Source organism: Planosporangium mesophilum, from assembly GCF_016863255.1.
In the GTDB taxonomy this organism is placed as follows: Bacteria; Actinomycetota; Actinomycetes; order Mycobacteriales; family Micromonosporaceae; genus Planosporangium; species Planosporangium mesophilum.
Genome location: NZ_BOON01000038.1, coordinates 1 through 57671 on the forward strand (window position 1 = coordinate 1; position 57671 = coordinate 57671).

Below are 57671 nucleotides of genomic sequence, written 5' to 3' on the forward strand. Positions count from 1 at the left end.
GCCGCCCGCGGCGTGAACGGTGACGCAGACGCCGCCCGCGGCGTGAACGGTGACGCAGACGCCGCCCGCGGCGTGAACGGTGACGCAGACGCCGCGGCCCGGGACGACCAGCGGGACCTGGCGCCCGCCGAGCGCACCACCGGTGCGGTGATCGATCTTGACGAGGCGACCCGGCCGCGGGCGCCGAAGCACCCCGACGCCCGGGCCACCGCCGCCGGGCGGGCCGGCGCCGAGGCGCTGGTGTACCACCACGACAATCTGCGCTCGGAGCTGGAGCAGATCCGCGGCGTGATCGAGCAGGTCGCCGCCGGCCACACCAACCCGGCCGCCGCCCGGTCCCTGATCAACCGGATGTCGATGCGGCAGAACTACTGGTCGCTCGGGGCGTTCTGCGCGTCGTACTGCCGGGTCGTGACCCTGCACCACACCATCGAGGACCAGCACATGTTCGTCGCCCTGCGCGACGGCGACGTCGACCTCGGCCCGGTGCTCGACCGGCTCGGCGAAGAGCACGAGGTGATCGCCGCCGTGCTCACCCGGCTCGACCAGGCACTGGTCGCCATGGTCGCCGACCCCGACCAGCTCGATGCGGTACGCGCCGAACTGGACACGCTCTCCCGGATGCTGCTGTCGCACCTCGACTACGAGGAGGAGGAGCTGCTCGGGCCGATCGCCCGGCTGGGCATCGTGGTGTAGCGGTGTCCGGTTGCAGCACACCCGTACCCTTGGTCGCATGATGAACCGTCCCCGCGCCGCAGCCCTGGTCGCCGGCGCCGTCCTCGGCCTCACCCTGCTCACCGGGTGTAGTTCCGAGGGCGCCAGCACCGACTGCAGCCTGGACGCGTGCACGGTCACGTTCGACCGTGGCGTGAACGCCAGCGCCAGCGTGCTGGGCGTGGAGGCCAAGCTCGTCGCCGCCGACGACCAGAAGGTGACGGTCGAGGTCGCCGGTCAGCAGCTCTCCCTCACCGTCGGCCAGCCGGCTGTCGACGCGGGCGCGGTGTCGGTCTCGCTGGAGAGCGTCACCGACAGCAACGCCGTGGTCCGGATCGCGCGCGGCTGACCCACCCGCGATGGTGGACAGGTGAGCCACCTATCGCCGGCCCACCTGTCCAAGATCGCCGAGGCCGGGCAGGGTGTCCGGCTGGTCGTACACCGGCCAGCCGTCCTCGCCGCGTCGCATCGTCGGATGGCACCGGTGCTCCTCGCGCCGCTCCCCGTCGAGCAGGTGCACCACCGTCGCCCCGCGCAGGGTCAGCGCGTCGGCGACGAGCATCCGGTGGCACTGCCGCCAGTAGCTCTCCGCACACATGATCGCCAACCGTTCGGTGGCCGCCCGCGTCACCAGCGTGTCGACGGCCGCCCGGAACTCGGGGGTGTCCATATGGTCGGCGTAGCCGCGGAACGACGCGCTGTGCAGCGCGGTGTGCCGTGAATCGGGCCGCGCCGACCGGCGGCCACCCAGGGCGGCGCCGCCCCACTCGTACCGGAGGTCGTGCTCAGCGAGGGCGGTCGCCAGCGCGTCCCGGCCGAACTGCGGGTGCCGCCGGGAGCCGGGGTACCGCCGGATGTCGACCAGCGTGCCCACCGACGCGGAACCCAGGATCGCGACGAACGACTCGACCGGCCGCGCGCCGTGGCCCATGGTGAACAGCACAGCCGACGATGAAGGCACGGTCGAAGGGTCAGGACCGGCCGGCCAGCAACTGGTGCAGACCACTGGTCGCCAGTACCTGGGCGAGGAAGGGTTTCGCGTCGGTCACGGTCAGGTCCACCCCGACGTCGCAGGCGGTGTGGTAGCCGGCGACCAACGTACCGATGCAGGTCGAGTCCATGAAGGTCACGGCGCCCAGGTCGACCACGACGCGGCGGGGCCGGTGACGCATGATCGTCTCGACCAGGGTGCGCCGCAGTTCGTCGGCGGCACCGACGTCGAACTCGCCGTCGAGCGCGATCGTCGTCGTGTTCCGGACAGCGTCGGCCCGGGTGGTCAGGTCACCCATGATCAACTCCCGTTGCGCGCCGGACATCCACACGTAACCCTAGGCCGCCAGCGTGCGATATGCCGCGACCCCGAACGAAGGAAGGCGCCTACGTCGTTACTCCGGTCACGTCGTCGGCCGATCTGATTACGCCACAGGCCCGGCCGATGACTGTCAGTAATTCGGACATTCGAATGGTTATCGGCTACCCGACGGGGAAGAGCCAGTCCTCGTGGAGGACGACGCCGACCGTCCACGTCGGGCGGTGGGCCGGCTGGGACCGACTGCGCCAGCGCGCCCTGCGGCCCGGTGACGACGACGGAGTTGATGACCTGATGGACCGCCGCCGACCGTGCGCCGCCGCCCTCGCCACCGCCGCCCTCGCCACCGCCGCTCTCGCCACCGCCGTGGCCGCGCTGGCCGCATGCTCCTCACGGGAGCGTGGCGGCTTCCCCAGCCACACCACCCATCGGACGGCCAGCCCGCGGGCGTCCGCCGCCCCGACGACCGCCACGTCGGCCCCGTCCAGCCCAGCCGTGACCGGGCAGGCCATGGCGACGCTGCTGCCGGGCATGCCGCCGCCGCGGCCGGACGACCGCTACGCCGCCGACCGGGGCCGCCACTCGATCGGCCGTACCGGTATCCTGCGCTGACCGTACCGTCGCCGGTGCGGCGGCGGGTGCGGGGAGGGTCAGGATGGCGAAGTACGCGGCGCTGCTGCGCGGCGTCAACGTCGGCGGCCACGGCACGATCGCCATGACGGACCTGCGGCGCGTCCTCGAGTCGTTGGGCCACACCGAGGTCTCCACCTACCTGCAGAGCGGCAACGCCGTCGTCAGCAGCGATGACGACGACCCGGAGCGGATCGGCCGGCGCATCGAGGAGGGCCTGGAGCGCGACCTCGGCCTGCGCCCGAGCGTACTGATCCGCACCGGGGCCGAGCTGGCCACCGTGATCGCCGGCAACCCGTTCCCCCAGGCCGCGATCGAGCAGCCGAAGCTGCTCCACGTGGCGTTCCTGTCGGCGCCGCCCGACCCGGAACTGGCGGCCGCGATCGATCCCGGCATCTGCCCGCCGGACGAGTTCGGCATCGGTGACCGCGCCGTCTACCTGCGCTACGCCGTCAGCTCCGGGCGCAGCAAGCTCGCCGACCTGGTACTGCGGCAGCTCCTGCGGGGGCGCCCCGAGGTGACGGTCACGGCGCGGAACTGGAACACCGTCGAGGCGCTCGCCGCCAAGCTCGCCTCGCCGTCGGCGAGCGCGTAGGTTGCGGCCGGTTCGCTGAGGAGAGAACGAATGGCGCTTCACCGTACCGCCGAGGCGATGCGTGCCGACCTGGTGAGCCTGCGGCGGGCGCTGCACCGCGAGCCGGAGATCGGCCTGTACCTGCCGGGCACGCAGGCCAGGCTGCTCGCCGCGCTCGACGGCCTGCCGCTGGAGATCACCACGGGCCGGTCGCTGAGCTCGGTGACCGCCGTCCTACGGGGCGCCGCGCCGGGGCCGAGCGTGCTGCTCCGCGCGGACATGGACGCGCTTCCGGTGACCGAGCTGGCCGGGGTGCCGTACGCCTCCGCGATCGAGGGCGCCATGCACGCCTGCGGTCACGACCTGCACATGGCGATGCTGGTCGGTGCGGCCCGGCTGCTCTCCGGCGTACGCGACCGGATCGCCGGAGATGTGATCTTCATGTTCCAGCCGGCCGAGGAGGGCCCGGGCGGCGCCGAAATCATGATCAAGGAAGGCGTGCTGGAGGCCTCCGGCAACCGGCCGATCGCCGCGTACGGGCTGCACGTCAGCGCGGCGAGGCAGCCGTACGGGTACTTCACGACACGCCCCGGCCCTCTGATGGCGTCCGTGGACACGCTGCGCGTCGTGGTGACCGGCGCCGGCGGCCACGGCTCCCAGCCGCAGTACGCCAAGGACCCGATCCCGGCAACCTGCGAGATGGTCCTCGCGCTGCAGACCTACGTCACCCGTACCCATGACATCTTCGACCCGGTCGTGGTCACCGTCGGCAGCCTGCACGCCGGTACCGCCGACAACGTGATCCCAGCGCAGGCGCGGTTCGAGGCGACGATCCGGTCGTTCTCGCCGTACGCCCGGGAGCGGGTCTGCCGGGGCGTGACCGAGGTCGTCACCGGCATCGCTCAGGCCCACGGCCTGGGGATCGACGTGCGGATCGAGGACGGGTACCCGGTGACCGTCAACGACGACCGCGAGGCCCGGTTCGTGGCGGACACGATCGGGGAGCTGTTCGGACCGGAGCGCTTCGGCTGGATGGCCCACCCCGAGCCGGGCGCCGAGGACTTCTCCTTCGTCCTCGAGCGGGTACCGGGCACCTTCGCCTTCCTCAGCGCCTGCCCGCCCGAGTCGGACCCGGCCACCGCGGCACCCAACCACTCACCGCACGCGGTCTTCGACGACGGCGTACTGCCCGACGGCGCCCGGCTCCTGGCCGAACTGACCTTCCGCCGCCTGGCGCCTCCCGTGCCGCACTCATAGACAACTCTCAGTCTCCCTCAATCTCGGTCACAGCCTGCCGATCTACGCTCCGAAGTGGGGCGCATGCCTGCTGTGACAACGAGGGGAATGCATGAAACGGCGATGGCAGGTGGCGATCGGTGTCGTCGCGGCGCTGGCACTGGTCGCCGTGGGCGGGATCGGCGCGGCCTGGCTGTACGGGCGCTCGGTCAACGCCGACCTCAGCCGCACCAACGCCTTCAGCCCGGTGTCCGAGGAGACGCCGGCCCCCTGGCCCAGTTGGACCCCGAGCGCGACACCCAGCAGCAACCCCCGGCCGGCCCAGACGGGCACCGCAGCGATGAACGTGCTGCTGCTCGGCAGTGACTCGCGCGATCCGAACAGCACCGCCGGCACCCGCAGCGACACCATGATGCTGGCCCATCTCGACGCCGACCACCGGCACGCGTACCTGATCTCGATCCCGCGCGACACCTGGGTGGAGATCCCGGCCACCGCCGACGGCCGGCGCGGCGGCACCATGGGGAAGATCAATTCCGCGTACGCGCAGGGCGGCGCCCCGCTGGCGGTACGGACCGTCGAGGCCTTCACCGGGGTTCGCATCGACCACGTCGTGATCATCGACTTCGCAGGCTTCCAGCGGGTCGTCGACGCGCTGGGCGGCGTCGACATGGCCGTGGACCGGACGATCACCTCGATCTTCCCGCCGCACCGCACCTTCGTTCAGGGCAAGCGGCACTTTACCGGCGCCGAAGCGCTCGACTACGTACGTCAGCGGTACCAGTTCGCGGACGGTGACTTCGCCCGTGAGCGGCACCAGCAACAGTTCCTGAAGGCGCTGATGGACAAGGCCGCCGGTATGGGTGTGCTGTCCGACGCGACCAGGCTGAACGCGTTCCTGCGCGCGGTGACCAAGGCGGTCACCGTGGACGAGAAGTTCGACCTGGTCGACATCGCGATGCAGGTACGCCACCTGCGCAGCACCGACGTCACCACGCTGGCCAGCCCCAGCGCCGGTACCGGCTGGGAAGGCAACCAGAGCGTGGTACGCGCCGACACCGCCCGGGCCAGGGCGCTGTACGACGCGGTCCGCACCGACACGGTCGCGCGATGGCTCGCGGCCGGGTCTGCTTCGGCCGGTCAGTCCCTGCCGGCCGGCTGACCCGCCGGCCGCCGCGCGCGGAGAGCGGGACGGCTAGTTCCTGCCGTACCCCGGAAGACCGAACACCTCCAGCGGGATCGAGTTCCCGAGGATCCGGTCACCGGCCGCGTTCGGGTGGTAGCAGTCGTTGCGCCACGGCTCGTACATGACGGTCGGGTCCTTCGGGTCGCGGAGCACCGCGTCGAAGTCGACCACCGCGTCGAACGTACGAGACGTCCGGATCCACTCGTTGACCCGCAGGCGGGTGGCTTCCCGGTCGCTGCCGGCCGCGTTGCACATCGGCAGGACCGTGGCGCCGACGATCTTCTTACCGGCCCGGTGCACCCGGGCGGCGATCTCCCGCATCGCGCCGATGACCTGCTCCGCCGGGGCGGGCGGGGCATACTGGCCGCCGCCGATGTCGTTGGTGCCCTCCAGCAGGAACACGTACGTCACGCCCGGCAGCGACAGCACGTCGCGGTCGAGGCGCTGCGGGGCGGGTGGGCCGCAGCACTGGTTCGTGGGGTCGTACGGGTTGGGCTGCACGCTCACCGTGTTGCCGCTGATCCCCGCGTTGGCCACGGACAACCGGCGGTGCGGCGGCTGGGCCTCGAGCCGCCCGGCCAGTACGTCCGTCCACCGTGGACCGCCACCGACGGCGCCGTACCCGTCGGTGATGGAGTCGCCGAGGGCCACGATGGTGCCGCGCGCCAGCGACGTGGCGGAGACGGCGTCGACCCACCACAGCGTGCCCGGCCGGAACGTCCCGAAGGCACCACCGCTCTCGTCACCCGTCGCGTCGCCCGGTCCGCTGGACAGGAACGATCCGGGGGTGTGCGTCTCCGGCGGCGGGAAGTCGTGGTCGCCGACCGGCGCGCCGGGAGCGTAGACGCTGACGGCGACGTGGTCGCCGGCCTTCACCCGCAGCCGTACCGGGTCGCTCCACACGCTCGCGCCGGGTGCGATCGTCACGCCGCGCCGGTAGCCGAACGTGGCGGGCCGGGCGCTGCGCCGCTCCAGCGCCGGGCTGCCGGCGGTCGCCTGGAGCCCGACCGACGCCGCGCGTACGGTCAGCGCGGTGCCCGACGGGTTGGACAGGCGTACCCGCAGGTTGTCGCCGGCGGCCGTGACCGCGAGCACGTTGCGCACGGTGGCGTCGGGCGAGGTGCCGTGGACGCCGCCGAGCGCGGACTCGGTGAGGGTGACCTGCGGGCCCCACGGCAGGGACGCGTCGGCGGGGGCGGGCGCCACGACGACGGCGACCAGCAGCGCGGTGACGGCGCAGCCGGCGGCGGAGCGGCGTACTCGTCTCAATTCGTCTCCTTAGGCCTCGGCGCAGCAGGAGTGCCTGCTGTCGGCCACGTAGTGCGGGTCGTGCCACCAGTACGCGGCGTTGCCCGGATGGTCCGGGACGGGGTCGAGGACCGGGTTGGCGACGGCGGCCATGGTCCGGGGCTGGGTGAACGGGGCGAGAAGTTCGTCCACCGTGTACACCTGGCCGTTGGTCATCACCTGGCGTACGTTCGCCGCCTGGGTGATGTCGGTGAGCGGGTCGCCGCCGAGGATGGCGAGGTCGGCGTACATACCGGGCCGGAGCTGGCCGAGCGGCTCGCCCAGGAACTCGCCGGGCACCCGGGTGGCCGTGGTGAGCGCCTCGTACGGGGTGAGCCCGTACGTCACCATCGCCCGCAGGTTGAGATGGGTACTGACGGCGGTGAGCGCGATCGGCGAGTCCGTACCGGTGAGGATCCGGCCGCCGCCGCGCACCATGGCCGCGACCTGGGCGACCTGGCGGGCGAGGTTCTCGCGGACGACCGTCTGGTCGGTGGTCTGCGCCGCGGTGACCGCCGCCTGCAGCGCGGCGTACTCCCACGGCGGGTAGAGCGTGACGACCCGCCGGTCGGTGGCGAGCGAGGTGTCCTCGCGGAACAGGGTGAGCGCGTTGAACAGCGTCGGCGTACGCGCGGCCTGCGAGGCGTTGAAGATATCGATCACGTCCCGGTACCCGGTGCCGAGCGCGGTCACGGTCCGCGAGTACCCGAACCGGTTGGTCGCGCCGATGTGCTCCATGCCGTCGCCGCCGAACGCGAACGCCGGGTAGTGGTAGTGCGAGGTGGCGTGGATCCGGTGCTCGTGCGCCCACTCGATGACCCGGCGCTGCCACTCGATGGGCAGCCGCACGTACGCCTTCATCAGGTCGTAGTCGAGCGCCTCTGCCCGGGAGAGTTCGAGCGCGAGTTGCCGGACGTCGTAGGTGGGGCGCATGAAGTTGTAGAAGATGCGGGAGCCGTCGATGGCCTCGCCGGTACCGAAGTAGCGCGGCGCGATGCGGGCGCCGGACTGCACCGACTCGCGGGCCTCGACCATGTGGTACGCGGGGCTGCCCGGCGACCGGGTGGTGGTGATCCCCAGCGACAGCCAGAGCCGCCCCTGCCGGTCCCCGTACGAGTAGCCCTGCATCTCGCGGTGGTGGTGCGCATCGATGAGGCCGGGGATGACGACCGAGTCCCGGGCGTCGACGATGCGGCCGTCCCGACCGGCGCGGTGGTTTTCGACAGCCACGATCCGGTGGCCCTCGACGACGATGTCGACGTTGTCGCGCAGGCGCCGGCTGGTGCCGTCCCACATCCGGCCGGCCCGGATGACGGTACGGCCTCTCGGTCGGGTGTTGGTCCACGACAGTCCAACCGGGACGGTCCGGGTGTGCTTGCCGTCGACCGAGACGAGCCGGAGCCGGCCGTTGTTGAGGTACAGCAGCGTGCTGGAGTTCCCGCTCCAGCTCACCGCGTCGGTGACCTCGGAGGTGATCTGCCGTGGCGTACCCGCGAACGTCCCGTCCGGGTGGACGTCGGCCACCCACAGCACGCTGCCGACGACGAACGCCATCTTCGTGCCGTCGGGTGACCAGACCGGACCGTCGTCGCCGCGGGTCTGGATGGACCGGTGCGGCAACGGGTCCACATAGGTCGCGGCGCCGGTGCGGCGGTCGACAAGAAGGATCTTGCTCAACCCCTCGCGGTAGCGCGCCGAGTACGGCCTGATCGCCGCGAGAGCGATGACGTTGCCGTCCGCCGACCAGGTCGGCCGGCCCGGCTCGAAGGTCGCCGGAAAGACGCGCTGTACGGTGCCGCTGGCCACCTCGACCGTGTACAGGGCGCCGGTCTGGTCGAGGAACGCGAGGTGCGAGCCGTCGTGCGACCACGTACCGGAGACCGCCGCGGCGTCGGGCAGGTTGGTGAGCTGCCGGTCGGTGCCGGTACGCAGGTCGCGGATCCAGATGTCGAGCGTGCCCGCCCGGTCGCTGGAGTACGACAGGTACCGCCCGTCCGGCGACCACGCGGGGTCGCTCTTCCACCAGTGGTCGCGGGTCAACGGCCGGGGCGGCTGGCCGATCCGCATCGTGTAGATGTCGTTGAGGGCCCGGAACGCGACGTGCTCGCCGTCGGGTGACAGCACCGGACTGCCGATCCCCACCACCGGCTTCGGGGTGGTCGAGTCGAAGTCGCGCCGGCGCTTGCGGTACCTGGGTGTGGTCACCGCGATCGGGGCGATGAAGCCGATCTCGTGAGGCCGTCCGGCGCCGTCGAGGGTCCGACGGCGGATCCGCCCGTCGGCGGTGTACACGAACTCGGACCCGGACCTCCACGACACCCGGAACGGGAACACCTCCTCGCCGGTGACCAGTGGCGCGCCGCCCCGCCACAGCTCGCTGCGCCCGTTGAGCAGGAGGGAGTAGACCAGGTCACGGCCGTCCGGGGTCCACGCGGGATTGTGGATCACCTGCCCCGCGGGCACGGTGACGGCCGTGGTCCGGGCGCCGGTCGCCAGGTCGACCACGTCGATGCGGGTGTTCGCGACGACGAAGGCGATGCGCGCGCCGTCGGGTGACCACGCCGGCTCGTACTCCTCCAGCACGGTGTCCGTGACCGGGGTGGTGGCGCCGGTGGCCGGGTCGAGCAGGTGGATGCCGTAACTTCCGGACCCGGAGCTGCCCGCGGCGTCCGACGAGAACGCGATCCGCTTCCCGTCCGGGGAGAACCGCGGCTCCCGGTGGTCGTACGGCCCCTGCGTCAGCTGGCGCAGCCCCGAGCCGTCCGGGCGGATGAGCCAGATGTTGAACGTACCGTCGCGGTACGACTGGAACGTGATCGTCGAGGCGTCCGGCGACCACTCGGGCTGGGCGATGTCGAACAGGTCGCTGGTCAACCGGCGCGCCGGGCCACCGGAGGCGGGCAGTACCCACAGCACGCCGACGAGGTCGATGGCGATCGTCCGGCCGTCCGGCGACAGCTGCGCCGCGATGTCCGTACCCTGGTCGAGCCGAAGGCCCCGCCCGCTGCCGGACGGTCCGGCCGGCGCCGCCTGCACCCGGTCCGCCGCTCCGAGGCCGGTCCCCGCGAGCGCCGCCCCGCCGGCCACACCCGCCGCCCCGGTCAGCAGCTCCCGCCGTCTGATGCCCGCCATCTGGCCTCCCGTCAGGGACGCTCGCATCCAGAGATCTCGATGCTACCCATGATCGCGGAGATTTGCCCGTGCCCTGACCCGGAAACTTTCCGTGATCACCCGAGCGTGGGCGTCACTGAGCGGAGGACGGCGGGCCGGGCGAGGATGGGGGCATGGAGACGTGGGACGCGATCAGGTCGCGACGCGACGTCCGGGAGTTCGAAGACCGACCGATACCGCCCGAGGATCTCAACCTGATCCTGGAGGCCGGCAGGCGCGCGCCGTCCTCCCAGAACATCCAGCCCTGGGACTTCATCGTCGTCACCGACCGGCAGCAGCTGGTGGAGCTGTCCACGGTGTGGCAGGGCGCCGGGCACGTCGCCACCTCGGCCGCGACGATCGCGCTGGTCGCCCCGGACCCGACGAGCGAGCACCAGCGCGACCAGATCCACTACGACCTGGGCCAGACGACCATGTGCATGATGATCGCCGCCGCCGACCTGGGGATCGGCACCGGCCACACCGCCGTCTTCGACCAGGAGCGGGCCCGCGCGATCCTCGGCTACCCGCAGGGACGATTCTGCCCGTACCTGATCCCGGCCGGGTATCCCGCCGACCGCCCGCTGCGGCCGATCGAGCACCCCGACCGGCTGCCGTTCGACGAGGTGGTGCACTGGGGCCACTGGTGAGCCGGGGGTGAGCCGCGGCCGGCTCCGCCCGCTGTGATCACCGCGGCCTTCCCCCGGTCCCCCCGAGGTACGCCCGGGGACGGGGCATACCATCAGGACAACTGCAAGATCGCTTGATCAACAACGAAGGAGAAGCGGATGGCAGGCGCTGGGTCTCAGGCTCCGGTAAAGGTGACAGTCACGGGGGCGGCCGGCCAGATCGGCTACGCGCTGCTGTTCCGGATCGCCTCGGGGCAGCTGCTCGGCGCGGACACGCCCGTGGCGCTGAGCCTGCTGGAGATCCCCCAGGCCGTACGGGCTGCCGAGGGTACCGCGATGGAGCTGCAGGACTGCGCGTTCCCGCTGCTTCGCAGCATCGACATCACCGACGACCCGCGGCAGGCGTTCGACGGCGTGAACGTCGCCCTGCTGGTCGGCGCCCGGCCCCGTACCAAGGGCATGGAGCGCGGCGACCTGCTCGAGGCCAACGGCGGCATCTTCAAGCCGCAGGGTGAGGCGATCAACGCCGGGGCGGCCGACGACGTACGGATCCTGGTGGTGGGCAACCCGGCCAACACCAACGCCCTGATCGCGCAGTCCCACGCGCCGGACGTGCCGGCCGAGCGCTTCACGGCGATGACCCGCCTCGACCACAACCGCGCCCTCGCGCAGCTGTCGGCGAAGCTCGACGTCCCGGTCACCGCGATCCGGAACATGACCATCTGGGGCAACCACTCCGCGACCCAGTACCCCGACCTGTACCACGCGCAGGTCAACGGCAAGATCGCCGCGGATCAGGTCGAGGAGGAGTGGCTGCGCGACACCTTCATCCCGACCGTCGCCAAGCGCGGCGCGGCCATCATCGAGGCCCGCGGCGCGTCCTCGGCGGCGTCGGCCGCCGGCGCCGCGATCGACCACGTGTACACCTGGGTCAACGGCACCCCGGAGGGTGACTGGACCTCGGCCGCGGTCGTGTCGGACGGTTCGTACGGCGTGCCGGAGGGCCTGATCTCGTCCTTCCCGGTCGTCTCCCGCAACGGGCGGTACGAGATCGTCCAGGGCCTGGAGATCAACGAGTTCTCGCGGGAGCGGATCGACGCCACGGTGCGCGAGCTGATCGAGGAGCGCGACGCGGTCAAGCAGCTCGGCCTGATCTGAGCCTCGGCCTCGTCTCCAAGCACAGACGCGCACGTCCGGCTCCCCCGCGCGGGGAGTCAGACGTGCGCGATCAGCAACGCCGGCTGCTCGACGCAGTCGGCGACGTGACGGAGGAACCCGCCGGCGGTACCGCCGTCGCAGACCCGGTGGTCGAAGGTCAGGCTGAGCTGACCGACCTTCCGTACCTCCAGCCGGCCGTCCACCACCCAAGGCTTGTCCACGATGCGGCCGATACCCAGCAGCGCCGCCTCCGGGTGGTTGATGATCGGGGTGGAGCCGTCGACGCCGAACACGCCGTAGTTGTTGAGCGTGAAGGTACCGCCGGTCAGGCGGGCCGGGGCGAGGCTGCCGGCCCGCGCCTGCGCGGTGGTCTCGGCCAGCGCCTCGGCCAGGTCGTACGTCGACAGGCCATGGGCGTCGGGGATCACGGGTACGACCAGTCCCCGGTCGGTCTGGGTCGCGATACCCAGGTTGATCCGGCCGGATCGGATGATCTCGCCCTGCTCGGTGTCGACGCGGGAGTTGAGCTCCGGGAAGTGCCGCAGCCCGTTGAGGCAGATCCGCGCCAGTAGGGCCAGGACGCTGACCCGCCGGTCCGGGCGCGCGGCGTTGATGGCCGCCCGGGTGTCGAGCAGTCCGGTCGCGTCGACGTCCACCCAGATGGTGACCTCCGGGATCTCCCGCCGGCTGCGGGACAGCTTCTCCGCGATCGCCCGGCGTACGCCGGTCAGCGGGATCACCACGTCGTCGTCGGCGGCCGGCACCGGAGCCGGGGTCGCGCCCGACGCCGGAGCCGGGGTGGCGCCGTGCTCCGGCCGGGTGACCCCGGTGCCGGTGGACGACAGCGCGGCCTCGACGTCGCCGCGGCGCACGATCCCGCCCGGGCCGGTGCCGACCAGCGCGGCCACGTCGAGCCCGTGGTCGCGGGCCAGCCGCCGCACCAGCGGTGAGATGACCCGGGTGGCGGGTGCCGTCGAGGCCGCCGTGACCGCCGAGCCGACCGGGCGCGCGACGTGAGCCGCGGGCGCCACCCGCCGTCGCCGCCGCCCCGACCGGCCGTGGCCGGTGCCGTACCCGATGAGGACGTTCCCCGAGCCGGCCCGCTCCTCCTCGCGGTACACAGCGTGCCCCGCCGGCTCCGCCGGCACCACCGGCTCCGCCGGCACCACCGATCCCGCCGGCTCCGCCGGCACCACCGACCCCGGCGGCGCGAGCGCCTCCACCGGCTCGATGGTGACCAGCGGCTGCCCGACCGGCCGCCGCTCACCGGGAGAGCCGTGCAGGGCGGTCACCCGGCCCGCGTACGGGCACGGCACGTCCACGACCGCCTTGGCCGTCTCCACCTCGACCACGATCTGGTCGACCACGACCACGTCGCCGACGGCGACCCGCCACTCGACGATCTCGGCCTCGGTCAGCCCCTCCCCCAGGTCGGGCAGCATGAAGACGTTCATGCCGCCACCCACCTCGGGTCGGGCTGGTCGTCCCACTGCAGGCGGGCCACCGCGTCGAGGACGCGGTCGACGCCCGGCAGGTGGAGGTGCTCCAGCTTCGGCGGCGGGTAGGGGATGTCCAGGCCGGCCACCCGCAGGACCGGGGCGTGCAGCGAGTGGAAGCAGCGCTCCTGTACCCGCGCGGCGATCTCTGCGCCCATCCCCGCGAAGCCCTGCGCCTCCTGGACGACCACGCAGCGGCCCGTCCGGCGCACCGACGCGGTCACCGTCTCGTCGTCGAACGGCACGAGGGTACGCAGGTCGATGACCTCCAGGTCCCAGCCCTCGTCCCGGGCCGCCTCGGCGGCCTCCAGCGCGACCGGCACCGACGGCCCGTACGCGATCAGCGTGGCGTCCCGGCCGGGCCGGCGCACCACGGCGCGACCGAAGCCGGGCGTCGTGACCGGCAGTGACGCCTCCGCCGACGTGAAGTACAGCTTCTTGGGCTCCAGGAACACGACCGGGTCCGGGTCGTCGATCGCCTCGCGCAGCAGCGAGTATGCGTCCTCGACGCATCCCGGCGTGACGACCTTCAGGCCGGGCGTGTGCGCGTAGTAGGCCTCGCTGGAGTCGCAGTGGTGCTCGACGCCGCCGATGCCCCCGGCGTACGGGACGCGGATCACGATCGGCACGCCCAGCGCCCCGCGGGTGCGGTTGCGCAGCTTCGCGACGTGCGAGGTGATCTGCTCGAAGGCCGGGTACGCGAACGCGTCGAACTGCATCTCGACCACGGGCCGCAGCCCGGACATGGCCATCCCGACCGCGAAGCCGACGATGCCGGCCTCGGCCAGGGGCGTGTCGAAGCAGCGCTGCTCGCCGTAGGTGGCCAGCAGCCCGTCGGTGATGCGGAAGACGCCGCCGAGCTGGCCGACGTCCTCGCCGAACACCACCACCCGCTCGTCGGCCGCCATCGCGTCCCGCAGCGCGGCATTGAGTGCCTTCGCCATGCTGACCGACGTCGTGGTCACGGCGCTCATCAGGACTCCACCTCCGACTCCGCCGCCAGTTCGGCCCGTACCTGTTCGCGCTGCTCCAGCAATTGCGGCGTGGGGGTCGCGTACACGTGGTCGAAGAGCGACATCGGGTCCACCGTGGGCTCGGCGTTCATCCGCTCCCTCAGGTCGGCCGCGTACGCCTCGGCCTCGGCGCGGACCGCCTCGACGGCCGCGTCGTCGAGCACCCCGGCGCCGCGCAGGTACGCCTCCAGCCGGGCGATCGGGTCGCGCCCGAGCCACGCCTCGACCTCGTCCATGGTCCGGTACCGGCTGGCGTCGTCGGCGTTGGTGTGCGGCTCGAGCCGGTACGTGTGGGCCTCGACCAGGAACGGGCCGTTGCCCGACCGGGCGTGCTCGACGGCCCTGTTGAGCACGGCGAGCACGGCCACCGGATCGTTGCCGTCGACCTGCTCGCACGCGATGCCGTACCCGACGCCCTTGTACGCCAGCGACGGCGCGGCGGTCTGGCGGGACAGCGGCACACTGATCGCGTACCGGTTGTTCTGGACGAAGAAGACCACGGGTGCCCGGAACACGGCGGCGAAGTTGACGCCCTCGTGGAAGTCGCCCTCGCTGGTCGCGCCGTCACCGATGAACGCCAGCGCGACCGTGTCGCGGCCCTGGTACGCCTCGCCGTACGCCACCCCGGCCGCGTGGATCGTCTGGGTCGCCAGCGGCGTGCACTGCGGAGCGGTGTGCAGCGCCGCCGGGTCGTACCCGCAGTGCCAGTCCCCGCGCAGCAGCGTGAGCACCTCGACCGGGTCGATCCCGCGCGACACCAGGGCCATCGACTCGCGGTACGTCGGGAACACCCAGTCGTCCGGCCGCACGGCCATGACGCCCGCGACCTGGCACGCCTCCTGTCCGCGGGAGGACGGGTACACGGCCAGCCGCCCCTGCTTGGTCAGGGCGGTTGCCTGGACGTCGAAGCGACGGCCGATCACCATCCGCCGGTACAGCTCGCGGAGGGTCTCCCCCGGCGGCTCGGCGTACTCGCTCGGTATCCGCTTACCCGACTCGTCGAGCATCCGGACCGGGTCGCGGCTGGGCAGCAGCGGGGCAGCCGGGTCCGGCTGCGGTGCGGTGGTACGCCTGGCGCGGGGGGATGCCCTGCGGACCGCCCTGGGTGTGGTCGTCACGGCGAGGCCTCCTGGGACTTGTGGTGTGCTTATGCTCACCGTCACGGATGTTTGACTCAACTAACCCGCAAAACGCGGGACGTTTGACCTCCAGGAGCGTCCTCTGTGAGCCAAGAGACCCAGCCGGAAGCCCCGGTGACCGGCGGCGCCGGACGAATGGCCCGGCGCCTCGACGACGTCGACCGCCGGATCCTCGACGCGCTGGTCCGGGACGGTCGGGCGTCGATCAGGACCCTGGCCGAGCAGCTCCACATCTCGCGTACGAACGCGTACGCCAGGGTCGAGCGCCTGATCCGGGACGGCGTGATCACCGGTTTCCGGGCCCGGGTGGCGCCCGAGCCGGCCGGCTTGGGCACCTCGGCCTACGTCAGCCTCACCATCGAGCAGAACACCTGGCGGGAGGTCTCGGCCCGGCTCGCGCGGATCCGGTACGTGGAGCACGCCGCCCTGCTCGGCGGCGACCACGACGTGCTCGCGCTGGTCCGCGCGCCGGACAACGCGGCGCTGCGCGACCTCGTCCTCAACCAGGTGCAGAGCATCCCGGGAGTGCTCTCCACCCGGACCTGGCTGGTCTTCGAGGAGTTCGACGGGGTGGACACGCCCTGGGCCTGACACGTGGGCCTTACGCCCCCGGGCGACTCCCGGACCCCGGATACCCAGAACCCCACGCCGGATCCGGCGTGGGGTTCTGGTGTCGGTGTGCAGGTCGCCTCGCGGCGAGTGGCGCGACGCGGCTCCAGCCGAACGGCATTCCGCGACGGCAAATGGGATGAGGCCCGGGGACACTGGTCACACCGACATGAAGTACAACCTACCGGGGTAGAGCCGTAATCCGGCCGCGGTTGTGTGCCGGGCCACACCCGGTGAACACCGACCCGGCCTGCGCGAAGAGAAAGCACCTTAGTGGAGTGGGAGCATCCCCGCATCCGCTCACGGCGCCGAGGGCGCGAAATCGCGTTACCAACGGGTATTCGGCAAGGAATTGCCGCGCAGTTCTGCGCGTCACTGCGCATTGCCTTATGTTCCTCAGGGAAGCCGACATTGCTGGATCTCACACGATCGAGGAGGTGACAACAATGACTCTTCTTGGATGCCTCGCCGCTTTCATTTTCTGCCTCGGCCTGGTCATCTGACCAGCGGCGGAACCTCGCCGCATTGGGCAAAATCGTACCGGGGCGACGTTCCGGTAATGCAGTTCATCCACCGGAGCGAATTTCGCCCCGACGGAGGCGGGCGCCCTTCGCCGTGTTGTGACGAATGGGCGCCCGCACTTTATCGAGATCTTGGAAAACAAGGCACCGATATCGGCGGGCTATTCCTCCGAGATGGTCACTGAACGGCGCAGTTCGCGCTTGAGTACCTTGTGACTCGGCCCGAGCGGAAGCTGATCGACGAAGCGGACCACCCGCGGGTACTTGTGCCGGCCGAGCCGCTCCCGGCTCCATTCGATCAGCTCGTCCCCGGTGACGCCGTCGGCGACGACCACCGCGCAGATCTCCTCGCCGTGCACCTCGTGCGGCACGCCGATGACGGCGACCTGCCCGACGGCCGGGTGGCGGGCGATGACCTCCTCGACCTCCCGCGGGTACACGTTGAAGCCGCCCCGGATGATGAGGTCCTTCTTGCGGTCCACGATGGAGATGAACCCCTGGTCGTCCTTGGTGCCGAGGTCCCCGGTGCGGAACCAGCCGTCGACGACGGCCTGCTCGGTCGCCTCCGGCCGGCCCAGGTAGCCGGCGAAGACGTTGTGCCCGCGGATCACGATCTCGCCCAGCTCACCGGCGGGCAGCAGCTCGATCCGCTCCTCGACCTCGGCCCGCGCGACCTCGACCTCGACGCCCCAGATCGGGTGGCCGACCGTACCGGGCCTGGTGCCGAAGTGCGGCTGGTTGACCGACGCCGTCGGCGAGGTCTCGGACAGCCCGTACCCCTCGAAGAGGGTCGTCGAGAACGCGGCGTTGAACTTCTCGAGCACGGCCACCGGCAGCGACGCCCCGCCGGAGATGCACAGGCGCAGCCGCGGCAGCCGCTCGTACCGGGCCGCGGCCTCCACCAGCGCCACGTACATCGTCGGCACACCGTGGAAGACGTCCACGCCCTCGCGCAGCATCAGCTCGATCGCCGCGTCGCCGGTGAACCGCGGCAGCAGCACCATCGTGCCGCCGACCCGGAACGTCGAGTTCATGCTGACCGTCTGCCCGAACGTGTGGAACAGCGGGAGGCAGCCCAGGGCCACGTCGTCGGGGCGCGCGTCGTTGGCGTCGAACGCGTTGACGGTGGCGTTCATGACCAGGTTGAGGTGGGTGAGCAGGGCACCCTTGGGCTCCCCGGTCGTACCGCTGGTGTAGAAGACGACCGCGGTGTCCTCGGCCGAGCGGGTCAGGTACGACCGCAGCGGCGCCACACCGGCGGCCACGTCCTCCAGCCGCCGCGCCGGAGCCGACCCGGAAGGCACCGGCCCGACCGTCACCAGTGGAACCCCGGCCTTCCCGGCGGCCTCGGCGCCCATGGCGAGCTGGCTGGTGTGGCAGACCACCAGGTCGGCCCGGCTGTCGCGCAGCACGTACGCCGCCTCGTCGGCGGTCAGCAGCAGGTGGACCGGCACCACGACGGCGCCGGCCGCGAGCGCGCCGTAGTACGCGCGTGGGAACTCCACCACGTTCGGGGCGACGAGGGCGACCGTGTCGCCGGGCTTGACGCCCAGTTCGCGCAGGCCGGCCGCGTATGACCGGGCCTGCTCCCACAGCTGCGCGTACGTGACCCGCACGTCGCCGTCGACGACGGCGACCTTGTCCGGGTAGCGGCGGGCGGACTCGGCGAGGACGACCGCCAGCGAGAGATCCGTCATGCCAGGTGCCCGCCGATCATCGTGTACCCGCGCAGCAGGTCGCGCGAGATGATCAGGCGCTGCATCTCGTCGGTGCCCTCGAAGATGCGGTACAGCCGGACCTGGCGGTACCACCGCTCGATCGGCAGCTCACGGGTGTAGCCCATGCCGCCGTGGATCTGCAGCACCCGGTCCACGACCCGGTTGACCATGCCGGCGCCGTACAGCTTCGCCATGGAGGAGGCGTGCCGGGGGTCGAGGCCGGCGTCGATGCTCCACGCCGCCTTCAGTACCAGCCAGCGCGCCGCCTCGAGCTCCACCTCGGAGTCGGCGATCATCCACTGGATCGCCTGGTTGGTGCCGATCGGCTTGCCGAACGTCTCCCGGTTCCGGGCCTGCTCGAGCGCCATCTGCAGGGCCCGCTCGGCGATGCCGAGCGCGTGTGACGGGATGGTGTAGCGACCCTTGCCGATCCACTGCATGCCGAGGTTGAAGCCCTGACCGACCTCGCCCAGGATGTTGCGGCTCGGTACCCGCACGTTGTCGAAGACCAGCGACGCGGGGCCGCCCTCGCCCATGGTCTGGATGAACTCCGAGCGCCAGCCCATCGCGCGGTCCACGAGGAACGCGGTGGTGCCGCCGCCCCGTACGCCCTTCTCCTTGTCGGTCACCGCGACGACGATGGCGAAGTCGGCGTCGTTGCCGTTGGTGATGAAGGTCTTCTCCCCGTTGAGGACCCAGTCGTCGCCGTCCTGGCGGGCGGACAGCTTGATGTTGGCGGCGTCCGAGCCGGCGCCCGGCTCGGTGATGGCGAAGCAGGAGATGCGCTCACCCTCGATGGTCGGGATGAGGAACTCCTTCTTCTGCTCGTCGTTGGCGTAGAACAGGATGTTGTCGGCCTCGCCACCGAACCGGAACGGCACGAAGGTGCGGCCCAACTCGGTCCAGATCAGCGACTGCATCACCGCCGGCAGCTCCATGCCGCCGTACGCTTGCGGAGTGGACAGTCCCCAGAAGCCGAACTTCTTCGCCTTGAGCTGAAGCTCGCGAAGCTCGCTGCGCTCAAGGCCGGGCTGGTGGTTGCGCTCGCGGCGCAGTACCTCCTGCTCCAAGGGCATCACCTCCTTGCGGATGAAGTCGCGGGCGGTGTCGCGGATCGCCTTCTCTTCGTCGCCGAGGGAGAAGTCCATGGTGTCCTCCGAAATGGTGGTGGGCCGGGGGGATGTGGGGATCAGAAAGCGTTCACACCGGTCAGGGCGCGGCCGATGAGCAGCTGCTGGATCTGGCTGGTGCCTTCGTACAGGGTGGTGACGCGGGCGTCACGCAGGTACTTGCCGACGGGGTACTCGTCGATGTAGCCGTACCCGCCGAACACCTGCAGGGCGTTGTTGGCGGCGCGTACCGCGGCCTCGCTGGCGAACAGCTTCGCCATGTTCGACTCGTTGGCGAACGGCTCGCCCCGGTCGATGAGGTCGGCGACCCGCCACACGAGCAGCCGGGCCGCGTCGGTGTCGACGGCGATGTTCGCGATCAGCTGCTGGACGAGCTGGTACGAGGCGATCGGCTTGCCGAACTGCTGGCGCTCGCGGGCGTAGGACACGGCGGCGTTCAGGCACCCCTGCGCGATGCCGACACAGCCGGCCGCGACCGACGTCCGCCCCTTGGCCAGGGCCGACATCGCGATGCTGAAGCCCTTGCCCGCAGCGCCGAGCCGGGCCGAGTCGGGCACCCGCACCTGGTCGAAGACGAGTTCGGCGGTGGCCTGCCCGCGCAGTCCCAGCTTGCCGTGGATCTCCCGGCGGGTCAGGCCGGGGGTGTCCGTCGGCACCAGGAACGCGCTGATACCGCGGTGCCCCTCGCCGCCGGTACGCACGAACGCCAGGACGACGTCGGCCCAGGTGCCGTTGGTGATGAACATCTTGGTGCCGGAGATGACCCAGTCGTCGCCGTCGCGTTCGGCCCGGGTGCGAAGCGACGCCGCGTCCGAGCCGGTGTCCGGCTCGGTGAGCGCGAAGCAGCCGAGCGCCTCGCCCGCGCACAGCCGGGGCAGCCACTCGCGCTTCTGCTCGTCGGTGCCGTACGCCGCGATCGACTTGGTGACGAGCCCGAGCGAGACCGAGACGATGCCCCGCACCGACGAGTCGCCGCGCCCCAGTTCCTCGAGGACCAGGCAGTACGAGAAGTGGTCACCACCCGACCCGCCGTACTCCTCGGGGATGGTCAGGCCGAGAAAGCCCAGGTCGCCGAGCTTCTTCACGATGCCGGTGTCGACCGACTCCCGGCGGTCCCACTCGGCCGCGTACGGCATCACCTCGCGGTCGACGAAGTCGGCGGCGAGCCGCCGGACGGCCGCCTGCTCCTGGGAGAGAGCCAGATCCATGTTTTCTCCGTCACGTCGTCGGGGAGACCCCCATTAAACTAGCGGTGGAAGTTTTTCGTCGTCCAGACCCCCCGTATGGCAGAGTGCGCGGCACATCGCTGTTCGAGGGACGTCGTTCGCCGCTCCGGGAGGTGGCTCATGGCTCGGCCCCGCCAGGCCCTGCTCAGCCGGCAGCGCATCATCGAGGTCGCGACCGCACTGATCGACGCCGAGGGGCTCGCCGCGCTCTCGACCCGGCGACTGGCGGCCGAGCTCGGCGTCCGGGGTCCCTCGCTGTACAACCACGTCGCCACCAAGGAGGACCTGCTCGACGCGGTCGCCGACTCCATCACCGGACAGGTCGACATCTCCGTCTTCGGCCGGTACGACTGGCGGGTGGCGCTGCGCAAGTGGGCCCGCTCGTACCGCGACGCCCTGACCGCGCACCCGAACATCGTGCCGTACCTCGCGCAGGGCCCCGGCCGGCGACCGGGCGCCCTCGCCATGGCCGACGCGGTGTACGGCGGACTGGTCGACGCGGGCTGGCCGCCGGCCCGCGCCACCCACATCGGCGCGCTGATGCGGTACTTCGTCGCCGGCTCGGCGCTCGGCTCGTTCGCGCGCGGCTTCGTCGAGGACCCGCAGCTCTACGCCAGCCGGTACCCGCACCTGACCCAGGCGCACCGCCTCGCCGAACACCAGCAGAGTGTCGACGAGGGCGCGTTCACGCTCGGCCTGGACGCGCTCATCTCCGGCCTGGAGCCCGTGTACGAGCAGGTCGTGGGCCCGCTCCCGCCCCTGCCCACCGACAGCGACGACGATTGAGGTAAGAAGCTCCCGTGAAAGCGCTCATCTCCCGCGGCGTCGGCCGCGACCTCGCCGTCGAGGACGTGCACCTGCCCGCCACCGGAGCCGGTGAGGTCCGGGTACGTATCCGGGCCGCCGGTGTCTGCCACTCCGACCTGTCGATGACCAACGGCACCGTCGTCCCGCCGTACCCGCTGGTCCTCGGCCACGAGGCGGCCGGCGTCGTGACCGAGGTGGGCGACGGCGTCGAGTGGGTGGCGGTCGGTCAGCACGTCGTGCTCAACTGGTCGCCGGCCTGCCGGCAATGCTGGTACTGCCGGCGGGGCGAGTCCTGGCTCTGCGAGAGCGCCGGCGCCGCGGCCGTACCGCGCGGGACGACCGCCGACGGTACGCCGCTGCACGCCACCCTCGGCCTCGGCGCGCTGGCGCAGGAGGTCGTGGTGCCCGAACACGCCGTCATCGCGGTACCCGACGAGGTGCCGTTCGAGCAGGCCGCGCTGCTGGGCTGCGCGGTGATGACCGGGGCAGGCGCGGTGGCCAACACGGCCGGGGTCGCCGCCGGGGACTCGGTACTGGTCATCGGCCTCGGCGGGGTGGGCCTGTCCGCGGTGATGGCCGCCCGTCGCGCGGGCGCCGATCCGGTCATCGCCGTCGACGTCTCCCCCGCCAAGCGTGAACTGGCGCTCGCCGCCGGAGCCACCGACTTCCTGGTCTCCGACGACACCCTGTCCAAGGCGGTGCGGGCGCTGACCGACGGCCGCGGCGCCGACCACGCGATCGAGTGCGTCGGACGCGCCGCCACCATCCGCGCGGCCTGGCGCGCCACCCGGCGCGGCGGCCACGTCACTGTCGTGGGCATGGGCGCCAAGGACGACCTGCTCAGCCTCAGCGCGCTGGACATCTTCTCCTCGGCCCGCTCGCTGCGGGCGTCGGTGTACGGCTCGGCCGACCCCGACCGGGAGGTGCCCGAGCTGGCCCGGGCCGTCCTGGACGGCTCGCTGAACCTGCGCCCGCTGGTCAGCCACCGCATCACGCTGGACGAGGCGCCGGAGGCGTTCGCCCGGATGAGCCGCGGCGAGGGCGCCCGCTCCGTGGTGGTGTTCGAGGACTGAGGCCTGGGCGTCGAGGACTTAGGCCTGGGTGTCGAGGATCCTGGCCCGCTGAGGACGTTCCACCGGAGCCGTTTCCTCCACAAAGGACAGAATGACGACGTCGTCGACCGGCCGGTAGCCCAGTCGCTCGTAGAGGGCGTTGCTGGTCGAGTTGGCAAGGTCGGCGAAGAGCAGCACCTCGGTCGCGCCGTCGTCCAGGGCAACCCGACTCACGACGGCGGTCGCCGCCGCCGCGTACCCCCGCCGCCGCAGCTCGGGCGGGGTGTACACCGGGCCGACCCGGGCCACTCCCGCCACCCGCCGGCTGATCCCGGCCATCGAGACCGCGACGCCATCCACCTCCCAGAGGGTCAGGCCGCCGTATCCGATGCGGTCGTCGACCACACCGCTGCGGTCCGCCGGGGGGTCGTCGGCCTCCCGGACGAACGCCTCCCACCACGCCAGTACCAGGTCCCGGTCGGCGGCGGTGGCGACCCGGGCCGCGCCCGGTGGCGCCGGCAGGGGCGGGACGAGCTCGCCGAGCCGGTACAGGCGATGCTGATGGTGGACCCGGGAGGTGCCGCCGGTACGCCGCAGCCACTCGGTCGCGAAGTCCTCGGCGGTCTCCCGCCCGGCGTTGATCCCCGGTAGCCGGCGCCCGGCCGCGGTCAGCTCGTCCACCAGTGACGGCACGGCGGCCGCCGGCATCCGGGTGAGCAGCATCGGGTACGGCGGGGTCTGCAGGAACGCGCCGTCGACCGTACCGTCGGCAGCTCGCCACCAACCGAACAGCGGGACGTCACCGTACGCGGTGAGACCGCTGGCCCGTAGCGTCTGCACGATCGTCAGCGGAAGGGTGTTACCGGTCGGATCCGACCGCAGGAACCTGTCCGCACCGGCCACGAACTCATCGAGGCTCTCCGTGATAAACCAGGCCATGGCCCATCCTGGAACGGTCCGCCGCCCGGGCGCACCCCGTTTTCTTCGCGGCCCGGTTCTGTTCGGGCCGGTTCTGTTCGGGCCGGTTCTGTTCGGCCCGGTTCTGTGCGGCCCGGGTCAGCGGTTCGCCACGAGGGCGCGCAGGCGGCGCGGGGTCTGCGCCTCGAGCCGGGTACGGGCCTGGCGCGCCCGCAGGGACGCCTCGAACGCCTCGTCCTCCAGGCTGCGCCTGGCCGCCGCCGCGGTGTCGGCCGCGTGCCGGGCGGCACGCTCCATCTCGGACGCGGTCCGGTACGCCCGCAGCATCCGCTGCTGCCCGGCCCGGCGCAGCATCGCCTCCTGCTCGAACGGGTGCCGGTCCGGGTCCCAGTCGCCGCGGTGGGCAAGCACGTCGCGCAGTTGCGCGGCGGTCAGCTCGCCGCGCTGGTACGCCTCGGTCGCGGCCCGGTGCAGGTACCGCCGGTTGGCGTCGGTGTCCGCGGGCTCGTCGGAGATGGCCGGGGTCGGGTAGGCCGACGCGAGCGACGCGCGACGCGCGGCGGCGTCCGCGCTCTCGTACGCGTTCCAGGCCGCCTCGCGGGTCTGGTACGCCACGGCCCACTCCCGGTGGCGCCGGTCGGCCGTCACCGCTGCCCGTTCGGCGGCCACCGCCACCTCCTCGGCGTACCGCTCGAGGTCGGCGGCCTGCGCGGCCAGCCGGACCCGGTGGAACCGCCCCTCGGCCGCGCGCTGTGCCAGTTCGCGCAGGGCGCGGCGCGCGTCAGGCGCCAGCAGCAGGGCGAGTACGACCACGACGAGCGCGACCAGCGCGAGCTGGATCACGATCCCCTGCTGCATGACCACAAGGGCCTTGTGCGCGGCTGCCATGTATTCCCACGTACCGCAGGAGCGGATCACCTAAACCCGACGTGACGAGCGGCACTGATGTCCCGGCGTCGACTGTCGTGGCGTCGAGCGCGCAGACGGCGCAACCCGCTTGCTCCCCGCCGGCCACGGTTTGTGCTCCGTTCGGGCCGAACGATTGCTGTCGTCCGATCGGGCACGGCTTGACGACGACCAGATCACAGGCACCGGCTCACCCGGCTGTCGCTGGCGCCCGGGGGCCGTGGGAGTAGATGAGGTGGTCGAATGCGGCGGATTGGCGTCAGGCGGTTTCTGAGCGGGGTCACTCTGGTGACCGCCGGACTGGTGGCAACCGGCCTGTTGGGTACGGGTGCCGCGCAGGCGGCGCCGGCTGAGGGAACGGTACGGGACGCGGGCGTGGCCGGCGCGATCCCCGACAGCTACATCGTGGTGTTCAAGGACGGCAGCGCCGAGTCGCGCACGGTCGACGCCGCCGCCGGCAAGCTCACCCGCGCGTACGGCGGCACGGTGCGCCACGCGTACACCCGCGCGGTCAACGGCTTCTCCGCCCGCCTCACCGCGACCGCCGCCCGCCGGCTGGCCGCCAACCCGGCCGTCGCGTACGTCGAGGCCGACCGCCAGGTGCACGCCACCGGCACCCAGACCAACCCGCCGTCGTGGGGTCTGGACCGCATCGACCAGGCCGGCCTGCCGCTGTCCGGCGCCTACACCTACCCCACCGCCGCCGCCAACGTCACGGCGTACATCATCGACACCGGCATCCGCATCACCCACACCGACTTCGGCGGCCGTGCCCGGTACGGCTACGACTTCATCGACAACGACGCGGTCCCCGACGACTGCGCCGGCCACGGTACCCACGTCGCGGGCACCGTCGGCGGCAGCACGTACGGCGTCGCGAAGGCCGTCCAGCTCGTCGCCGTCCGCGTCCTCGACTGCTCCGGCTCCGGCAGCTACTCCCAGATCATCGCGGGCGTCGACTGGGTCACCAAGAACGCGGTCAAGCCCGCCGTCGCCAACATGAGCCTCGGCGGCGCCGCCGGCTCCACCCTCGACAACGCAGTCAAGAAGTCGATCGCCTCCGGCGTCACGTACGCCGTCGCCGCCGGCAACGACAACGCGGACGCCTGCACCAAGTCCCCGGCCCGCCTGCCCGAGGCGATCACCGTCGCGGCCACCGACGCCAGCGACGCCCGCGCCTCGTTCTCCAACTACGGCACGTGCGTGGACCTGTTCGCCCCCGGCGTCAACATCACCTCCGCGTACAAGACCAGCGACACCGCGACGGCGCGCATGAACGGCACCTCCATGGCGACCCCGCACGTCGCCGGCGTCGCCGCCCTCTACCTGTCGGCCAACCCCACCGCCTCGCCGGCTCAGGTCCGTGACGCCCTGGTCACCGCCACCGTGGGCGGCAGGGTGACCAACCCCGCGGCCGGCTCCCCGAACAAGCTCCTCAACCTCACCGTCACCGCCACGGTGACGAACCCCGCGCCGACCCCGACACCGACCCCGACACCGACGCCCGCGCCGACACAGCCGTCCAGCGGCATCCCGGCCGTGGTCTCCCTGCGGGCCCGGGCCAACGACCGGTTCGTCTGCGCCGAGAGCGGCGGCGGCTCCTGGCTGGTCGCCAACCGGGCGGCGGCCGGACTGTGGGAGACGTACGACACGGTCGACACCGGTGACGGGTACATCGCCCTGCGCGCCCGTGCCAACGGCCGGTACGTGGTGGCCGAGAGCGGCGGCGGCGCCCCGCTGATCGCCAACCGCACCGCGATCGGCCTCTGGGAGAAGTTCCGGCTCATCCGCAACGCCGACGGCACGGTGAGCCTGCTCGCCGCCGCCAATGGCCGGTACGTGACCGCGGAGAGCGCCGGCGGCGCCCCGCTGATCGCCAACCGCACCACGATCGGTCTCTGGGAGAGCTTCACCCTGGCCTGATCCAGGCTCCGGCCCGTGCCCGCCACCAAGGGGTGAGCCGCCGTCAGCGGCCGCTCATCCCTTGGTGGCGCCCGACGTCAGGCCGCCGATGAGCTGGCGCTCGGCGACGGCGTAGAACCCGAGCGCGGGCACCATCGCGAGCACAACGTATGCGAGCACCCGGGCGGTGTCGGTGGAGTACTGCCCGTGGAACTGCTGTACGCCGAGCGGAAGCGTCCACCACTGTGGATCGGTGAAGACGATCAGCGGCAGCATGAAGTTGTTCCAGCTCGCCACGACCGCGAGCACGGACACCGTGGCGAGCGCCGGCCGGGCCATCGGCAGCAGGATGCGCCAGAAGAACCCGACGGTGCCGCAGCCGTCGAGCGTCGCGGCCTCCTCGATCTCGCCGGGAATGCTCCGGAAGAACGACCGCAGGATCACGATCGTCACCGGCAGGCCGAACGCCGCCTGGGCCAGGATCACGCCGACCGGGTTGTCCAGCAGCCCGAGGGTACGCAGCAGCACGAACAGCGGCAGGATCGCCACCGCGAACGGGAACATCAGCCCGATCGCGAACAGCGTGAACAGGACCTCCCGGCCGGCGAAGGCGAACCGGGCGAACACGAACGCCGCCATCGCCGAGACCAGCACGACGAGCACGGTCGTCGCCACCGCGATGAGCGTACTGTTGGCCAGCTGCCGCCAGAACGACCCGGACGCGAGGATGTCGGTGTAGTTGGACGGCACCCAGGGGTGGGGCAGGCCGAAGGGGTTCGTCGACAACTGGCCGTTGTCCTTGAACCCGCCCAGCACGCCGAACAGGATCGGCACGACGACGAACGCACCGATCACGATGGAGATCAGGTGCAGCGGCACGGTCTTCACGGGACTCGGGGTACGACCGCTCAACGCTGGCCTCCTCCCATGGTGGTGAGCGCGCCCTCGATGTCGCGGCGCATGACGAAGCGCTGGTACGCCAGCGCGAAGACGAGACTGATCACGAACATCGCGATGCTGATCGCGCTCGCATAGCCCACCTCGTACCGCCGGAAGCCGTACTGGAACATCGTGACCGCCATGGTCTCCGAGGCGTGGACCGGTCCTCCCACGGTCAGCACCCAGACGAGGTCGAAGAGCTGGATCGAGCCGATGACCGACAGGAAGAGGCTCACCCGGATCGTCGGCCCGAGCAGCGGCAGGGTGACGTGGCGGAACGTCTGCCAGTCCCCCGCCCCGTCGATCGCCGCCGCCTCGGTCAGCTCGGCCGGGATGTTCTGCCGGCCCGTCAGGTACAGGATCATGTGGAAGCCGAAGTACTTCCAGGTCATGACGAGAAACACCACGTACAGGACGGTCGACGGGTCGGCGAGCCAGGTGGCGCCCACGTCACCCGCGCCGAACACCCGCAGTACCTGGTTGGCCAGGCCCCGGTTGGGCGAGAACACCATCGTGAACAGGACGGCCGTGATGACTTCGGACAGCACGTACGGCGCGAAGAACAGCACCCGGTAGACGCCCCGTCCGCGCAGCCGCTGGTTGAGCAGCAGCGCGAGCCCGAGCGCGAGCGGCAGTTGGACCGCCGCCGACAGCACGATGAGGATCAGTCCGTGCCAGAGGTCGGCGAGGAAGATCGGGTCGGTGAGCAGCCGCCGGAAGTTGTCCAGCCCGACGAAGTTGGTCGGCAGCCCGCCGAAGCCGTTCCACTTGAACAGGCTCGTGTACGCCGCGAGGATGATCGGTACGAGTACCAGCAGGCCGAACAGCAGCAGCGCCGGCACCAGGAACGCGAGGACCGGCCAGCGGACCCGGCGGCGCCGGGCCCGCTGGCGGCGGACCGCGTCGGACCGGACCGGGCCGGTGCCGACCCGGTCCGGGTCCGCGCTACTTGTGAGCAGCATCGGTGACGGCCCGCACGACCTGCTGCGGGCTCGCCTTGCCCGCGATGAGCTCGGCGACGCTGTCGTTGACCTGCTGCCCCACGGCCGGGGGGTACGCCTGGTCGAGGAACAACTGGAACCCGGTCGCCGCGGCGAGTGTCTTCTGCACGGCCGCGATGTTGGGATCCTTGATCGCGTCCTCGGCGCCCTTGACGACCGGGACGACCGCCCCGGTGGCGGCCGCCTTGCGCTGGTTGTCGACCTGGACCAGGAACTTCAGGAACTCGATCGTGGCGGGCGGCGCGTTCCTGCCGACGGCGAACCCGTTGCCACCACCGAACGCCTCGGTCACCGCGCCCTTGCCGCCCTCGACCGCCGGGAACGGGAAGAAGCCCAGCTTGTCGCCGATACCCTTCTTGTTGGTCGAGGTGTCGTTCTGGACCGACGGCGCCCACTGGCCCATCAGCTCCATCGCCGCCGCCCCGTTGCCCATGGTCGCGGCCTGCCCGTCCGGCGACCCGTAGGTGGCGGCGAGGAACCCCTTCTGGAACGGGGCCAGGTCGACGAGCTCCTTCAGCTTGGTACCCGCGGCCACGAACTCCGGCTTGTCGAACTTCGCGTCGGCCCCGGCCTGCTTGAGCACGTCCAGGCCACCGATCCGCATCGCCAGGTAGGCCCAGTAGTAGTGCCCGGGCCACTTGTCCCCACCGGCGAGGGCGATCGGCGTGATGCCGGCCGCCTTGAGCTTGCGCACGGCGTCGAGCAGCCCGGTCCACGTGTCCGGCGGCGAGGCGATGCCCGCCCGGCCGAACAGCTCCTTGTTGTACCAGAAACCGACCATCCCGAGGTCGAACGGAACGCCGTACACCTTGTTGTCGAGCCGGTACGGCTGCGTGGACAGCGGGGTGAACGTGTCGGCCAGCGACGTGAAGTCGGCGGTCAGGTCCTTCACCAGCCCGGCGTCGACCTGCTGCTTGAGCACCCCGCCACCCCAGGTACTGAAGAGGTCCGGCGGCGAGCCGCCCTGGGTGACCGTGGTGAGCTTGGACTTGAACGCCTCGTTCTCCAGGGGCGTGATCTTGATCGTGACGTCGGGGTGCTTCGCCTCGAAGTCCTTGGCCAGCGCCGCCCACACCGACAGCATCGGGTCGGTGTTCGAGATGTGCCACCAGTTGACGGTCGTCTTGCCGTCCTTGCCGGACCCGCCGTCACCGCAGGCCCCGAGAGCGAGCGCACTCGCACTCGCGCCGGCGAGGCCCAACAACGATCTACGGGAGACGTGCATCCGGTACCCCTTTCGAAGAACGCTGAGCGCACCCGCGCCCGCGGTCGGCCGAGCGGATCGGGCATCGAAACTTTCGGGTGCCTGACCGATAATTCAATATGTGCCGCGGACGCTACGACTCCGCAACGCATTGGTCAATACCTATCGAACGCAGGCCTCCACCCACCTCGCCCCGAGGCGTTCCCCGCTCGTTGATCGCTGAACGATGAGCAGCGGAGCGGCCACCGGCACCGGCGGCAGCGGAGCGGCCACCGGCGCCGGCGCTCGCCAGGACCTACCCACCCCAGACCCCGGGTCGGATCCGGAAGTTTCCGAAATCTCGACCCACACGACAGCCAGACCGGGACCCTCCACTGACGACTATCAGCGAACGGCACCACCGGGCCGACGGGGCCCGGCTGCTCTCGGTACTCGGGTTGGCGCGCTCCAGGGCCGACGTGCAGGACGACGTACGCGAGGAGTTGGAGGGGGACCTGCGGGCGGCCCCGACCGCCCACCCGGGCGGGCCGGTCAGGCGGACAGCGCGAGGATCTGCGCCCGGTCGTCCTCCAGCCAGTGCGGGCCGCTCTGCGCCGGGAAGACCGCCCGGTCACCACGGACCATCCGGCGCCGCCCGGTGAAGTCGACCAGCAGCGTACCGTCGGCGTCGACCGCCACCACCTCGTCGCCGACGCGCAGCAGCGCGGGGCCGGTCGGTGACTCGGTGACCGCCACCAGCCCGGTGGCGAGCCCGGCGAGCACGCCTTCGACCGACCGCTCCTCGCAGGCCACCCAGGTGGTGGGGTAACCGGGCCGCGCCGACTGGGCCGGCGAGTGGAAGTCCGAACCGCCGACCGGCACGGTGTCGACGCCCCAGGCGAGCAGCCAGGCCAGCGGCGCCCCCCAGGTACGGTCCCACCAGCCGGAGTGCCACACCTCGGCCAGGAGTGGCCGCTCGTCCAGCGGGTGCAGCCAGGCGAAGTCGCCGCCGAGCGGGTGGTTGACCGACAGCAGCCCGCCCTCCCTGTCCACCGTGGACAGCCACTCGTTCGCGGGGCGGCGGAAGTCCACCCAGCCGATGTCGCCGTACGCGTTCGCATGCCCGCGGTCGGTGGTGATCTCCTGACCCGGTACCAGGACGAGCCCGGCGGCCGCCCCGGCCGCGGCCAGCTCGGCGTGGTGGGAGACGGTGTTGTGGTCGGTCACCGCGAGGTAGTCAAGGCCGTTGCCGGCGGCGAGCGCCGCCAACTCCGGTACGGTCAGCGTCCCGTCCGAGTGCACGGTGTGGGTGTGCAGGTCGCCGGCGAGCCAGGTGAGGCCGGGCGGGGCCGGCAGGTTGCGGTACGGCCGGAGCCCCGGCGCGAGCCCACCCGCCGCTCCAGCGGTCACGGCGCCCGTGCCGCCGGGCGGGTCGGGCACCCACAGCGCGGCCTCCCCGGTGACCGTCCAGGCCAGGCCCTGCGGCGGTACCCGGTGCAGCCCGAGGATCACCCGCCACTGGCCGGGGCTCACCGGGCCGGGCAGGTACCCGGGCGTCGCCCAGCTCTCGGAGACGGTGAACTCCGACCGCGCCCCGCCGGACCAGCCGCAGAACCGCCCGTCGGGGTCCAGCAGGCCGAGGTCCAGCACTCCTGCCCCGGTGTCGTAGGCCAGCGACACGGTCAGCCGCCGCGCGCCGGGCGGCACGTCGACCGGCAGGTACCGGTACCTCGACTCGGCGCGGTCGTCGGGGCTCCACACCCCGCTGTGGGTACTCCTCATGTCACCAGCTCCCCGTCCGACTCGCGGTAGATCAGCACCCGTCCCGGAGCGGGACTGAGCCAGACCCGCGAGCCGGGTACCGGCTCGCGGTCCTCGGGTACGGTCGCGCCGATCAGCGCGCCGTCCGCCTCGACGGTCACCAGCGACACGGCTCCGAGGTGCTCGATGATCGACACCTCGCCGGTGAGGGCGCCGTCCACGGGCGTGGTCGACAGGGAGACGTACTCGGGGCGTACCCCGACGATCACCCGCTCCCCCGGGGCGGTCGGCGGCGTGATCGTCGACGGCGTGAGCGTCCCACCGGCGACCGCGACGCCGCCGCCCGAGACCACGCCGGGGAGAAGGTTCATCGGCGTGGACCCGATGAAGTTCGCCACGAACGTGTTGGCCGGGCGGCCGAAGACCTCGCGCGGGGTACCGACCTGGCGGATCCGGCCGGCCTCCATCACCGCGATCCGGTCCGCGAGCGCGAGCGCCTCGGCCTGGTCGTGGGTCACGAAGATCGTGGTCACCGCCAGCTCGCGCTGCAGCCGCTTGAGGAACGTGCGCGCCTCCAGCCGGAGCCGCGCGTCCAGATTGGACAGCGGCTCGTCGAACAGGAAGACCGAGGGGTGGCAGGCGACCGCGCGGGCCAGCGCGACCCGCTGCTGCTGGCCACCCGAGAGCGCCGCCGGCCGGCGGTCCATCAGCGCGGCGAGGCCGAGGTTCGCGCCGACGCCCCTCGCCCGGCCGGACCGCTCCGGACGCGACTGGCGTTTGATCTTCAGCGGGTACGCGATGTTGTCGAGCACGGTCATGTGCGGGAACAGCGCGTAGTCCTGGAAGACCATGGCGACGTCGCGGGCGCCGGGCACGAGCCCGGTCACGTCCCGGTCGCCGATGCGCACCTGGCCCGACGTCGGCGCCTCCAGCCCGGCGATGGTGCGCAGCAGGGTGGTCTTGCCGCAGCCGGACGGTCCCAGCAGCGCGAAGAACTCGCCGTCGGCGACGGTCAGGTCGAGCGTGTCGAGGGCCCGTACGCCGCCGGGGAACTCCTTGGTCAGTGCGCGCAGTTCGACGTCGGCCATCTCAGCTCTTGATCCCCCCGTGGAAGCGGAAGCCGTACCGGCCCCAGGCGAACAGGTACATGAGCACCACCGGTACCGAGTACAGCAGCGAGAAGCTCGAGATGAGCGCGAGGTTGGGCGAGCCGCCCTCGGTGTACAGCGTGCGCACGACGACGGCGGCCGGCTGTTTCGTGGGGTCGCGCAGCAGGATGAACGGGGTGAGGAAGCTGCCCCAGACCTGTACCATCGTCCACACCGCGATGGTGGCGAGGCCGGGACGGGCCACCGGCGCCACGATGTGCCGCAGGATCTGCAGCGGTGAGGCACCGAACACACGCGCCGACTCCTCGTACGAGCGCGGGATCGTGTCGATGAAGTCCTTCAGCAGGAAGATCGCGGCCGGCAGCAGGCCGCCGGAGAGCACCAGGATCACCCCGGCCCGGGTGTCGATCAGGTTGAGCTGGAAGATCAGCAGGAAGATCGGCACCATCGCCGCGGTACCGGTGATGACGCTGGACAGCAGCAGCAGCGCGTACAGCAGGGCGTCGCGGCCCGGCAGCCGTACCCGCGACAGGGCGTACGCCGCGAGTGCCGCCGCGACCACCACGACCACCATCGTGCCGAGTGCCAGCACGACCGAGTTGACCAGTGAGGAGACCGCGTACGGGTTGCGGCCGATCTCGCCGAAGTTGCCGAGGGTGAACTCCGACGGCGGCCGCACCGCGTACCGGGGAGCGGCGTCGAACGGCGTGGACAGCAGCCACAGCAACGGCAGTGCGAAGAGCGCGGTACCCACGCCGAGCCCGACGTAGGCCAGGACCCGCAGCGCCACCGCCCGAGCGGTACTCCTCATGCCGACCTCACGATCATGCCGGCCTCACCCGGGCCACCCGCAGGTACACCAGCGCCAGCAGCAGGTTGACCAGCAGTACCAGCAGCGAGATCGCGCCCGAGTACCCCATCTCGCCGCCGACGATCGCGGTGTTGTAGATGTAGGCCGCCACCACCTCCGACCGGTGGTTCGGCCCGCCCGCCGTCAGCAGGAACGGCGTGAAGTCGTTGAACGTCCACAGCGTGATCAGCAGCGTGTTCGTCAGCGCGTACCGGCGGATGTTGGGCAGGATCACGTCGCGCAGCGTCTGCCCGGTGGACGCGCCGGCCAACCGGGCCGTCTCCAGCTGCGATGGCGGCACCCCCGACAGCGCCGCGGAGTAGAGCATCATCGAGAACGCGGTGCCCCGCCAGATGTTGAAGACCACGATCGCGACCATCGGGTACTCGATCAGCCACGCCACCCCGGGTACCTGACCCAGCAGCACGTTGACCGTGCCGCCGTCCCGGTCGAGCATCGCGATCCACAGGAACGCAACGACCGAGCTGGGCAGGATCCAGGCGAGCAGGACGAGCGCCTCGACGAGGCGGCGCACCGCGGGGCGGGCCGGGCGCAGCGCGTACGCGAAGAAGAAGCCGAGCAGGTTCTGCCCGAGCACCGCCGAGCCCAGGACGAAGACCAGCGTCAGCCACATCGACCGGTAGAACGTCGGGTCGGTCAGGGCCCGACGGTAGTTCTCCAGGCCGACGATCTGCGGTGCGCGGGCGGCGGTGCCGGTCAGCCGGTAGTCGGTCACGCCGATGTAGAGCGTCCAGAGCGCCGGGAAGACCAGGAAGACCCCGATGAGGACGAGCCCGGGCGTCACGAACCCGAGCGCCCGCCACCGCCCCAGCCCGACCACGTCGGTGGCCGGTCCGGCCCGCCCGGCCGGCATCGTCGCGGCCGGGGCGGCGGTCGCCCCGGTCGCAACGGCGTCGAGTGCGGGCTCAGCCGCTGGCAACCTTGCCCACCCCACCCACGATCGGCTCCACCGTCCGCTGGTACGTCGCGGCCGCGTCCACCGCCGGCGTACCCGTCGCCACGTCGAGCGTCGCCTGCTGGAGCGCCTGCGACACCCGCGGGTACACCGCGAAGCCGGGCCGGTACGCGGTCAGCGGCAGCACCTTCTGGGAGACGAACAGCAGCATCGGGTTGTTCTTGAGTACCTCGTCGTTGACGTCCTGGCGCTGGGTGAGCCGCGGCGAGCCGGCCACCGACGCGATCGTGGCGTCCTTGGAGTTCAGGAACTGCAACAGCTCCCACGCCTGCTGCGGGTACTTGCTCGCCGGGTTGAGCACATGGCCGCTGCCGCCGGACATCGACACGAAGTCCTGACCGCGGATGCCGGCACCCGGGGTCTTGGCCGGGATCAGCGCGTACCCGACGGTCTGGTCCCGGTCGGGCATCTTGGCGATGCCCTTGGTCGGCTCGATCACCGCCCGCCAGAAGTAGTCGCCCTCCAGCAGCATGGCGATCCGCCCCTCGGCGAACGCCTGGAACGACTTGTCTCGTCCCTTGGCGTCCTGCTGGATCACCGGATCGCCCAGGCCGTTGCGGTAGATCTCCTGGTACATGCCGAGGGCATCGCGCAGCGCCTGGGTGTTGCCCTGCCACTTGCCGTCGGCCCAGATCTGGTGGCCGGCGCCGACCAGCAGCGGCAGGATGCCCTGCATCGTCGTCGCCTCGCCCATCGCGGTACCGGCGTTGAGCTGCATCGGGATGACCCCGGGCACGCCCGCCTTGATCCGGTACGCGGCGGAGAGCACGTCGCTCCAGCTCCGGGGCTGCCAGTCGGCGGGCAGCCCGGCCTGCGCGAAGAGCTTCCGGTTGAAGTAGATGACCCGGCCGTCGGTGCCCAGCGGCACCCCGTAGCGTTTGCCGTTGTAGGCCATGTTGGTCTGGACGGCCGGCGGGATCTGCGCCCAGCCCTCCCAGTCGTCGGCCTTGTCCTTGCCGACGAGGTCCTCGATCGGCTTGATGTACCCGGCGTCGGCGAACTCCCCGACCCAGATGCCGTCGAGCGCGTAGATGTCGGCGCCGCTGCCGGTCTTCAGGTCGAGCGCGATCTTGCTCTTGTAGTCCTCGTCGCTCGCGCCGGACGGCTGGAGCGTGACGTGCGCGGTACGGCCCTTGGCCTTCTGCGCCTCGACGAACTTCGGAATGACCCAGTTGCTGAGCCACTCCGCCTGCGAGGCGTTCTTGCCGCCCGCGATGGAGTTGACGCCGATGCTGAGCGTGAACTCCTTGGCGTCGGCATTCTTCGTGGTGTCGGAGCTGGTCTTCTTACCCAGGCAGCCGGCGGTGGTGGCGGCGACAGTCACCAGCACCGCGATCGTCGCGGCGGCCCGTCCGTACCTCTCGATGCGTTGCTGCATCGGCCCTCCCCATGAGGAAGCTCGCGTACGGTCGATACGGCGTCACGCCGCGCATCGGCCGAGATCCATATCTTGCACCCGATCGACGCAGCGTGCCATCCCATGGGTCGTTCGGCCTGGCGGACCGCGACCCGACCGGCGGACAATTTACTTGCGTTGCCGAAATTTGCTCTGTCGATATTTGTCGTGTCAACCATTCGTCCAGGTCGGATTGCGCCGTCTGCATGACTGCAGTAAGTGCAAGATTCGATCACTCTGGGTGTTGCGGGAGGTGCCCGCACCGGAGCGCGCTCCGTGAGCGGATCGGTCTGCCATGTCTGAGCTTCCTTCTTCTGGCCCTTCGGTACGGCCCGCCGGGGGCCTGGCCAACTGGGTTGCCAACCGCTCGATGCGGGTCAAGTTCATGCTCGTGATCACTGTCGGCGCCCTCGTCTCGACGGCGATCGGGGTCACCGGCCTGGTGGGCATGTCATCGATGCAGGTGAAGTCCCAGCAGATGTACACGCAGAACCTGTTGTCCCTGAACAGCCTCGCGACAATGCACCGCAGCATGCTCAGCAGCCGCATCGATGCGCTCAACGCGGCCATCGCCACCGACGCCAAGGGCGTCGAGAGCGCGCTGAGCAAGATCCCGGACGAGGACGCCGCCTTCGACAAGGCGCTCGCGTCGTACCTCGCGACCGACGGCACCGGGCATGGAGCCCAGGTCGCCAAGCTGCGGCAGGGGATCTCCGAATACCGGCAGGTCCGCGAGGCCAAGCTCGTCCCGGCCGCACGCGCTCACGACCTCGCCACCTTCGTGCGGGTACGGGACACCGAATCCAAGCCCGCGATCACCGCGATGACCACGGCCCTCGACGACCTGACCCGTATCGAGACCGCCGCTGCAGAAAAGGCCAACCAGGACTCGTACCGCACGTACTCGTTGGCGCGGCTGACGCTGCTGGGGTTCCTGGTCGCCGGTGTGCTGCTGGCGGTGGTGGTCGGCCTGTACCTCGCCCGGCTTGTCGTCAACGCGGTGAGGAGGGTCGGCGCCGTGGTCTCCGCGATCGGTGACGGCGACCTCAGCCAGTCGGTCGGAGTGTCGAGCCGTGACGAGATCGGCCGGATGGCCACCGCACTCGACCGTGCGAATGCCCGTACCCGCGAGACGATCGCTGCGGTCGCGACCAGCGCCGGTACGCTCGCCTCCAGCTCCGAAGAGCTGTCCGCGACCAGCCAGCAGATCGCGGCGTCCGCCGAGGAGACGTCCACCCAGGCCGAGGCGGTGTCGGCCACTGCCGAGCAGGTGTCGCGCAACGTGCAGACGCTCGCCGCCGGCTCCGAGCAGATGGAGGCGTCCATCAAGGAGATCGCGCACAGCGCCGCCGAGGCCGCCCAGGTCGCCGCCCGGGCGGTGGCATCGGCGGAGAGCGCGAGCGCGACCGTCACCAAGCTGGGTGAGTCGTCGGCCGAGATCGGCAGCGTGGTCAGGGTGATCACCTCGATCGCCGACCAGACCAACCTGCTCGCGCTCAACGCCACCATCGAGGCGGCCCGCGCCGGAGAGGCCGGCAAGGGCTTCGCGGTGGTCGCCAGCGAGGTCAAGGACCTCGCTCACGAGACCGCCAAGGCCACGGAGGACATCGCCGGTCGCATCGACGACATCCAGCAGGAAGTGGCGGCGGCCGTCGCGGCGATCTCCGAGATCGGCACCGTGATCGCGGCCATCAACGACTCGCAGGTCACCATCGCCTCCGCCGTGGAGGAGCAGACCGCGACGACCAGAGAAATCAGTCGCAACGTCGCCCAGGCCGCCACCGGGTCCGGGATGATCGCCGACAACATCGGCGTCGTCGCGACGGCGGCACAGAACACCAGTAGCGGTGTCACCCAGTCGCAGGCCGCCGCGTCCGAACTTGCCCGCATGTCGGCGCACCTGCAACAAGTGGTGGGTCAGTTCTCGTACTGACCCTCCATCGAGTCGACGCGCGGGCCCCACCGCGGCCGCCGTATTCGTGGTCACCCAGAGTCTTGGTCGTCATCGCGACCAAACTCTGGGTGGGCGCATCCTGGGATTGTCCAAACCCGCCCGCGTGGTCGAGCTGTTCGCCCACGGGCCCCAGGTCCAGGAGCGCCTCACCAAACAGGTCCGGACTGGCTGACCACCCACCTGCGCCCCCGCGGCGGCGGGGTGGTCGTCGAGGCCGAACACCTGTGCGTGACCCTGCGCGGCGTCCAGGCCGTCGGCGCCACGACCATCACCTCGACCCTGCTGGGCAACCTGCGCGAAGATGTCCGGTCCCGCGCCGAGTTCTTCACCCTCGCCGGGGTCGGCGCGCGTCGAACCGGCGCACCATGAATACCGGAAGGGAGAGCGCGATGCCAGAAGACCGCACATTCGTGATCGTCGGCGCGGGGTTGGCCGGGGCGAAGGCCGTACAGACCCTGCGCGAGGAGGGCTTCGACGGCCGCATCATCCTGGTCGGCGAGGAGGCCGAGCACCCGTACGAACGGCCGCCCCTGTCCAAGGGCCTGCTGACCGGCTCCGCCGAACCCGGCAGCGTGTTCGTGCACGAGGCCGGCTGGTACGCCGACCACGACGTCGACCTGCGTACCGGCACCCGCGCGACCGCGATCGACCGGGCCGGCCGGCACGTCGAGCTGGTCGGCGGCGAGCGGGTCGGCTACGACGCGCTGCTGCTCGCCACCGGCGCCACCCCGCGAGCCCTGCCCGTCCCCGGCGCCGAGCTGGACGGGGTACTGACGCTGCGGACCCTCGCCGACCACGCCCGGATCGACGCCGCCCTGACCGACGGCGCCCGGGTGGTGATCATCGGCGCGGGCTGGATCGGGCTGGAGGTCGCCGCCGCGGCCCGGCAGCGCGGCGCGGCCGTCACCGTCGTCGAGGTGGCCGAGCTGCCACTGCAACGGGTCCTCGGCGACGAGATCGCCCGCGTCTTCGCCGACCTGCACCGCGACCACGACGTCGCCTTCCACTTCGGTACCGGGGTCCGCGAGCTCCGCGGCGACGGGCGGGTCTCCTCGGTACTGCTGACCGACGGCACCGAGCTGGCGTGCGACACCGTCGTCGTGGCCGCCGGCGTACGCCCGAACACCGACCTGGCCGAGCGCGCCGGCCTCGCCGTCGACAACGGCGTCGTCGTCGACCATGCCCTGCGCAGCACCGTCGACCCGTCCGTCTACGCCGCCGGGGACGTGGCCAACGCCTACCATCCGCCGCTGCGCCGCAACATCCGCGTCGAGCACTGGGCCAACGCCCTCAACGGCGGTCCCGCGGCGGCCCGTTCGATGCTCGGCCAGCCGGTCAGCTACGACCGGCTGCCGTACTTCTTCACCGACCAGTACGACCTGGGGATGGAGTACACCGGGTACGCCCCGCCCGGCGACGTCGACCGGGTCGTCGTGCGCGGCGACGTCGCCAAGCGCGAGTTCATCGCCTTCTGGACCGCCGGCGGGCGGGTACTGGCCGGCATGAACGTCAACATCTGGGACGTGGCGGGGCCGATCGGAGAGCTGATCCGGTCCGGGCGCGCGGTCGACCCGGAGCGCCTCGCCGACCCCCGGGTACCGCTGGAGGAGGCGTAGCCGGCGGACGCGATCTGGCACACCGGCTCGGTGATCGTGAAGACTTCGATGTGACCGGAGTACCGCGCCGGTACGGGGGTACCGGGCATGCTCGACGACCTGCCGGCAGGAGGCGCAGATGCACGACGACCGGATCCTGGTCGAGGAGCGGCTGGCCCGCGCGGTGGACCAGTACCTCCGCCCGGCCGTGTACGGCCCCGGCCGGCCGCTGGAGGTGACGGCCTGGACGGTGCCGGGCGAACCGGTACCGGTGCGCCAGGCCCTCGACGCGGCGGACTTCGAGAAGGTCACGATCGGCCAGCCCTGGGGCTCGCCGTGGTCGACGACGTGGTTGCGGGTACGCGGCGACGTCCCGGCCGAGTGGGCGGGTCAGCGGGTGGAGGCCGTCTTCGACCTCGGCTTCGGCGTGGAGTCGCCCGGCTTCCAGGCCGAGGCGCTGGCGTACACAGCGGACGGCGTACCGATCAAGGGCATCCATCCGCTGAACCGGTACGTACCGGTCACCGGCGACCGGGTCGACCTGCTGATCGAGGCCGCGGCCAACCCGACCGTCCTGCGGTCGTTCGCGCCGACCGGGCTCGGCGACCGGCTGACCGCGCCGGCCGAGCCGCTGTACCGGTTCGTCCAGGCCGACCTGGCCCTGCTCCGCGAGCCCGTCTGGCAGCTCGTCCTCGACATCGAGGTGCTCACCGAGCTGATGATGGCGCTGCCGGAGCACGACCCGCGCCGACACGAGATCCTGCGTGCATTGGAGCGCATGCTCGACACGGTCGACCTGCACGACGTGGCGGGCACGGCCGCGGTCGCGCGGCAGCGGCTGGCGCCGGTCCTCGCCAGCCCGGCGCACGCCAGCGCCCACCGCATCCGGGCGGTCGGGCACGCCCACATCGACTCGGCGTGGCTGTGGCCGCTGCGCGAGACGGTCCGCAAGGCCGCCCGTACCTTCGCCAACGTCACCGCCCTCGCCGAGGACTACCCGGAGCTGGTGTTCGCCTGCTCGCAGGCGCAGCAGTACGCCTGGGTCAGGGACAACCAGCCCCACATCTACGAGCGCATCCGCAAGGCGGTCCGGGCGGGCACGTGGGCGCCGGTCGGCTCGATGTGGGTCGAGTCCGACGCCAACCTGCCCACCGGCGAGGCGCTGGTCCGCCAACTCACGCACGGCAAGCGGTTCTTCGCCGAGGAGTTCGGTGTCGACACGCAGGAGATCTGGCTGCCCGACTCGTTCGGGTACACCGCCGCGTTCCCGCAGTTGGCCCGGCTGGCCGGGGTGCGGTGGTTCCTGACCCAGAAGCTGTCGTGGAACGAGACGAACCGGATACCCCACCACACCTTCTGGTGGGAGGGCATCGACGGCACCCGGGTCTTCACGCACTTCCCGCCGGTCGACACGTACAACTCGGGGCTCACCGGCGCGGAGCTGGCGCACGCGGTACGCAACTTCGCCGAGAAGGGCGCCGCGACGACGTCGCTGGTGCCGTTCGGGTACGGCGACGGCGGCGGCGGCCCCACCCGCGAGATGCTCGAACGCGCCCGGCGGCTGCGCGACCTCGAGGGCTCACCGCGGGTGACGGTCGAGGCCCCGGCCGAGTTCTTCGAACGCGCGCACGAGGAGTACCCCGACGCACCGACCTGGACCGGCGAGCTGTATCTGGAGAACCACCGCGCCACGTACACCACCCAGGCCGCGATGAAGGCGGGCAACCGGCGCAGCGAGCATCTGCTGCGCGAGGCCGAGCTGTGGTCGACCGCGGCGCACCTGCACGCCGGGCTGCCGTACCCGTACGACGACCTGGACCGGATCTGGAAGCTGGTGCTGCTGCACCAGTTCCACGACATCCTGCCCGGCTCGTCCATCGCCTGGGTGCACCGCGAGGCGCGGGAGACCTACGGACGGATCCGGACCGAGCTGGAGGCCCTGATCGCCCGGGCGACCTCGGCACTGTCCACGCGAGACGGTCAGCCGGTCGCCCTGAACGCGGCGCCCCACGACCGGGCGGAGGTCGTCATCATGCCTGGCGAGGTGCCCGGCCAGCGGCTCTCGGACGGCCGGTCGGCGGTATGGGCGACCGCACCGGCCCAGGGCGTCGGCCCGGTACACCCCGCCGCCCCCGGCCGGGTCGGCGGGGTGACGGTGGAGCCCGCGCACTCCGACGGCACCGTCCTGGACAACGGCCTCCTCCGGGTCGTCATCGACGACGACGGGCTGCTGCGCTCGGTACGCGACCTCGTCGCCGACCGCGAACTGCTCGCCCCCGGCGCCCGGGGCAACCTGCTGCAACTGCACCCCGACCACCCCGCCCGCTGGGACGCCTGGAACATCGACCGGCACTACCTGCATCGGCGTACCGACCTGACGGCCGCCGAGTCGGTGACCGTGACCGACGCCGGCCCGCTGCTGGCCGCCGTCCGGGTCGAGCGGCGCTTCGGCGACTCCCGGGTGACCCAGACGTACCGCCTGACCGCCGGCGCGGGCCGGCTGGACATCGACACCGAGGTCGACTGGCACGAGTCGGAAAAGGTGCTCAAGGTCGCGTTCCCGCTCGACCTCCACGCCGACCGGTCCACGGCGGAGATCCAGTTCGGCCACGTGCACCGGCCGCTGCACACCAACACCAGTTGGGACCGGGCCCGGTACGAGATCTACGCCCACCGCTGGATCCGCGTCGCCGAGCCGGGGTACGGCGTCGCCATCGCCAACGACTCCACGTACGGCCACGACGCGGCGCGCACGACCCGCGACGAGGACGGGGGTACCACCACGACGGTACGGCTGACCCTGCTGCGCGCGCCGCACAGCCCCGACCCGCGGACCGACCAGGGGGCGCACCGCTTCGGGTACGCGCTGGTCGTGGCGGGGGATTTCGACGCCGCGGTCGATGCCGGCTATGCCCTGAACCTGCCGCTTCGCGTGGTGCCCGGCGACTGCGCGCTCCCGGCGCTGCTGTCGGTGGACCACCCCGCCGTACGGGTGGAGGCGGTCAAGCTGGCCGACGACGCCAGCGGAGACGTGATCGTACGGCTCTACGAGTCGCGCGGCGGGCGGGCGGCCGCGACGCTACGCCCCGGCTTTCCGTTCGCCCAGGCGACCGAGGTGGACCTGCTCGAACGCGAACTCGACCCCGGGCAACGCCGCTGCGGACCGACCAGGCTGCGGGACGACGCGCTCCGACTGTCCCTGCGTCCGTTCCAGGTGGTGACGCTACGACTACGCCGATGAGGCTCGGCCGGTGAGGTTGCCGCCGGGTCGGGACGCTGCGGCGATACGTCCGTTCGGGTGACCCTTAAATCATCTTCCGGCCGGCCCTAAGCAGACCTTAAACGATCTTCCAATCTTGGTCGGCGCCCTCTAGCGTGGGAAAAATGACTCGGAAGCTCGATCCCTCGACCGGGCTGGGAATACACGGGAGTTGTCGGTGAGTACCCCCGTCGACCCGGGCCCCGTCCGTCACTTCGGCCGCACGCTCACCGCGGAAGAGGCACGCACGGCGACCTTCCCGCAGTCCCAGCTCGCATGGCGGGGTTACTCGGAAGACTCCGTCAACGAATTCGTCGCGCGGGCCGCGGACGCGCTCGAGGCGGCCGAACAGGACTACGGTGCACTACGCGCCGAGGTCGAACGGCTACGCGGCTTCTATCGCGAGCACGGCACCGACGTCGACCGGGTCGCGGAGCCGCGGCGCCCCCGCCGTCGCACCGGTTGGCTGGTCAACGAGGTGGAGCGGTACACCGAGACCCACCTGAACCTGGCCATCGCCTGTGCGGACAGTGCCGTCGACGACGACCCGCAGACCAGCGGACAGCAGCTGTACCACGCTCGGGTCCGGGCACGCCTGCTCGTGGAGGACATGATCTCGGCGTTCCTGGCCGATCCTCGCAACCGGGTACGGACCGAGGACGAGCTGCAGTTGCTGAGCCAGTGGCTGCGCGGCTTCGGCGACGCGTTCCTGGCGCAGGTGGATGCCATGGTCCAGGTGGCCGACGGTCGACTCCGATCCGTGACCCGCCGATAACTGATCAGTACCGCCGCCGCAAAACCGACTCCGCGACATGACCCGAGGAGTACAGGTTGGACGTGCTGAGCTGGGTACCGGACGGTGTCGACGTCACCGTGCCCAACGTCGCTCGCGCCTACGACTACTACCTCGGGGGCTACCACAACTTCGCCGCCGACCGGGAGTTCGTGGCGCGGGTCGAGGTGGCCATGCCCGGCTTCAGCTACGCCGCGCAGGCCAACCGGGCGTTCCTGGGCCGGGCGGTGCGCTGGCTGGTGGACGCCGGCGTACGGCAGTTCCTCGACATCGGCTCGGGCATCCCGACACTGGGCAACGTGCACGAGGTGGCCCGGCAGTCGGCGCCCGACGCGCGGGTGGTCTACGTCGACATCGACCCGGTGGCGGTCGCGCACGGCCGGATGATCCTGGCCGACGACCCGTACGCCACGTCCATCGAGGCCGACCTGCGCCGCCCCGCCGAGATCCTCGGCCACCCCGAGGTGCTCCAACTGCTGGACTTCTCCCAGCCGACGGCGGTACTGCTGATGGCGGTGCTGCACTTCGTCCCCGACTCCGACGACCCGGCCGGCATCATCGCCCGGCTCCGCGACGGGCTCGCCCCCGGCAGCTACCTCGCAATCTCCCACGTCACCGCCTCGACGCACCGGCGGGAGATCGAGCAGGTCCGGCGGCTCTACCAGCACACGCTGACGCCCGGCCTACCGCGTGCACCGAGACAGGTCAAGAAACTGCTGGCCGGTCTGGACCTCGTCAAACCCGGCCTCACGCGCGTCGACGACTGGTTACCCGACTCGATGCGGGCGACCCGCCATCCACAGGCCGAGGTGATGTTGGGGGCGGTGGGCCGCACGCGGTAGCGTCAACCGGGTCTGGATCCCGCCCGGCGTCGGGCCGATAATCGATGGGCCGGCGGACATCCGCGGCGGGACGCTCCACGATGGAAGGCGCGCACCAGATGACGCAATCGCGTACCGGGCCCCGATCCGCCGGCACGCCCGCGAGCGTCGAGGACGGCGCTGTCACGTCCGGCGCCGTCGAGGACGGCGCTGCCACGCCCGGCGCCGCCGGAGACTGCGTCGCCGACCTGGCCTCCTTCAGCGCATCCTGGGAGCGGGCCGTCTCGTCTACCAACTTCCTGCCGGCCGGACGGGCCCGGTCCCGGGCCACCCTGCAGGGCCTGGCGCAACGGTTGGTGGCGGCGGTGACCGCGGAGCCGTTCGACGCCTCGGCCGGGTACCGGGTCGGGGCCGACCTGGTGGCCGCCGACATCTCCTCGCCGCGCGCGCTCGGCCATAGCCTGACCCTGCTGCACCAGCGGCTCCTGGCCGACGCGGGCGTCACCGACGAACGGACCCCGGCCCGGCTGGCCGACCTCTGTGGACAGTTGGCCACCGGCTTCACCGAGGCGCTGCGTGACCGCGCCCTCACCGCGGCCGAGGGCATCAACAACGCCGAACGGGCCGCCTGGCGCGACAAGCAGTACGCCCTGCAGGCTCGACTCCAACACGCGCTGCTCCACGACCAACTGACCGGACTGCCCAACCGGTCGGCGTTGATGCGACGGCTGGCGAGCCTCGTCGCCGACCCGCCCGCTGACCCCCCTTCCGAGGCGCGCCTGGGCATCGTCCTGCTCAACCTGAACCGGTTCAAGGCGGTCTACGACAGTCTCGGCCCGACGCGCGGCGACCAGCTCCTGCTCGCCGTGGCGCGGCGGCTCCGGGCGTTGGCCGCCCGCGAGGGGTACTACCTGGCCCACCTCGGCGGCGACGAGTTCGCGCTGGTGGCCGAGCGCACGACCGGTACCGACGACGCCGTCAAGGTGGCCGACCAGGTCCTGCGGGCGCTGCCCGAGCGGATGTCGGTCGACGGCCACCAGATCCCGGTCACGGCCAGATGCGGCGTGGTCGAACGCCCCGCCGGCCGGGCGGACCCGACCGAACTGCTCCGCGCCGCGCACATCACCCTCGGCTGGGTGGCGAGCGATCACCGTACCCGGTGGATGGTCTTCGACGCCGAACGCAACGCCGCGGAGGTGGCCCGCCACGAGCTCACCGCCGCGATGCCGGCCGCGCTGGCCCGTGGCGAGTTCACCCTGGCCTACCAGCCCCTGGTACGGCTGGCCGACCGTACCCTCGCCGGGGTCGAGGCCCTCGCCCGCTGGCACCACCCGGAGCTCGGCGTCCTCGGGCCGGCGCGCTTCATCTCCCTGGCCGAGAGCACCGGGTTGATCGAGCCGCTGGGCCTGCGCCTGCTGGAGCAGGCGTGCGCACAGGCGGCCGGCTGGCGGCGGCTCGGCCCGGCCCCGCCGTTCGTCAGCGTCAACCTCGCCGTCGCCCAGCTCCGCGATCCCGGCCTGCCGGCGGCGGTCGCCGCGGTCCTCGACCGTACCGGGCTGCCTCCCGACCTGCTCCAGCTCGAGGTCACCGAGAACGCCATCGTCGACACCGGCGACACGTCCCTGGACGTCCTGCACGCCCTGGCGGACCTCGGGGTGCGGCTCGCCATCGACGACTTCGGCACCGGGTACTCCAGCCTGGCCTACCTGTCCGAGATCCCCATCCACTCGATCAAGCTCGCGGCCGGTTTCCTGCGTGGCCTGGCTGCCGTGCCACCGGAGAGCGTGCCACCGGAGAGCGTGCCACCGGAGAGCGTGTCACCGGAGAGCGTGCCGTCGGGCGCCCTGGCGCCGCACACATTGCCTCCCGCCCGCCGCTCCAACGACACCCTGGTCCCCGCGCTCATCGACCTCGGTCACGACCTGGGTCTCAGCGTCACCGTCGAAGGCATCGAAACGGCCGTACAGGCGGAGCGGCTGACCGGTCTCGGCTGCGACCTGGGGCAGGGCTTCCACCTCGGCCGCCCCACCACCGCCGACGAGATCACCCGCTTGGTCTAGCTTTCGCGGACCACCTCGTCGGGTGACTTGTCCGGCCGCAGCCCGCGCCACGACGGCTGGCGCAACCGGCCGTCGCGGGTCCACTCGCCGAACTCGACCTCCCCCACCAGCTTCGGCGTGACCCAGTGCGCGTCCTTCGCGTCGCGGGTGGGCAGCGGGTGGGCGAACGGCGGCGTCCTGCGCTCCAGCGAACGGAGCCTGCGGTACAGGTCGTCGAGCGTCTCGCGGTTGAAGCCGGTTCCGACCTGCCCGACGTACTCGAGCCCCTCCGGCCCGGGGATGCCCAGCAGCAGGGCGCCGATCGTCCCGGCACGCCGGCCCTGACCGGGCGCCCAGCCGCCGATGACGACCTCCTGGGTACGGGTGTGCTTGACCTTGACCCACGCCTTGGAGCGCCGCCCCGGCTCGTAGACCGAGTCGAGCCGTTTCGCCACGATCCCTTCCAGCCGCTGCTCGCGGGAGGCCGCCAGCGCGGCCGGGCCGCCGCCCCGCGTGTACCCCGGGGTGTCCCAGTGCGGCCCGTGCAGCCCCAGCGACTCCAGCAGCTCCCGGCGCTGCTCGTACCGCAGCCCGACGGTGTCGTGCCCGTCGAGGTGCAGCAGGTCGAAGATCTGGTACGTCACGGGGGTCTGCTCGCTCAGCCGCCCGATCTGCGCCCGGTCCCGGACGTGCATGCGGGGCTGGAGGGCGGCGAACGAGATCTGCCCGGCCGGGTCGCACGCGACGATCTCGCCGTCGAACACGGCCGGCACTCCGCCCAGCGCCGCCCCGAAGCCCCGCAGCTCCGGGTAGGCCACGGTGACGTCCTTGTCGTTGCGCGAGACCAGACGGACCTCGCCGTCGGCCACGTACGCGACCGCCCGCAGGCCGTCCCACTTCATCTCGTACCCGAAGTCGGGGTCCTCGCTGGGCGCGGGCAGCTCACCCAGGGTGGCGAGCATCGGCCGGATGAGCTCGGGCACCGGCTCCCGTTCGGCCGTGGCCGGCTCCGCCTTCGCGGACGCCGTGTCTCCGGACCCTCTCGCCGGCTCCATCAGGTGGATGAGCCAGTTGTCGCCATCGGTACGGATCAACACGTACCGGCCGTGGGCCCGCTCTCCGTGCAGGACGCACTTCACCTCACGGTCGGTCCACGTCTCGCACTCGTACGTGCCCCGGTCCCAGATCTCCACCTGGCCGCCGCCGTACTCGCCCTGGGGGATCTCACCTTCGAACCCCGCGTAGTCGAGCGGATGATCCTCGGTGCGCACCGCGAGGTGGTTCTTCTTCGGATCGTCGGGCAGCCCCTTGGGTAATGCCCAGGAGACCAGGACCCCTTGACGCTCCAGCCGGAAGTCCCAGTGCAGCCGCCGGGCGTGGTGTTCCTGGATGACGAACGTGTCGTCGTGACCACCCGGCAGCGGCCCCGGAGCGGGTACCGGTTCCGGCGTACGCGACGCCGACCGCTTGCTGCGGTACGTCGCCAGCTTGTCGGCCATGACTCCTGTCTACCCCTGTCGTCGCCTCCTCAACGCGCCCCCAGCGTTACGGCCTGCAACGCGAGCCAGAACTGGACCCGGTCCTGGGTTGAGGCGAGCGACCGCCCGGTGAGCCGCTCGATCTGGTCCAGCCGGTACCGGACCGTGTTGCGGTGCACGAACAGCCGGCCCGCCACCCGCGCCACCGACGCGTCCTCCTCCAGGTACGTGCGGAGCGTCGCCACCAGATCCCCGCCGACCTGCTCGTCGAAGTCCAGCAACGGGGCGAGCACCGAGCGCCCAAGCTCGGTCAGCGGCAGCGCCTCGCTGGCGAGTAGCAGCCCGGGCAGGGACAGCGGCTCGCGGGCGTTGATCCCCGGCCCCCGGCTCAGCGCCTCGCGCGCCTCGTAGAAGCTCCACCGCAGGCCGGCCGCGCCGGGGTACGCCCCGCCGATACCGACCCGGGCGTTCTCCCCGAGCTGGGTGACGTAGCCGAGGGTCTGCCGGGCCACCTCGTCCACCGGCCTGCTCTCGCCCACGACCACCACGAGGTGCTCCCCCATGTACGCGGTGACCACCGGCTCGGCGGCGGTCGCGGACAGCGGGTACACGCCGCCGGGCAGCCCGCGCAGCCTGTCCCCGCCGGGGTCGGCGTCCCGCCCGGCGGCGGCGAGCAGGACGGTGTGCGGGCGGGCGGCGTCCACGCCGAACGTCGCCAGGCGCCGGGCGGCCTCGCCCTCGGAGAGGGTCGCCCGGACGATGTCCTCGATCACCTGGCCGACCAGCTCCCGGCGGGCGGCGAGGACCGCCTGCCGGCGGGCCAGCTCCAGCCCGACGAGGCTGGCCGCGTACGGCAGGACCTCGTGCGTGGCGGGCGTACGCAGGTGGGCCACCACCGCACCGGCCACTTCGATGGGGGCAGCTGATGCGACAGCGGATGAACCCGACCCGTCCTCCCACTCGGCGCCGGCCGGCGCGGCCGCGAGGCTCACCCCGTACGCGTCCAGCACCGCGACCGGAGCGCCGAGGAGCTGGGCCAGCGTGTGGACGAGGACGTCCAGGCCGCCGCCGGACAGCAGCGCCCGGGCCAGGGCGTCGTGCAGACGCAGCAGGTCACGCTGCCGGGCGTAGCTCTCGGCGGCGATCCGGTCGGCGACGTACCGGTCCACCGCGAGGAACGGCGTCTCGTAGGGCACCTCCAGGACCGGCAGGTCGTGCGCCTGCGCGGCCGCGATCACCGCCCGGGGTACGCGCTCGTGGGTCAGACCGGTACCGAAGCCGATGCCGGCCACGCCCCGCCGCGCGACGAGTTCCACGAACTCGCGCTGGGCGGCGGCGGAGCGCTGCCGCAGGCCGGTGGTCAGGACCAGCTCGCCGCCCTGCAGCCACGGGCGCGGGTCGGCCAGCTCGGTCACGGCGCACCAGCTCACCGGCCGCCGCAGCGCCTCGGGCGACCCCGTCAGCACGACGAGGTTCAGCCGCGTGCAGGCGACGATGTCGGCGAGCTGGAGAACCATGCCTCGGCACTGTAGTAGTGACCAGTCGGCATGGGAATGGTTGTGCATATATCCATTGAGCGGCACCCCGTCCGGCGCCTAACGTCCGGCGCATCCGCCGTTCCGTTATGTCCGGCGGTACCCACTCTTGCAGGGAGAAAGGCGACGAGCTTGGAAACGCCCGCGATCAGGTTGACGGGTCTGCGCAAGTCCTTCGGCGGCGTGGAGGCCGTGGCCGGGGTGGACCTGGAGATCGCCGACGGCGAGTTCTTCTCCATGCTGGGCCCGTCCGGCTCGGGTAAGACCACGGTGCTGCGCCTGATCGCGGGGTTCGAGCTGCCGACCTCGGGCGTGGTGGAGCTGGCCGGCGCCGACGTGACCCGCCGCGCGCCCTTCGAGCGCGACGTCAACACGGTCTTCCAGGACTACGCGCTGTTCCCGCACATGGACGTCATCGACAACGTCGAGTACGGCCTGAAGATCCGCAAGGTGGGGCGCCGGGAACGGCGGGAGCGCGCCGAGGCGGCGCTCGCCGCGGTCCGCCTGGAGGGGTACTCCCACCGCCGGCCCGGCCAGCTCTCCGGCGGGCAGCGGCAGCGGGTGGCGCTGGCCCGGGCCCTGGTCAACCGGCCCAAGGTGCTGCTGCTCGACGAGCCGCTCGGCGCCCTCGACCTCAAGCTGCGCGAGGAGATGCAGCTCGAACTCAAGCAGATCCAGCGCCAGGTCGGGATCACGTTCGTCTTCGTGACCCACGACCAGCAGGAGGCGCTGACCATGAGCGACCGGATCGCGGTGTTCAACGCCGGGCGGATCGAGCAGGTCGGCACCCCCGCCGAGGTGTACGACCAGCCGGGCAGCGCCTTCGTCGCCGGCTTCGTCGGTACCGCGAACGTGCTGCGCGACAAGGTCGCGCGGGCCGTCCTGGGTGAGGACGGCTGCTTCGCCATCCGGCCGGAGAAGATCGCGCTCGGCGGGCCGGCAGGGTCCGGCCCGGCAGGGTTCGGACCGGCAGAGCTCGGAGAGGCGGCGCCCGACGACGTCACAGCGACCGGCCGCGTCGTCGAGGCCGTGTACGCGGGCGCGACCACCCGGTTCGTGGTGCGGCTGGACGCGGGCTCCCCTGACAGCACCGCCCAACTGGTCGCGCTCCAGCAGAACCTGCGGACCTCGTCCGTGGACGTGCAGTCCTATCGCGACACTCCGGTCACCCTGCGCTGGCGGCGCGAGCACGCGATCCGCCTGCCCGACTAGAACGTCCCGCACACCGGCTGAACGTCCCGCACACCGACTGAACGTCCTGCACACCGGCTGAACGTCCCGCACACGGCTGAAATCCCGTCAGACGGACCACCCGTCCGACGAAAGGTCCCACCCGCATCCCGCCCGACTCCAACCCGAGGAGAGTCCATGCGTCGAGCGCGCATCATCACCGGCCTCGCAACGGCCGGACTACTGGCCCTGTCCGCGTGTTCCAGCGGATCGTCCGGCGGCGGCGCCAACCCGGCCGACGGCAAGCCGCCGAAGATCGACAAGCTGGCGTCGCTCGGCGCCGGCGAGGGCCAGGTCAACATCGTGTCCTGGGCCGGGTACGTCGAGAACGGCACGAACGACCCGAAGGTCAACTGGGTGACCGACTTCGAGAAGCAGACCGGGTGCAAGGTGAACTCCAAGGTCGCCGGCACCTCGGACGAGATGGTCACCCTGATGAAGTCCGGCGAGTACGACCTGGTCTCCGCCTCCGGTGACGCCTCGCTGCGGATGATCTACGGCGGCGTGGTGGCCCCGGTGAACACCGACCTCGTGCCCAACTACTCCGACGTCCGGGACTTCCTCAAGATGAAGTCCTGGAACTCGGTCGACAACGTCTCCTACGGGATCCCGCACGGCTGGGGCGCGAACCTGCTGGCGTACCGCACCGACAAGGTCAGCCCGGCGCCCACCTCCTGGAGCGTGGTGTTCGACAACGCGGCCGCCAACGCCAAGCACATCACCGCGTACGACTCGCCGATCTATATCGCCGACGCGGCGATGTACCTGATGGCGCACAAGCCGGAGCTCGGCATCAAGAACCCGTACGCGCTGGACGACAAGCAGTTCAACGCCGCGGTCGACCTCCTCAAGGCGCAGAACAAGAACGTCGGCGAGTACTGGTCGGACTACACCAAGGCGGTGCAGGCCCTCAAGTCGGGCAACACGGTGGCCGGCACCGCGTGGCAGGTCATCGTCAACCTGGCGGAGGCCGACCAGGCCCCGGTCGCCGCGGTGCTGCCCTCCGAGGGCGCGACCGGCTGGTCGGACACCTGGATGGTCGCCGCCAAGGCAAAGCACCCCAACTGCGCGTACAAGTGGATGGACTGGATCATCTCGCCGCAGACCAACGCACAGGCGGCGGAGTGGTTCGGCGAGGCGCCGGCAAACCCCAAGGCGTGCGAGTTCACGTCCGACAAGGGCCACTGCGACAAGTACCACGCCGCTGACGCCGCGTACGCCAGCAAGATCTGGTACTGGACCACGCCGACCACCAGGTGCCTGGACGGTCGTACGAATGTGACCTGCAAGGACTACGCCGCCTGGACCCAGGCGTGGACCGGAATCAAGGGCTGATGAGCCTGCTTTCCACCGACGCGGGCCGGTCCGGCTCTTCCGGGCCGGCCCGCCGGCTCGCCGCGTGGCTGCACCGTCACCCGTCGGCGCGGCTCTCCGCGCTGCTGTCCGCGCCGGTGCTCTGGCTGGGCGTGGCCTACCTGGGGTCGCTCGCGGTGCTGTTCCTCTCGGCGTTCTGGACGGTCAACTCGTTCACCGGCGAGGTGGTACGCCAGCCCACGCTGGACAACTTCCGCACCATCGTCACGGACGCGGTGTACCGCACCGTGACGCTGCGCAGCATCGGCGTCGCCGTCGCGGTGACGCTGGTCGACGCCGCCATCGCGCTGCCGATGGCCTTCTTCATGGCGAAGGTCGCCGCGCCACGGTGGCGCCGCCTGCTGGTCGTCGCCATCCTCACCCCGCTGTGGGCCAGTTACCTGGTCAAGGCATACGCCTGGCGGGTCATGCTGGCCAACGGAGGGCCGGTGGACTGGCTGCTGGGCGGCGACGGCAACGGCCCCGGGTACGGGCTGACCGCGACCATCCTGGTGCTGTCGTACCTCTGGCTGCCGTACATGATCCTGCCGATCTACGCCGGCCTGGAGCGGCTGCCGGACTCCCTTCTGGACGCCTCGGCCGACCTGGGCGCCCGGGCCGGGCGCACGTTCCGCTCGGTCGTGCTGCCCATCGTCGTCCCCGCCGTGGTGGCCGGCTCGATCTTCACCTTCTCACTGTCACTGGGCGACTACATCGCGGTGCAGATCGTCGGCGGCAAGACCCAACTGATCGGCAATCTCGTGTACGCGAACATCGGCGCCGCGAACAACCTGCCGTTCTCGGCGGCACTCGCCACGATCCCCGTGCTGATCATGGTTGTCTATCTGGTCGCGGTGCGGCGCAGCGGCGCGTTGGAGGAACTGTGAATCTTTCCCCTGCAGCGCGCTGGCTGCTGCGCGGCGCCATGGCGCTGGGCCTGGCGTTCATCTACGTGCCGCTGGCGATCGTGTTGATCAACTCGTTCAACGCCGACCGGACGTTCGCCTGGCCGCCACCGCGCTGGACGACGGACTGGTGGGCCCGCGCGTGGGACAACGAGGGCGCCCGCGCCGCGCTGCTGACCTCGGTCAAGGCCGGGCTGGGCGCGACCGTGGTGGCGCTGGTGCTCGGCACGATGATCGCGTTCGCGGTACAGCGGTACCGGTTCTTCGGCCGCGAGACGCTCTCCCTGCTGGTGGTCCTGCCGATCGCGCTGCCCGGCATCGTCACCGGCATCGCACTGGACACCGCGTTCCGTACCGTCGTCGCACCGCTCGGCGTCGGCAAGGGCCTGCTGTCCGTCGTCATAGGACACGCCACGTTCTGCGTCGTGGTCGCCTACAACAACGTGCTGGCGCGGCTGCGGCGTACCGGGGCCAGCCTGGAGGAGGCCTCGGCCGACCTGGGCGCGTCGACGTTCCAGACCTTCCGGTACGTGACGTTCCCGCTGATCCGGTCGGCGCTGTTCGCCGGCGGGCTGCTCGCCTTCGCGCTGTCGTTCGACGAGATCATCGTGACCACGTTCACCGCCGGTGCGGGTACCCGCACCCTGCCGCTGTGGATCTTCGACAACCTGTTCCGGCCCAACCAGGCGCCGGTCATCAACGTGGTCGCCGCGGTGCTCATCGTGCTGTCGGTGATCCCGATCTACCTGGCGCAGCGGATCTCCGCAGACACGGCAAGCGGCGGCCGCCTGTAGCTTCCGCCGTTCCGACTTCTCCCATGATCACGGAGACTCTTCCGCCCGCTGGCCCGGAAGAGTCTCCGTGATCATGCATGGGAGGTCCTAACCGACGTTCCAGTCGAGGACTCCGTTGTGGACCTTGCCGGCCACCAGGACGACGAGGACGACCAGGTCCGCGATACCGAGACCGATGCCGAGCAGGGCGGCGGCCCGCCCGAGACGTCCCAGCGAGGCGCCTCTTTCGATGTCACCACGTGCCGCCCGCGCACCCAGGACGATCGCGATCGGTCCGAACACGACGTTGAACAGGAAAAGCCCGACCGAGCCGAAGAGCAGCGCGGCCGCGGCACGGTCGTCGAGCCGTCGGTACGGGTGGCGCTTGACGACGTTCACGACCGCTCGGTCCCACCGGCCGAGCCGGCTGTGCTGGCGGTGCCGGCTGAGCTGGCGGTGCCGGCGGTACTCAACGCCCGCAGTCGCCACATGACGGCGATGATCACGCAACCGACGACGAGAGCTGCCGCGATCAGCGGCAGCGGGTGGCCGCTCAGCGCGGCGGTACCGACGACCAGGAGAGCTACCAGGAAGGCACCCACGAGGGTGGCCACGATGACTCCTTTCGGCGTACAACCGTTTACTGAGTCAAGCCTGGCCTACTTGCTATTCAGCGAACAGGTGTTTACTGAGTGACATGACCCATACTCCGCCCAGCACTCTCGGGCCCCGCGCCACGCAGAAGCTCCAGACGAGACAGGCGCTGCTGCAGGCGGTACTGCGGCTCACCGAGCACCAGAGCCTGGGCGGCCTGAGCCTGCGCGAGGTCAGCCGGGCCGCGGGGATCGTGCCAGCCGGCTTCTACCGGCACTTCCCCGACATGGAGAGCCTCGGAGTAGCGCTGGTCGAACAGTCGCTGGGCGGCCTGCGGACCGCGCTGCGAGCAGTACGCGTGGGTCTGACGGAGAGCGACGAGATCGCTCGTCGCTCCGTCGAGGTGCTCGCCCGAGAGGTCCGCGCCCAGCGGGACCAGTTCCGCTTCATCTCCCGCGAGCGCTACGGAGGCATGCAGCGGGTACGGCAGGCGATCCACGACCAGTTGCGACTGATCAGCGAGGAGTTGGCCACGGACCTGCGGTCCGGCGACGTCACCGCCTCGTCGGTACTGGCTGACTGGAGCGAAGAGGACGTACGGATCCTCACCGACATGATCGTCAACCACATGACCTCGACCGCCGCGGCCATCGTGGACGTCCCGCCCGGCCGGCCGGCGGTCGGACACCAGGTCATCGCCACCGCCACCACGCAGCTTCAGCTCATCATCGTCGGCGCCCGGCACTGGCTCGACCCCGCCTGAAAGAGACGCTGTGGACGGCAGCGCCCGGTGGCTTGTAGCACCCGGTGGCTGTAGCGCCCGCTGGATGTGGTCGGCCGGAGCGCCGCCCTTCACGTCAACGCGCCGTCCCCAGATAGGAAGCCGCAGTCTGCCGCAGCCGTGCGTGCACCCCGTCGTACGCCACGGCACCGCCCAGGTAGCGCTTGTCCAGCCGGGCGACCATCGTGTAGTTCGGGTCGCAGACGTTGCCCACCGGCGCCTCACCGGCCTGGCTCACCAACTGGTAGGCGTCCAGCTGGTCCAGACCCACCAGGCCGGCCGTCCACGTGATCAGGTCATGCTGGCTGATCCGGTACGCGTCCTCGAGCGGTCGCGCCGAGCCGGTCGACATCAGCGCGCCGTCGGTCTCCAGCCGCGGCCACGGCGTGCCGACACCCTTGATGACATCGACGATGACGGTGGTGTTCATCGCGGCCTCGACGGCGGTACCGCACACCTCGCCGTGCCCCTGCCGGCAGTGTCCGTCGCCGAGGGCGAACAGCGCGCCCGGCACGTTGACCCCGAAGTACGCGGTGACGCCCGCCCGTAGCTCCGGCGTGTCCATGTTGCCGCCGTGCGCGTCGGGCGTGATCGTGACGCGGGCCTCGAACGCTCCCGGAGCGACGCCGACCGTACCGTGCATCGGATCCAGCGGCATCTCGACCGTGTAGTCGCCGCGCCGGGCGTGGTAGCGGACCACACCGGCGTCCTTGTCGACGTCGTACATCCACACCACCTCCTCCAGCGGCGGGTGGAGGGTGGCCGTGGTGTGCGTACCGGTCAACGCGCCGAAGTGCGGGAACGTGGTGGAGACGGCCCAGTCCCGGGCCGGCTCGATCGAGACGAAGTGTACGGCCAGGGTGTCCCCGGGCTCGGCGCCCTCGACGTAGAACGGCCCGGTCACCGGGTTGAGGTACGGCATCTCGCAGACCTGTGACGGCAGGTCGCCAACCCCGCGCACCCGGCCGCCGAAGCAGTCCTCGGTGTACAGCTCGAGCACCGTGCCGGGGCGTACCCGGCGCACCGGCTCCCGGCCGCCGAACGTGTACGACAGCTCGTCCGGTTCCGGCCGGTAGCTCAGTACGTCAGTCATTCAGCACCTCAGTCATTCAACACCTCGGTCATTCAGCACCTCGGTCATTCAGCACTCCCTACGGTTGCGGGCTGCGTCTCATCCGGCCCGGCCTCATCCAGCCCGGCGAGCCTGGGGCGCCGGCCGGTGGCGTACAACGTAATCAGGATGACCGCGCCGATACCGAGCCACACGAAGCCGAGCACCTGGGCGGCCACCTTAGCGTTGATCACCACGTACGCGAGAATTCCGAACCCGATCACCGGTACGACGAGGTGGCGCAGCCAGTCCCGGCTCCTCCGCCGGATGATGTAGTGCACGACGACCGACACGTGCAGGGCCAGGAACGCGGTCATGGCACCGAAGTTGACCAGCGTCGACATCAGCGAGATACCGTCGTCGCGGGTCGCCATGTACAGGCCGAGCGCGAGCGACACCGCCGCGACCAGGAAGGTCGCATTTGCCGGTACCTTGTGCCTGGGGTGGATCTTCGCCAGGAAGCCGGGCATCTGCCGGTCGCGGGCCATCGCGTACAGCAGCCGGGACGTCGCGGCCTGCGCGACCAGGGAGTTGGCGAAGCCCCACGCGATTGCGGTGGCGAGCGCGGTCAGGCCGGCGAGCCAGGCGCCGCCGGCCGCCCGCGCCGCGTCGTAGAACGCGGTCCCCGCCGGGTCGCCCTCGTTGAGAAGCTTGGCCGGATCGGGTACGAGCAGCGAGGCCACCCAGGTCTGCACGACGAAGAGCGTGCCGGCGAGCAGCAGCGCCACGACCATGGACCGGCCGATCCGGCGGGCCTCCACGCGGCTCTCCTCAGCCAGCATGGAGATGCCGTCGAAGCCGAGGAACGACAGCACCGCCACGGAGACGGCGCCGAAGACGAGCGGCCACGAGAAGGTACCGGAGTTGTACACCGGGGCCAGCGCCGAGCCGGTCCCCTTACCCTGGGCCAACGCCACCACCCCGACCACGAGGAAAATGGCGAGCACGGCCAGCTCCGCGACAATCATGATGCGGGTGATCCGGGCGGTCATCTCGATGCCGAGGTAGTTGACGACCGTGTTGAGCACGACGAACGCCGCGAGCCACACCGCCACCGGGATCGCCGGCACGAGCGAGTGCATCGCCACGCTCGCCACGAGGTACAGCAGACCGGGTACGAGCACGTAGTCGAGCAGGATCACCCAGCCGGCGAGGAAACCGACCGGCGGTGCGATGCCCCGCCCTGCGTAGCTGTAGACCGACCCGGCCATCGGGAACGCGCGGACCATCTGGGAGTACGACAGCGCACTGAACATCATGGCGACCATGCCGATGATGTACGCGAGGGCGACCATGCCACCGGAGCCGGCGAACACGCTGCCGAAGATGCCGAACGGCGCGATCGGGACCATGAAGATGAGGCCGTAGATGAGCAGGTCGGCAAAGCTGAGGGAACGGCTGAGCTCCTGACGGTAGCCGAACTGCTGCAACTGCGCAGCGGCCGCCGGTTCGTCGGGCGGAAGGGCCACGGCGCGCTTCCTTTCCGTCAAGGGATCGATCCCGTCGGGGATCGACGGAATGTTGGCCGCACGATAACCAACACGCTTGAACTTGAAAAGGTTTCGGACGCAACATTTGGGTGGCACGGATGGCACGGGTGGCGCGGGTGGGGCGTCGTGGCTGGTATCGACGCCCGACGATCTGAGCGTGGCGTTCCGGTTCGGCGTTCCGGTTCGGCGGTCCAGTTCGGCAGTCCCGGTTCGGCGGTCCAGTTCGGCAGTCCGGTTCGGCAGTCCCGGTTCGGCGGTCCAGTTCGGCGGTCCAGTTCGACGGTCCGGTTCGGACGCGGGACTTGGCTGGTCGCGCCCAGTCCCCCGTCGTGGTGCGCAGGCACGAGTGGCCTGGGCGGCGTCGCCGGTACGGACCAGATCGTTGTCTCCGGCCTGACGAAGTGGCTTGGACCGCGTCGTGGTGCGGACCGGCTT

Annotated in this window: 49 protein-coding genes and 1 pseudogene; 24 read left to right on the top strand and 26 right to left on the bottom strand. The window is 71.2% G+C overall.

Annotated elements, in window-relative coordinates; all coding sequences use genetic code 11:
- Together Pme01_RS20155 and Pme01_RS20160 are read left to right on the top strand one after the other, a co-directional pair.
- Positions 1-696, top strand: a 696-nt coding sequence (locus tag Pme01_RS20155) for a hemerythrin domain-containing protein (RefSeq protein WP_203935756.1), incomplete at its 5' end; no start/stop codon positions are given.
- Positions 697-733: 37 nt separating this feature from the next.
- Positions 734-1063, top strand: a complete 330-nt coding sequence (locus tag Pme01_RS20160) for a hypothetical protein (RefSeq protein WP_168116527.1) — start codon at positions 734-736, stop codon at positions 1061-1063.
- A gap of 30 nt (positions 1064-1093) precedes the next feature.
- Here the strand turns inward: Pme01_RS20160 and Pme01_RS20165 are convergent, their stop codons facing one another.
- Positions 1094-1675 (bottom strand): DUF488 domain-containing protein, encoded by a 582-nt coding sequence (locus tag Pme01_RS20165; protein WP_203935757.1) that lies wholly within the window; start codon positions 1673-1675, stop codon positions 1094-1096.
- Positions 1676-1685: 10 nt separating this feature from the next.
- Entirely contained in the window at positions 1686-2030 is a 345-nt protein-coding gene (locus Pme01_RS20170) for an STAS domain-containing protein (RefSeq protein WP_239088353.1), read from the bottom strand.
- 146 nt (positions 2031-2176) lie between these two features.
- On the opposite strand from Pme01_RS20170, the gene Pme01_RS20175 reads away from it, so the two are divergent.
- The 4 genes from Pme01_RS20175 (at position 2177) to Pme01_RS20190 (ending at position 5625) form a co-directional block, all read left to right on the top strand.
- A complete protein-coding gene (locus tag Pme01_RS20175; RefSeq protein WP_168116526.1) occupies positions 2177-2635 on the top strand; it encodes a hypothetical protein in 459 nt (152 codons plus the stop codon).
- Positions 2636-2678: 43 nt separating this feature from the next.
- Entirely contained in the window at positions 2679-3248 is a 570-nt protein-coding gene (locus Pme01_RS20180) for a DUF1697 domain-containing protein (RefSeq protein WP_168116525.1), read from the top strand.
- 30 nt (positions 3249-3278) lie between these two features.
- Positions 3279-4484, top strand: coding sequence for a M20 metallopeptidase family protein (locus Pme01_RS20185; protein ID WP_168116524.1), 1206 nt, complete (start codon positions 3279-3281; stop codon positions 4482-4484).
- Between the two features lie 91 nt (positions 4485-4575).
- Positions 4576-5625 carry an LCP family protein gene (locus tag Pme01_RS20190; protein WP_205864235.1) on the top strand — a complete coding sequence of 350 codons (1050 nt, stop codon included), beginning with the start codon at positions 4576-4578 and terminating at the stop codon, positions 5623-5625.
- A 33-nt stretch (positions 5626-5658) separates the two neighbouring features.
- Here the strand turns inward: Pme01_RS20190 and Pme01_RS20195 are convergent, their stop codons facing one another.
- Together Pme01_RS20195 and Pme01_RS20200 are read right to left on the bottom strand one after the other, a co-directional pair.
- On the bottom strand, positions 5659-6918 hold the full coding sequence (locus Pme01_RS20195; protein ID WP_168116523.1) for a GDSL-type esterase/lipase family protein: 1260 nt from the start codon (positions 6916-6918) through the stop codon (positions 5659-5661).
- A gap of 9 nt (positions 6919-6927) precedes the next feature.
- Positions 6928-10068 (bottom strand): amidohydrolase family protein, encoded by a 3141-nt coding sequence (locus Pme01_RS20200; RefSeq protein WP_168116522.1) that lies wholly within the window; start codon positions 10066-10068, stop codon positions 6928-6930.
- Positions 10069-10220: 152 nt separating this feature from the next.
- Here Pme01_RS20200 and Pme01_RS20205 point away from each other — a divergent pair, with 152 nt between their 5' ends.
- A complete protein-coding gene (locus tag Pme01_RS20205; protein ID WP_168116521.1) occupies positions 10221-10736 on the top strand; it encodes a nitroreductase family protein in 516 nt (171 codons plus the stop codon).
- A gap of 138 nt (positions 10737-10874) precedes the next feature.
- A complete protein-coding gene (locus Pme01_RS20210) occupies positions 10875-11873 on the top strand; it encodes a malate dehydrogenase (protein ID WP_168116520.1) in 999 nt (332 codons plus the stop codon).
- Positions 11874-11929: 56 nt separating this feature from the next.
- Here the strand turns inward: Pme01_RS20210 and Pme01_RS20215 are convergent, their stop codons facing one another.
- Genes Pme01_RS20215 through pdhA form a run of 3 tightly spaced genes read right to left on the bottom strand, consistent with a single transcriptional unit; the run spans position 11930 to position 15533 of the window.
- Positions 11930-13339, bottom strand: coding sequence for a dihydrolipoamide acetyltransferase family protein (locus Pme01_RS20215; RefSeq protein WP_168116581.1), 1410 nt, complete (start codon positions 13337-13339; stop codon positions 11930-11932).
- Positions 13324-14343, bottom strand: a complete 1020-nt coding sequence (locus Pme01_RS20220; RefSeq protein WP_168116519.1) for an alpha-ketoacid dehydrogenase subunit beta — start codon at positions 14341-14343, stop codon at positions 13324-13326. The genes Pme01_RS20215 and Pme01_RS20220 overlap by 16 nt, the downstream gene beginning before the upstream one ends.
- Positions 14343-15533: a pyruvate dehydrogenase (acetyl-transferring) E1 component subunit alpha gene (gene pdhA, locus Pme01_RS20225; RefSeq protein ID WP_373315501.1), complete on the bottom strand. Its 1191-nt coding sequence runs from the start codon at positions 15531-15533 to the stop codon at positions 14343-14345. Before pdhA ends, Pme01_RS20220 begins: the two co-directional genes overlap by 1 nt.
- Positions 15534-15656: 123 nt before the next feature.
- Between pdhA and Pme01_RS20230 the strand changes: the two genes are divergently transcribed.
- The gene (locus Pme01_RS20230; RefSeq protein ID WP_168116580.1) at positions 15657-16112 is read left to right on the top strand and encodes an Lrp/AsnC family transcriptional regulator; all 456 of its coding nucleotides are present in this window, start codon (positions 15657-15659) and stop codon (positions 16110-16112) included.
- A 700-nt stretch (positions 16113-16812) separates the two neighbouring features.
- Here the strand turns inward: Pme01_RS20230 and Pme01_RS20235 are convergent.
- Genes Pme01_RS20235 through Pme01_RS20245 form a run of 3 tightly spaced genes read right to left on the bottom strand, consistent with a single transcriptional unit; the run spans position 16813 to position 20707 of the window.
- A complete protein-coding gene (locus tag Pme01_RS20235; RefSeq protein ID WP_168116517.1) occupies positions 16813-18348 on the bottom strand; it encodes a long-chain-fatty-acid--CoA ligase in 1536 nt (511 codons plus the stop codon).
- A complete protein-coding gene (locus Pme01_RS20240; protein WP_168116516.1) occupies positions 18345-19517 on the bottom strand; it encodes an acyl-CoA dehydrogenase family protein in 1173 nt (390 codons plus the stop codon). Before Pme01_RS20240 ends, Pme01_RS20235 begins: the two co-directional genes overlap by 4 nt.
- Positions 19518-19558: 41 nt before the next feature.
- A complete protein-coding gene (locus Pme01_RS20245) occupies positions 19559-20707 on the bottom strand; it encodes an acyl-CoA dehydrogenase family protein (protein ID WP_168116515.1) in 1149 nt (382 codons plus the stop codon).
- A gap of 138 nt (positions 20708-20845) precedes the next feature.
- On the opposite strand from Pme01_RS20245, the gene Pme01_RS20250 reads away from it, so the two are divergent.
- Positions 20846-21511 carry a TetR/AcrR family transcriptional regulator C-terminal domain-containing protein gene (locus Pme01_RS20250; protein WP_168116514.1) on the top strand — a complete coding sequence of 222 codons (666 nt, stop codon included), beginning with the start codon at positions 20846-20848 and terminating at the stop codon, positions 21509-21511.
- Between the two features lie 14 nt (positions 21512-21525).
- Complete coding sequence (locus Pme01_RS20255; RefSeq protein ID WP_168116513.1) at positions 21526-22605, top strand: Zn-dependent alcohol dehydrogenase; 1080 nt, start codon at positions 21526-21528, stop codon at positions 22603-22605.
- An 18-nt stretch (positions 22606-22623) separates the two neighbouring features.
- On the opposite strand, the gene Pme01_RS20260 is transcribed toward Pme01_RS20255, so the two are convergent.
- Both Pme01_RS20260 and Pme01_RS20265 read right to left on the bottom strand, forming a co-directional pair.
- Positions 22624-23523, bottom strand: coding sequence for a GNAT family N-acetyltransferase (locus Pme01_RS20260; protein WP_168116512.1), 900 nt, complete (start codon positions 23521-23523; stop codon positions 22624-22626).
- 117 nt (positions 23524-23640) lie between these two features.
- Entirely contained in the window at positions 23641-24390 is a 750-nt protein-coding gene (locus tag Pme01_RS20265; RefSeq protein WP_168116511.1) for a hypothetical protein, read from the bottom strand.
- A 306-nt stretch (positions 24391-24696) separates the two neighbouring features.
- Here Pme01_RS20265 and Pme01_RS20270 point away from each other — a divergent pair, with 306 nt between their 5' ends.
- On the top strand, positions 24697-26331 hold the full coding sequence (locus tag Pme01_RS20270; protein WP_373315500.1) for a S8 family serine peptidase: 1635 nt from the start codon (positions 24697-24699) through the stop codon (positions 26329-26331).
- Positions 26332-26385: 54 nt separating this feature from the next.
- Here the strand turns inward: Pme01_RS20270 and Pme01_RS20275 are convergent, their stop codons facing one another.
- The 8 genes from Pme01_RS20275 to Pme01_RS20310 all read right to left on the bottom strand — a co-directional run bounded on the left by Pme01_RS20275 (position 26386) and on the right by Pme01_RS20310 (position 35507).
- Entirely contained in the window at positions 26386-27222 is an 837-nt protein-coding gene (locus Pme01_RS20275) for a carbohydrate ABC transporter permease (protein WP_203935758.1), read from the bottom strand.
- Entirely contained in the window at positions 27219-28211 is a 993-nt protein-coding gene (locus tag Pme01_RS20280; protein ID WP_168116509.1) for a carbohydrate ABC transporter permease, read from the bottom strand. The genes Pme01_RS20275 and Pme01_RS20280 overlap by 4 nt, the downstream gene beginning before the upstream one ends.
- Positions 28195-29475: an extracellular solute-binding protein gene (locus tag Pme01_RS20285; protein ID WP_168116508.1), complete on the bottom strand. Its 1281-nt coding sequence runs from the start codon at positions 29473-29475 to the stop codon at positions 28195-28197. Before Pme01_RS20285 ends, Pme01_RS20280 begins: the two co-directional genes overlap by 17 nt.
- Before the next feature lie 510 nt (positions 29476-29985).
- On the bottom strand, positions 29986-31215 hold the full coding sequence (locus tag Pme01_RS20290) for a CehA/McbA family metallohydrolase (RefSeq protein WP_168116507.1): 1230 nt from the start codon (positions 31213-31215) through the stop codon (positions 29986-29988).
- On the bottom strand, positions 31212-32282 hold the full coding sequence (locus tag Pme01_RS20295) for an ABC transporter ATP-binding protein (RefSeq protein ID WP_168116506.1): 1071 nt from the start codon (positions 32280-32282) through the stop codon (positions 31212-31214). The genes Pme01_RS20290 and Pme01_RS20295 overlap by 4 nt, the downstream gene beginning before the upstream one ends.
- Position 32283: 1 nt before the next feature.
- Positions 32284-33114, bottom strand: a complete 831-nt coding sequence (locus Pme01_RS20300) for a carbohydrate ABC transporter permease (protein WP_168116505.1) — start codon at positions 33112-33114, stop codon at positions 32284-32286.
- A gap of 13 nt (positions 33115-33127) precedes the next feature.
- Positions 33128-34093 carry a carbohydrate ABC transporter permease gene (locus Pme01_RS20305; RefSeq protein ID WP_203935759.1) on the bottom strand — a complete coding sequence of 322 codons (966 nt, stop codon included), beginning with the start codon at positions 34091-34093 and terminating at the stop codon, positions 33128-33130.
- Entirely contained in the window at positions 34080-35507 is a 1428-nt protein-coding gene (locus Pme01_RS20310) for an extracellular solute-binding protein (RefSeq protein WP_168116504.1), read from the bottom strand. The genes Pme01_RS20305 and Pme01_RS20310 overlap by 14 nt, the downstream gene beginning before the upstream one ends.
- 313 nt (positions 35508-35820) lie before the next feature.
- Between Pme01_RS20310 and Pme01_RS20315 the strand changes: the two genes are divergently transcribed.
- The 7 genes and pseudogenes from Pme01_RS20315 (at position 35821) to Pme01_RS20345 (ending at position 46007) form a co-directional block, all read left to right on the top strand.
- On the top strand, positions 35821-37458 hold the full coding sequence (locus Pme01_RS20315) for a methyl-accepting chemotaxis protein (RefSeq protein ID WP_239088355.1): 1638 nt from the start codon (positions 35821-35823) through the stop codon (positions 37456-37458).
- Between the two features lie 124 nt (positions 37459-37582).
- A pseudogene (locus tag Pme01_RS31820) lies at positions 37583-37848 on the top strand (GTP cyclohydrolase I).
- Positions 37849-37868: 20 nt separating this feature from the next.
- Positions 37869-39095: an NAD(P)/FAD-dependent oxidoreductase gene (locus Pme01_RS20325; RefSeq protein WP_168116503.1), complete on the top strand. Its 1227-nt coding sequence runs from the start codon at positions 37869-37871 to the stop codon at positions 39093-39095.
- Between the two features lie 118 nt (positions 39096-39213).
- Complete coding sequence (locus Pme01_RS20330) at positions 39214-42315, top strand: alpha-mannosidase (RefSeq protein ID WP_168116502.1); 3102 nt, start codon at positions 39214-39216, stop codon at positions 42313-42315.
- A 196-nt stretch (positions 42316-42511) separates the two neighbouring features.
- On the top strand, positions 42512-43108 hold the full coding sequence (locus Pme01_RS20335; protein ID WP_168116501.1) for a DivIVA domain-containing protein: 597 nt from the start codon (positions 42512-42514) through the stop codon (positions 43106-43108).
- A 56-nt stretch (positions 43109-43164) separates the two neighbouring features.
- Positions 43165-43968, top strand: coding sequence for an SAM-dependent methyltransferase (locus Pme01_RS20340; protein WP_168116500.1), 804 nt, complete (start codon positions 43165-43167; stop codon positions 43966-43968).
- Between the two features lie 98 nt (positions 43969-44066).
- Positions 44067-46007 (top strand): putative bifunctional diguanylate cyclase/phosphodiesterase, encoded by a 1941-nt coding sequence (locus tag Pme01_RS20345; protein ID WP_168116499.1) that lies wholly within the window; start codon positions 44067-44069, stop codon positions 46005-46007.
- Here the strand turns inward: Pme01_RS20345 and ligD are convergent.
- Both ligD and Pme01_RS20355 read right to left on the bottom strand, forming a co-directional pair.
- Positions 46004-47485, bottom strand: coding sequence for a non-homologous end-joining DNA ligase (ligD, locus tag Pme01_RS20350; RefSeq protein WP_168116498.1), 1482 nt, complete (start codon positions 47483-47485; stop codon positions 46004-46006). The genes Pme01_RS20345 and ligD overlap by 4 nt on opposite strands.
- Positions 47486-47514: 29 nt before the next feature.
- On the bottom strand, positions 47515-48981 hold the full coding sequence (locus Pme01_RS20355) for a PucR family transcriptional regulator (RefSeq protein WP_168116497.1): 1467 nt from the start codon (positions 48979-48981) through the stop codon (positions 47515-47517).
- Positions 48982-49131: 150 nt separating this feature from the next.
- Here Pme01_RS20355 and Pme01_RS20360 point away from each other — a divergent pair, with 150 nt between their 5' ends.
- The 4 genes from Pme01_RS20360 (at position 49132) to Pme01_RS20375 (ending at position 53281) form a co-directional block, all read left to right on the top strand.
- Positions 49132-50211, top strand: coding sequence for an ABC transporter ATP-binding protein (locus Pme01_RS20360; RefSeq protein WP_239088356.1), 1080 nt, complete (start codon positions 49132-49134; stop codon positions 50209-50211).
- Between the two features lie 156 nt (positions 50212-50367).
- The gene (locus Pme01_RS20365) at positions 50368-51564 is read left to right on the top strand and encodes an ABC transporter substrate-binding protein (RefSeq protein WP_168116496.1); all 1197 of its coding nucleotides are present in this window, start codon (positions 50368-50370) and stop codon (positions 51562-51564) included.
- Complete coding sequence (locus Pme01_RS20370; RefSeq protein WP_168116495.1) at positions 51564-52469, top strand: ABC transporter permease; 906 nt, start codon at positions 51564-51566, stop codon at positions 52467-52469. Before Pme01_RS20365 ends, Pme01_RS20370 begins: the two co-directional genes overlap by 1 nt.
- The gene (locus Pme01_RS20375; protein ID WP_168116494.1) at positions 52466-53281 is read left to right on the top strand and encodes an ABC transporter permease; all 816 of its coding nucleotides are present in this window, start codon (positions 52466-52468) and stop codon (positions 53279-53281) included. Before Pme01_RS20370 ends, Pme01_RS20375 begins: the two co-directional genes overlap by 4 nt.
- Before the next feature lie 87 nt (positions 53282-53368).
- Here Pme01_RS20375 and Pme01_RS20380 read toward each other — a convergent pair whose 3' ends face one another.
- Entirely contained in the window at positions 53369-53659 is a 291-nt protein-coding gene (locus Pme01_RS20380) for a hypothetical protein (protein WP_168116493.1), read from the bottom strand.
- Positions 53656-53874, bottom strand: a complete 219-nt coding sequence (locus tag Pme01_RS20385) for a hypothetical protein (RefSeq protein ID WP_168116492.1) — start codon at positions 53872-53874, stop codon at positions 53656-53658. The genes Pme01_RS20380 and Pme01_RS20385 overlap by 4 nt, the downstream gene beginning before the upstream one ends.
- Before the next feature lie 83 nt (positions 53875-53957).
- Between Pme01_RS20385 and Pme01_RS20390 the strand changes: the two genes are divergently transcribed.
- A complete protein-coding gene (locus tag Pme01_RS20390; protein ID WP_168116491.1) occupies positions 53958-54617 on the top strand; it encodes a TetR family transcriptional regulator in 660 nt (219 codons plus the stop codon).
- Positions 54618-54711: 94 nt separating this feature from the next.
- Here the strand turns inward: Pme01_RS20390 and Pme01_RS20395 are convergent, their stop codons facing one another.
- A complete protein-coding gene (locus Pme01_RS20395; protein ID WP_168116490.1) occupies positions 54712-55728 on the bottom strand; it encodes an acetamidase/formamidase family protein in 1017 nt (338 codons plus the stop codon).
- Positions 55729-55772: 44 nt separating this feature from the next.
- Positions 55773-57215 (bottom strand): APC family permease, encoded by a 1443-nt coding sequence (locus tag Pme01_RS20400; protein ID WP_239088357.1) that lies wholly within the window; start codon positions 57213-57215, stop codon positions 55773-55775.
- Positions 57216-57671 lie beyond the last annotated feature (456 nt).

What these genes read in the sequence shown, in the direction of transcription:
- Pme01_RS20160 (WP_168116527.1), top strand. Translation starts at nt 734, where the DNA reads ATGATGAACCGTCCCCGCGCCGCAGCCCTGGTCGCCGGCGCCGTCCTC.
- Pme01_RS20170 (WP_239088353.1), bottom strand. Translation starts at nt 2,030, where the DNA reads ATGTCCGGCGCGCAACGGGAGTTGATCATGGGTGACCTGACCACCCGG.
- Pme01_RS20175 (WP_168116526.1), top strand. Translation starts at nt 2,177, where the DNA reads ATGGTTATCGGCTACCCGACGGGGAAGAGCCAGTCCTCGTGGAGGACG.
- Pme01_RS20180 (WP_168116525.1), top strand. Translation starts at nt 2,679, where the DNA reads ATGGCGAAGTACGCGGCGCTGCTGCGCGGCGTCAACGTCGGCGGCCAC.
- Pme01_RS20185 (WP_168116524.1), top strand. Translation starts at nt 3,279, where the DNA reads ATGGCGCTTCACCGTACCGCCGAGGCGATGCGTGCCGACCTGGTGAGC.
- Pme01_RS20190 (WP_205864235.1), top strand. Translation starts at nt 4,576, where the DNA reads ATGAAACGGCGATGGCAGGTGGCGATCGGTGTCGTCGCGGCGCTGGCA.
- Pme01_RS20200 (WP_168116522.1), bottom strand. Translation starts at nt 10,068, where the DNA reads ATGGCGGGCATCAGACGGCGGGAGCTGCTGACCGGGGCGGCGGGTGTG.
- Pme01_RS20205 (WP_168116521.1), top strand. Translation starts at nt 10,221, where the DNA reads ATGGAGACGTGGGACGCGATCAGGTCGCGACGCGACGTCCGGGAGTTC.
- Pme01_RS20210 (WP_168116520.1), top strand. Translation starts at nt 10,875, where the DNA reads ATGGCAGGCGCTGGGTCTCAGGCTCCGGTAAAGGTGACAGTCACGGGG.
- Pme01_RS20220 (WP_168116519.1), bottom strand. Translation starts at nt 14,343, where the DNA reads ATGAGCGCCGTGACCACGACGTCGGTCAGCATGGCGAAGGCACTCAAT.
- Pme01_RS20230 (WP_168116580.1), top strand. Translation starts at nt 15,657, where the DNA reads ATGGCCCGGCGCCTCGACGACGTCGACCGCCGGATCCTCGACGCGCTG.
- Pme01_RS20235 (WP_168116517.1), bottom strand. Translation starts at nt 18,348, where the DNA reads ATGACGGATCTCTCGCTGGCGGTCGTCCTCGCCGAGTCCGCCCGCCGC.
- Pme01_RS20240 (WP_168116516.1), bottom strand. Translation starts at nt 19,517, where the DNA reads ATGGACTTCTCCCTCGGCGACGAAGAGAAGGCGATCCGCGACACCGCC.
- Pme01_RS20245 (WP_168116515.1), bottom strand. Translation starts at nt 20,707, where the DNA reads ATGGATCTGGCTCTCTCCCAGGAGCAGGCGGCCGTCCGGCGGCTCGCC.
- Pme01_RS20250 (WP_168116514.1), top strand. Translation starts at nt 20,846, where the DNA reads ATGGCTCGGCCCCGCCAGGCCCTGCTCAGCCGGCAGCGCATCATCGAG.
- Pme01_RS20260 (WP_168116512.1), bottom strand. Translation starts at nt 23,523, where the DNA reads ATGGCCTGGTTTATCACGGAGAGCCTCGATGAGTTCGTGGCCGGTGCG.
- Pme01_RS20265 (WP_168116511.1), bottom strand. Translation starts at nt 24,390, where the DNA reads ATGGCAGCCGCGCACAAGGCCCTTGTGGTCATGCAGCAGGGGATCGTG.
- Pme01_RS20280 (WP_168116509.1), bottom strand. Translation starts at nt 28,211, where the DNA reads ATGCTGCTCACAAGTAGCGCGGACCCGGACCGGGTCGGCACCGGCCCG.
- Pme01_RS20285 (WP_168116508.1), bottom strand. Translation starts at nt 29,475, where the DNA reads ATGCACGTCTCCCGTAGATCGTTGTTGGGCCTCGCCGGCGCGAGTGCG.
- Pme01_RS20290 (WP_168116507.1), bottom strand. Translation starts at nt 31,215, where the DNA reads ATGAGGAGTACCCACAGCGGGGTGTGGAGCCCCGACGACCGCGCCGAG.
- Pme01_RS20295 (WP_168116506.1), bottom strand. Translation starts at nt 32,282, where the DNA reads ATGGCCGACGTCGAACTGCGCGCACTGACCAAGGAGTTCCCCGGCGGC.
- Pme01_RS20300 (WP_168116505.1), bottom strand. Translation starts at nt 33,114, where the DNA reads ATGAGGAGTACCGCTCGGGCGGTGGCGCTGCGGGTCCTGGCCTACGTC.
- Pme01_RS20310 (WP_168116504.1), bottom strand. Translation starts at nt 35,507, where the DNA reads ATGCAGCAACGCATCGAGAGGTACGGACGGGCCGCCGCGACGATCGCG.
- Pme01_RS20315 (WP_239088355.1), top strand. Translation starts at nt 35,821, where the DNA reads ATGTCTGAGCTTCCTTCTTCTGGCCCTTCGGTACGGCCCGCCGGGGGC.
- Pme01_RS20325 (WP_168116503.1), top strand. Translation starts at nt 37,869, where the DNA reads ATGCCAGAAGACCGCACATTCGTGATCGTCGGCGCGGGGTTGGCCGGG.
- Pme01_RS20330 (WP_168116502.1), top strand. Translation starts at nt 39,214, where the DNA reads ATGCACGACGACCGGATCCTGGTCGAGGAGCGGCTGGCCCGCGCGGTG.
- Pme01_RS20345 (WP_168116499.1), top strand. Translation starts at nt 44,067, where the DNA reads ATGACGCAATCGCGTACCGGGCCCCGATCCGCCGGCACGCCCGCGAGC.
- ligD (WP_168116498.1), bottom strand. Translation starts at nt 47,485, where the DNA reads ATGGCCGACAAGCTGGCGACGTACCGCAGCAAGCGGTCGGCGTCGCGT.
- Pme01_RS20355 (WP_168116497.1), bottom strand. Translation starts at nt 48,981, where the DNA reads ATGGTTCTCCAGCTCGCCGACATCGTCGCCTGCACGCGGCTGAACCTC.
- Pme01_RS20365 (WP_168116496.1), top strand. Translation starts at nt 50,368, where the DNA reads ATGCGTCGAGCGCGCATCATCACCGGCCTCGCAACGGCCGGACTACTG.
- Pme01_RS20370 (WP_168116495.1), top strand. Translation starts at nt 51,564, where the DNA reads ATGAGCCTGCTTTCCACCGACGCGGGCCGGTCCGGCTCTTCCGGGCCG.
- Pme01_RS20390 (WP_168116491.1), top strand. Translation starts at nt 53,958, where the DNA reads ATGACCCATACTCCGCCCAGCACTCTCGGGCCCCGCGCCACGCAGAAG.
- Pme01_RS20395 (WP_168116490.1), bottom strand. Translation starts at nt 55,728, where the DNA reads ATGACTGACGTACTGAGCTACCGGCCGGAACCGGACGAGCTGTCGTAC.